The organism is Microvirga arabica, assembly GCF_016811235.1.
Classification (GTDB): domain Bacteria; phylum Pseudomonadota; class Alphaproteobacteria; order Rhizobiales; family Beijerinckiaceae; genus Microvirga; species Microvirga arabica.
Genome location: NZ_JAFBID010000046.1, coordinates 1 through 48,118, shown reverse-complemented (window position 1 = coordinate 48,118; position 48,118 = coordinate 1). Strand labels below are relative to the sequence as shown.

General features: G+C 60.0%; 37 protein-coding genes and 2 pseudogenes. 21 read left to right on the top strand and 18 right to left on the bottom strand.

The window, feature by feature from the left end:
- Together JQC81_RS20270 and JQC81_RS20265 are read left to right on the top strand one after the other, a co-directional pair.
- On the top strand, positions 1-687 hold a 687-nt coding region (locus JQC81_RS20270; protein WP_203273593.1), incomplete at its 5' end, for a TRAP transporter large permease subunit.
- A 26-nt stretch (positions 688-713) separates the two neighbouring features.
- Complete coding sequence (locus JQC81_RS20265; protein ID WP_203273592.1) at positions 714-1,703, top strand: TRAP transporter substrate-binding protein; 990 nt, start codon at positions 714-716, stop codon at positions 1,701-1,703.
- 134 nt (positions 1,704-1,837) lie between these two features.
- Here the strand turns inward: JQC81_RS20265 and JQC81_RS20260 are convergent, their stop codons facing one another.
- Positions 1,838-2,524 (bottom strand): GntR family transcriptional regulator, encoded by a 687-nt coding sequence (locus tag JQC81_RS20260; protein ID WP_203273591.1) that lies wholly within the window; start codon positions 2,522-2,524, stop codon positions 1,838-1,840.
- A gap of 365 nt (positions 2,525-2,889) precedes the next feature.
- Here JQC81_RS20260 and JQC81_RS20255 point away from each other — a divergent pair, with 365 nt between their 5' ends.
- Together JQC81_RS20255 and JQC81_RS20250 are read left to right on the top strand one after the other, a co-directional pair.
- The gene (locus tag JQC81_RS20255) at positions 2,890-3,906 is read left to right on the top strand and encodes a 4-hydroxyproline epimerase (RefSeq protein WP_203273590.1); all 1,017 of its coding nucleotides are present in this window, start codon (positions 2,890-2,892) and stop codon (positions 3,904-3,906) included.
- A gap of 27 nt (positions 3,907-3,933) precedes the next feature.
- Positions 3,934-5,169: an NAD(P)/FAD-dependent oxidoreductase gene (locus JQC81_RS20250; RefSeq protein ID WP_203273589.1), complete on the top strand. Its 1,236-nt coding sequence runs from the start codon at positions 3,934-3,936 to the stop codon at positions 5,167-5,169.
- Between the two features lie 686 nt (positions 5,170-5,855).
- Here the strand turns inward: JQC81_RS20250 and JQC81_RS20245 are convergent.
- The 8 genes from JQC81_RS20245 to JQC81_RS20210 all read right to left on the bottom strand — a co-directional run bounded on the left by JQC81_RS20245 (position 5,856) and on the right by JQC81_RS20210 (position 16,372).
- Positions 5,856-6,485, bottom strand: a complete 630-nt coding sequence (locus JQC81_RS20245) for a histidine phosphatase family protein (RefSeq protein ID WP_203273588.1) — start codon at positions 6,483-6,485, stop codon at positions 5,856-5,858.
- 44 nt (positions 6,486-6,529) lie between these two features.
- Positions 6,530-7,198, bottom strand: coding sequence for a phosphoglycolate phosphatase (gene gph, locus JQC81_RS20240; protein WP_203273587.1), 669 nt, complete (start codon positions 7,196-7,198; stop codon positions 6,530-6,532).
- Positions 7,199-7,291: 93 nt separating this feature from the next.
- On the bottom strand, positions 7,292-8,389 hold the full coding sequence (locus JQC81_RS20235; RefSeq protein WP_203273586.1) for an ABC transporter ATP-binding protein: 1,098 nt from the start codon (positions 8,387-8,389) through the stop codon (positions 7,292-7,294).
- Between the two features lie 29 nt (positions 8,390-8,418).
- A complete protein-coding gene (locus JQC81_RS20230; protein ID WP_203273585.1) occupies positions 8,419-10,161 on the bottom strand; it encodes an ABC transporter permease in 1,743 nt (580 codons plus the stop codon).
- A 71-nt stretch (positions 10,162-10,232) separates the two neighbouring features.
- Entirely contained in the window at positions 10,233-11,555 is a 1,323-nt protein-coding gene (locus JQC81_RS20225) for an ABC transporter substrate-binding protein (RefSeq protein ID WP_203273584.1), read from the bottom strand.
- 202 nt (positions 11,556-11,757) lie between these two features.
- Complete coding sequence (locus JQC81_RS20220) at positions 11,758-13,107, bottom strand: sigma-54-dependent transcriptional regulator (RefSeq protein ID WP_203273583.1); 1,350 nt, start codon at positions 13,105-13,107, stop codon at positions 11,758-11,760.
- Positions 13,104-15,008 (bottom strand): ATP-binding protein, encoded by a 1,905-nt coding sequence (locus JQC81_RS20215; RefSeq protein WP_203273582.1) that lies wholly within the window; start codon positions 15,006-15,008, stop codon positions 13,104-13,106. Before JQC81_RS20215 ends, JQC81_RS20220 begins: the two co-directional genes overlap by 4 nt.
- Entirely contained in the window at positions 15,005-16,372 is a 1,368-nt protein-coding gene (locus JQC81_RS20210) for an ABC transporter substrate-binding protein (protein ID WP_203273581.1), read from the bottom strand. Before JQC81_RS20210 ends, JQC81_RS20215 begins: the two co-directional genes overlap by 4 nt.
- Before the next feature lie 348 nt (positions 16,373-16,720).
- On the opposite strand from JQC81_RS20210, the pseudogene JQC81_RS33310 reads away from it, so the two are divergent.
- From JQC81_RS33310 to JQC81_RS20150, 12 genes and pseudogenes are all read left to right on the top strand, one after another.
- Positions 16,721-16,915, top strand: a pseudogene (locus JQC81_RS33310) (IS6 family transposase); the annotation flags it as partial.
- A gap of 576 nt (positions 16,916-17,491) precedes the next feature.
- Positions 17,492-19,069 carry an ABC transporter substrate-binding protein gene (locus tag JQC81_RS20200; RefSeq protein WP_203273579.1) on the top strand — a complete coding sequence of 526 codons (1,578 nt, stop codon included), beginning with the start codon at positions 17,492-17,494 and terminating at the stop codon, positions 19,067-19,069.
- A gap of 72 nt (positions 19,070-19,141) precedes the next feature.
- Positions 19,142-20,119 carry an ABC transporter permease gene (locus JQC81_RS20195; RefSeq protein ID WP_246520550.1) on the top strand — a complete coding sequence of 326 codons (978 nt, stop codon included), beginning with the start codon at positions 19,142-19,144 and terminating at the stop codon, positions 20,117-20,119.
- Between the two features lie 11 nt (positions 20,120-20,130).
- Positions 20,131-20,967 (top strand): ABC transporter permease, encoded by an 837-nt coding sequence (locus JQC81_RS20190; protein WP_203273577.1) that lies wholly within the window; start codon positions 20,131-20,133, stop codon positions 20,965-20,967.
- A 1-nt stretch (position 20,968) separates the two neighbouring features.
- Complete coding sequence (locus JQC81_RS20185) at positions 20,969-22,600, top strand: ABC transporter ATP-binding protein (RefSeq protein WP_203273576.1); 1,632 nt, start codon at positions 20,969-20,971, stop codon at positions 22,598-22,600.
- Positions 22,601-22,622: 22 nt separating this feature from the next.
- On the top strand, positions 22,623-24,320 hold the full coding sequence (locus tag JQC81_RS20180; protein ID WP_203273575.1) for a thiamine pyrophosphate-binding protein: 1,698 nt from the start codon (positions 22,623-22,625) through the stop codon (positions 24,318-24,320).
- A gap of 24 nt (positions 24,321-24,344) precedes the next feature.
- Positions 24,345-25,391: a histone deacetylase family protein gene (locus tag JQC81_RS20175; protein ID WP_203273574.1), complete on the top strand. Its 1,047-nt coding sequence runs from the start codon at positions 24,345-24,347 to the stop codon at positions 25,389-25,391.
- Between the two features lie 25 nt (positions 25,392-25,416).
- Positions 25,417-26,853 (top strand): aldehyde dehydrogenase family protein, encoded by a 1,437-nt coding sequence (locus tag JQC81_RS20170; RefSeq protein WP_203273573.1) that lies wholly within the window; start codon positions 25,417-25,419, stop codon positions 26,851-26,853.
- Between the two features lie 154 nt (positions 26,854-27,007).
- Positions 27,008-27,676, top strand: a complete 669-nt coding sequence (locus JQC81_RS20165) for a GntR family transcriptional regulator (protein ID WP_203273572.1) — start codon at positions 27,008-27,010, stop codon at positions 27,674-27,676.
- Between the two features lie 50 nt (positions 27,677-27,726).
- Positions 27,727-28,971, top strand: coding sequence for a Zn-dependent hydrolase (locus JQC81_RS20160; RefSeq protein WP_203273571.1), 1,245 nt, complete (start codon positions 27,727-27,729; stop codon positions 28,969-28,971).
- Positions 28,972-29,107: 136 nt separating this feature from the next.
- Positions 29,108-30,190, top strand: a complete 1,083-nt coding sequence (locus tag JQC81_RS20155; protein WP_210347227.1) for a phosphotransferase — start codon at positions 29,108-29,110, stop codon at positions 30,188-30,190.
- A gap of 1 nt (position 30,191) precedes the next feature.
- Entirely contained in the window at positions 30,192-31,517 is a 1,326-nt protein-coding gene (locus JQC81_RS20150) for an aspartate aminotransferase family protein (RefSeq protein ID WP_203273569.1), read from the top strand.
- Positions 31,518-31,721: 204 nt separating this feature from the next.
- Here JQC81_RS20150 and JQC81_RS20145 read toward each other — a convergent pair whose 3' ends face one another.
- Positions 31,722-32,042, bottom strand: coding sequence for a cupin domain-containing protein (locus tag JQC81_RS20145; protein ID WP_203273568.1), 321 nt, complete (start codon positions 32,040-32,042; stop codon positions 31,722-31,724).
- A 48-nt stretch (positions 32,043-32,090) separates the two neighbouring features.
- On the bottom strand, positions 32,091-32,978 hold the full coding sequence (locus JQC81_RS20140) for a DMT family transporter (RefSeq protein ID WP_203273567.1): 888 nt from the start codon (positions 32,976-32,978) through the stop codon (positions 32,091-32,093).
- Between the two features lie 924 nt (positions 32,979-33,902).
- Between JQC81_RS20140 and JQC81_RS20135 the strand changes: the two genes are divergently transcribed.
- The gene (locus JQC81_RS20135; protein WP_203273566.1) at positions 33,903-35,186 is read left to right on the top strand and encodes an ArgE/DapE family deacylase; all 1,284 of its coding nucleotides are present in this window, start codon (positions 33,903-33,905) and stop codon (positions 35,184-35,186) included.
- A 1,048-nt stretch (positions 35,187-36,234) separates the two neighbouring features.
- Here the strand turns inward: JQC81_RS20135 and JQC81_RS20130 are convergent.
- The 6 genes from JQC81_RS20130 to JQC81_RS20105 all read right to left on the bottom strand — a co-directional run bounded on the left by JQC81_RS20130 (position 36,235) and on the right by JQC81_RS20105 (position 43,607).
- A complete protein-coding gene (locus JQC81_RS20130) occupies positions 36,235-37,623 on the bottom strand; it encodes an aspartate aminotransferase family protein (RefSeq protein ID WP_203273565.1) in 1,389 nt (462 codons plus the stop codon).
- Positions 37,624-37,910: 287 nt separating this feature from the next.
- A complete protein-coding gene (locus JQC81_RS20125) occupies positions 37,911-39,410 on the bottom strand; it encodes a tripartite tricarboxylate transporter permease (RefSeq protein WP_203273564.1) in 1,500 nt (499 codons plus the stop codon).
- Positions 39,407-39,880 carry a tripartite tricarboxylate transporter TctB family protein gene (locus JQC81_RS20120; protein WP_203273563.1) on the bottom strand — a complete coding sequence of 158 codons (474 nt, stop codon included), beginning with the start codon at positions 39,878-39,880 and terminating at the stop codon, positions 39,407-39,409. Before JQC81_RS20120 ends, JQC81_RS20125 begins: the two co-directional genes overlap by 4 nt.
- Positions 39,871-40,836 carry a tripartite tricarboxylate transporter substrate binding protein gene (locus tag JQC81_RS20115; RefSeq protein ID WP_203273562.1) on the bottom strand — a complete coding sequence of 322 codons (966 nt, stop codon included), beginning with the start codon at positions 40,834-40,836 and terminating at the stop codon, positions 39,871-39,873. The genes JQC81_RS20120 and JQC81_RS20115 overlap by 10 nt, the downstream gene beginning before the upstream one ends.
- Positions 40,837-41,100: 264 nt before the next feature.
- Positions 41,101-42,570, bottom strand: a complete 1,470-nt coding sequence (locus JQC81_RS20110; RefSeq protein ID WP_203273594.1) for an NAD(P)-binding domain-containing protein — start codon at positions 42,568-42,570, stop codon at positions 41,101-41,103.
- A gap of 2 nt (positions 42,571-42,572) precedes the next feature.
- The gene (locus JQC81_RS20105; protein WP_203273561.1) at positions 42,573-43,607 is read right to left on the bottom strand and encodes a LysR family transcriptional regulator; all 1,035 of its coding nucleotides are present in this window, start codon (positions 43,605-43,607) and stop codon (positions 42,573-42,575) included.
- 190 nt (positions 43,608-43,797) lie between these two features.
- On the opposite strand from JQC81_RS20105, the gene JQC81_RS20100 reads away from it, so the two are divergent.
- From JQC81_RS20100 to JQC81_RS20085, 4 genes are all read left to right on the top strand, one after another.
- A complete protein-coding gene (locus JQC81_RS20100) occupies positions 43,798-44,964 on the top strand; it encodes a PLP-dependent cysteine synthase family protein (protein ID WP_203273560.1) in 1,167 nt (388 codons plus the stop codon).
- Positions 44,965-44,989: 25 nt separating this feature from the next.
- On the top strand, positions 44,990-45,490 hold the full coding sequence (locus tag JQC81_RS20095) for a CMD domain protein (RefSeq protein WP_203273559.1): 501 nt from the start codon (positions 44,990-44,992) through the stop codon (positions 45,488-45,490).
- Positions 45,487-46,065, top strand: coding sequence for a peroxidase-related enzyme (locus tag JQC81_RS20090; RefSeq protein WP_203273558.1), 579 nt, complete (start codon positions 45,487-45,489; stop codon positions 46,063-46,065). The genes JQC81_RS20095 and JQC81_RS20090 overlap by 4 nt, the downstream gene beginning before the upstream one ends.
- A 96-nt stretch (positions 46,066-46,161) precedes the next feature.
- On the top strand, positions 46,162-47,238 hold the full coding sequence (locus tag JQC81_RS20085) for an NAD/NADP octopine/nopaline dehydrogenase family protein (RefSeq protein WP_203273557.1): 1,077 nt from the start codon (positions 46,162-46,164) through the stop codon (positions 47,236-47,238).
- Between the two features lie 762 nt (positions 47,239-48,000).
- Here JQC81_RS20085 and JQC81_RS34630 read toward each other — a convergent pair.
- Positions 48,001-48,118: pseudogene (locus tag JQC81_RS34630) on the bottom strand (IS6 family transposase); the annotation flags it as partial.

The window sequence follows — 48,118 nt, the reverse complement described above, 5'->3', positions numbered from 1 at the left end:
CACAATTTTCCGGCCGGAGCTCGCATGACACCGCGCGAGCGCGTGATGACTGTGCTTCGCGCGCTGCCGACGCTGTCGATCCCGGTGGTGATTGTTGGCTCCATCCTCACGGGCCTCGCCAATGCCACAGAGGCGGCGGCTGTGGGTGCAATTGCGGCGGCACTGGTTGGCCGCTACTGGACCCGCGAGTTCCGCTTCTCCCAAATCCCGGAAATGCTGCTCCGCTCAGGGATCTACTCGGCGATCGTCCTATTCCTGGTCGCTGCCGCAGCGGTGTTCTCTTGGATTTTGATTTTCGGCAAGGTTCCGCAGGAAGTGGCGGGCTGGATCCAGTCGGTCGCCAAGGATCCGGTCACCTTCATGCTGCTGGTGAACGTGATCCTGATTGTTATTGGCACGGTCATCGATGGAGTGCCCGGCCTGATTATGACAGTACCAATCCTCCTGCCGATCGCGACCGAGGTCTATCATATCGATCCAAGGCACTTCGGGGTCGTCGTTGTGATCAATCTGGTGCTCGGACTTCTCTCACCTCCCGTTGGACTCTGCTTCTTCGTTGCGGCAGCCGTCACGGGCGCCAAGCCCGGCAAGATGTTCATAGTGACACTGCCCTTCTTCATCGTTGCCTGCCTGATGCTGATCATTCTGTCAGTATGGCCTACCCTCTCGCTTGCCCTTGTCGACTAACCTGATGAAAGAACGGAGGACTGATCATGACCATTTCCCGCAGACATCTCTTCGCCTTAGCAGCAGGCGCCGCCCTGCCGCTTGCGGCCCCGACGGTGCTTCGCGCTCAAAGCCGTGAGTTCCGTCTTGGCGTTATTACGCCACCGAACCATCCCTGGAACAACGCTGCCCTGAAAGTCGGCGAGACACTGAAGGCTGAGACCAGCGGCCGCTTGTCACTCACCGTTTTCCATGCCGGCCAGCTCGGCAACGAGGGCGCCATGATGCAGCAGCTCCAGTCCGGAGCCCTCGACATGGCCTTTATCCAGGCAGCCGAGCTTGGCTCCCGTGTCCCAGCGATTGCGGCGATCAATGCCCCCTACGTGGTGCGCTCCACCGAAGCTGTCGCGAAGCTCGTTCGCCACCCGGTTGCACTCAGCCTATTCGATTATCTTCCCAAGGAAACAGGCACGATCGGCCTCGGCTGGGGCATCACATCGATCCGTGCTGTGTTCTCGGCCAAAGACATCTCGTCCGTTGCCGACCTAAAAGGCATGAAGCTGCGTATCAACCCGACTCCGGCCTTCCGTGACTTCTACCAGATACTAGGGGCTGCCCCCACACCAATCCCGACTCCACAGGTGTTCGATGCAATGGCCAATGGTCAGGTCGACGGCCTTGAGGCAGATCTCGACTTCTCTTGGAACCAGCGCTTCGATCGGGTTTCCAAGACCATCCTGCGGATGAATGCCGTTCACATGCCGATGGTGGCGCTGGTGTCCGGCCGGGTCTGGACTACCCTGCCAGCCGCCGATCGTGAGCTGATCTCCAAGGTTACGCGTGCAGCGCTTGATGCCGAGATTGACGAGATTGTCGCCAACCAGCCTGGCCTCTTGGAGAATTTCTCGAAACAGCCTGTCAAAATCGTCGTCTCCGATGTGAAGGACGCGGATCCAGTGATTGCTGAGTATGACAAGATCTGGCTTCCGAAGGCGCCGGTCTTGGCGGAGCTGCGCAAGGTCGGCGCTACGCTCTGAAGCTCCATCTCTTCCACGGACCACAGTCGGTACTTCATCAATCGCTTCATTTTGCAGCCGGACGCTCGACGTCCGGCTGCAGCTTTGAGCGTGTCCACCGAGGGACAAGGCCGAGGGTGACCATCAGTCTGTGGTTAATCGACTTTGGTGTGCTCCTGGAAATACGTTCTGAGCGACCTGCTCACACCTTCGATATGCGCCTTCAAAAGTGTGCAAGCCGCAGAGATCTTGCCATTTGCGCAAAGGCGTACGAGTTCGGCATGCTCGACTTCCGCGCGTTCCATACCACCTGTGAGCGAAAGCTGAAGCCGCGTGTGCCGGTCGCATTCCTGAAGAAGGCCGCTGACAATCGCTTGCGAACGCGGTTGCCCAGCATGTTGATACAGAAGGTTATGAAATTCAGTGTTCAGCTCGCCCCAGCGCCGAACGTGCTTAGCGCGAAGTTCGGAGCTGTATTCTTGAAGGATTTGGCTTAGCCGCTCATAATCCGTTGCCGTGAGATGTTTGGCAGAGGCTTTGAGGAGCCGTGGCTCAAGGAGTGCCCGGAGCTCGAACAGTTCTTGGACTTCCTCCATCGATAGCTCTGAAACGAGTGCGCCGCGATGTGGAAGGATCTTGACCAGCCCTTCAGCTTCGAGCTGCATCAGGGCTTCGCGCACCGGGATGCGGCTGACACCGAACTCCGTAGCCAGTGCATCCTGACGAAGCTGGAAGCCAGATTTGAACTCACCATCCACGATCCTGCGCCGCAGTTCCTCTGCGACGGCAGAGGCGATGGTCCTGTGCTGTAGGGACTTTTGAGCGGGTCTGGCAGGGGGCATAGCTTTCACTGTCGTTGGTTACAGATCCTGTGGAAGAATGGATCATATGGCACTATAGCAGACTGACAAAAGTGCGGCTTGACATCGGCGATTTTATACAATCTACGTTGAGGAAGTTCAATGCCATATAGCAGGAGCAGGAGCCTGATAGCGAGCGAAATTGCCTGGGAGCACATTTTCTCCAGTCACGATGCCGTTCAAGTCGGATTACGAGCTTCAGCTCGAGGCCGTCATAGGTCAGGCCTGATGAGCCTCCCGAAGCTGCCGGATGTGAGCCTGAAGCCGGCAGCCTTATAAACCCTGGCGGAGCGCGAAAGTCTCGCCTTCGCCTTCGATCGATAACTCTATAAACAGCGAGTGAGGCCATGGCGCGCCACACCTTCTTCTGCATCGACGGCCACACCTGCGGCAACCCGGTTCGTGTGGTGGGCGGCGGCAGTATTCCCCAATTGAAGGGCGAGACCATGTTCGAGCGCCGCCAGCATTTCCTGGCGGAGTACGACTGGATCCGGACCGGCCTGATGTTCGAGCCGCGCGGCCACGACATGATGTCGGGCTCGATTCTCTACCCGCCGACGCGGCCAGATTGCGACGTGGGCATCCTGTTCATCGAGACATCGGGCTGCCTGCCCATGTGCGGCCACGGCACCATCGGCACGGTGACCATCGCGCTCGAAAACGGCCTGATCCATCCGAAGACGCCGGGCCTGCTGCGGCTCGATACGCCCGCCGGCGTCGTCGAGGCGCGTTACGAGCAGAACGGCCCCTTCGTGGAGCGGGTGCGCATTACCAACATCCCGTCCTTCCTCTATGGCACCGGCTACGAGGTCGAAGTCGAGGGACTCGGGCATCTCACGGTCGATGTGGCTTATGGCGGCAACTTCTACGCCATCGTGGAGCCGCAGACGCTTTACTCGGATGTCGCCGACGTCAATCCGTCCGACATCCTGCACTGGAGCCCGAAGCTGCGCGAGGCCTTCAATGCGCGCTACCGGATCGCGCATCCCGAGAACCCGGCCATCGACCGCCTGACGCACGTGCTCTGGACCGGAAAGGCCCAGACGCCCGGCGGCACTGCGCGCAATGCGGTGTTCTATGGCGACAAGGCCATCGACCGCTCGCCCTGCGGTACCGGCACCTCCGCCCGCATGGCGCATCTGGCCGCCCGCGGCGCGTTGAGCGAAGGCGATGCCTTCGTGCACGAGAGCATCATCGGCTCGACCTTCACGGGGCGCATCGAAGGACGCACCAAGGTCGGCGACCGCGATGCGATCATCCCGTCCATCGAAGGCTGGGCGCGGGTGACCGGGTTCAACACCATCTTCATCGACGACCGGGATCCTTTCGCCAACGGCTTCCAGGTCGTCGACCAGAACCGCTAGGACTTACGCCTGTTTTAGGGACGAACCATGCGCGTTGCGATCATCGGGGCAGGGATCGTGGGGCTTGCCACCGCGCATGCCTTGCTCGACAGGGGCCATGAGGTTGTTCTGATCGAGCCGGGCGGCAAGCAGGGGCGCCCGACCGACGGCAATGCAGGCTGGATCGCCCATACCGACGTGATGCCGCTCGCATCCCCGAAGGCCTGGCGGAATCTCCCCCGCTGGCTGATGGACCCGCTCGGACCGCTCACCATCCGACCGGGATACCTGCCGCATCTGGCGCCCTGGCTCGTGCGCTTCCTGCTGGCCTCGTCGCCTTCGCGCATCAAGGCCAGCATCGGGGCGATCCGCGCAATCAACGCGGAGGCGCTGCCGGCCTGGAAGAGCCTACTGTCGTCGCTCGATCTGAGCGGGCATCTCCGGGAGAACGGCATCCTCTCCGTCTGGAGGCATCAGAGCGACTTCAATCGGTCCCGTGACATCTTCGAGCGTCAGCGCAGCTTCGGGATCGAGGTAGAAGCGCTGAGCCCCGCGGCGCTCGCGGAGTTGGAACCGGCACTCCACAATGTAGAAGCTGCCGTGCTTTACCCGGATGCGTGCCATGTGTCCGATCCGGCCGTTCTGGCCGCTGACCTTCTGCGCCTGGCTCTGGAGCGTCGAGCCATTCCTGTGACCGCGCATGCCACAAGAATCGAACCGACGGACGGTGCCGTTCGCGTTCACACGGATGGATCGGGCCCACCAGTGGTGGCCGACCAAATCGTGATCGCGGCCGGGATCTGGTCGCGCGTCCTAGCCGCTCAGCTCGGCGACCGGATCCCGCTCGACACCGAGAGAGGCTACAATGCAACGTACCCGAAAGGTACGCTCGAGATCGGCCGACCGATCATGTTCGAGGGAGAGGGATTCGTGACGACACCCCTCGATACGGGCGACCGGGTCGGCGGCGCGGTCGAGTTCGCGGGCCTTGAGGCGCCACCCAATCACAGCCGGACCGATGCCATGGTGCAGCGTCTAACGCGCTTCCTTCCTCATCTCCAATCCGAACCGGCTGCAAAGCGATGGATGGGCTTCCGGCCTTCGATCCCGGATTCTCTTCCGGTGATCGGACCCGCCGGACGGGACTGGCGCGTAATCTATGCCTTCGGGCATGGGCACTATGGCCTGACCCAAGCTGCGATCACATCACGGCTCGTTGCTGATTTGGTTGAACGGAAGTCCGTCGGCATAGACTTGAAGCCGTTCGCGACGCAGCGCTTCTGAGATCACTGGATGAGCGGTAAGGAACCTGTTGATAGGACGTGGAAATGCGCACCCTGAAACCTGTTGAGGTCGGGGCAAGAACTGCTCTCAAACGATAGAGATGATGCCTCCCGCTTCCGACGGTGCGATGTTGAGCACTGTGTGGATGGCTCCCGCAACTAATTGTCTCCTAGTCTTAAAGTTTGACACAATCCGGGGAATCGTGAGTCGGATCGGCAAAAAGCTTAACTCTCTGTTCGGCACACCTTCGGGTTGCATGAGCGGTCCAGACTTCGCCTCTCCCTTAGACGGAGGATGTCATCAAAGCCCCACGCTACGCCGGAGCGCAGGGATTTTCGCCATAGTATCGGCTGGGTCGGCGTCGAGACCGCGGGCTGGGCTTGGCACCATCTCGTGCGCAGCAAACCGCATGGCCCATTGGCACCGGCCCTTCGAATGGATGATCTCGGGCTGGATAGCGATGGCGTTTGTAGCCAGCGGGCCAAGGCATGCCATAGTTCTAGCCAGAGGTCCCTGACAAAGAGTTCCCCTGCCACCCATGGAATAGAACAGCCGATGGGGCGAGACGATCGAGCGCTAATATGCATATGAAGAGGCGGGCGCATCGAGTGCCCGCCTTGCACCACTTCCCGATTCCGCTGGATCTTTACGAATTTCGCCTGCGCGACGGACTGGTTCAGTTTTAATCAGACAGGGGCGTGATCCAGACCAGGCACTCTCAGGTCGTCCGGAGACGGCGCGAAATTAAACGTCACCAGGCGTGCATTGTACGCTTGTGCGGATTGGGTGATATCGAAGATGGTGATGGCCGCCGGCACAATCGGCGACAGATCGGACGGCACCAACCCAACCAGCAGATCGCAAGCGGCACGAACAACGCCCTCATGAGTGACGATCACGACATCACCCTCAGCCCTGCTGATAACTTCGCTGATCGCCTCTCCGACTCTTTCCCGGAACGCCTCCCACGTTTCCCCCTGAGGCGGCGTATAGGTCCCGAGCCGCCAGTCGCGATAGGCGCCCTTGGCCGAAGTCTCGATCTCCTCGATCCAGCGCCCGGTCCATTCGCCCAGGTCCACCTCGCGCAATCGTGGATCGGTCTCGAAATCAGAGAAGCCCAGAAGTTCAGCCGTGTGGCATGCCCGGCTGAGGTCCGACGAGACGACCAGACCCGGAGCCTTACCATCCATAAAGAACTTGGCTGCGTCCCGGGCCTGCTTGACGCCACGATCCGATAAAGGCGCATCCGCATGCCCCTGCAAGCGGCGCTCGGCATTCCAGACGGTCTCGCCATGACGCACCAGGATCAATCTCATCGGTCAGGTGTCCAGAAATAGAATTGCGGGCTAGTTCAGGATTGTTACGTAGCAAAGCCGCTCTCGATGATAGGCAGTAGATCTGCCATCTTCTCCAGGAGATGGTCGGCGCCGAGTTCCGCGTGAGGCTTGTGGCTATACCCATAGGTGACAGCAAAAGCGCGAACGCCCGCCGCGCGGGCCGCCTGCACATCGTGGTAATTGTCGCCGACCATGAGCGCTGCCTTGGGTGTCACGCCCAAGCGTTCCAGCGCCATCAGGATCGGGGCTGGATGCGGTTTGCGCTCGGGAAGCGTATCTCCTCCCACAACGGCGTTGAAGTAGGCACTCAGGTCGAGGGCCTCCAGGATGTCCATTGTCGCTGCATAGGGTTTGTTGGTGACGACAGCTAAGGGAAGCTCCAAACGTCGAAGGCCTGCCAGAGTATCCACGACACCCGGATAGGCTTCGGTGTGGCAAGACGCATTGGCTTCATAGATCTTGAGGAAACGGGCGACGAATTCCGGCAAGCGCATCAGATCTCCTCCCGCCGCAGAGGTGGCACGCTCCACGAGCTTGGCGGCCCCATCGCCGATCATTGACTTGACTTCGTCAAGGCCGATCTGCCGAAGGCCTTCTTCTGCCAAAAGAGTGTTCGTCGCGTCCTGGAGATCCCGCGCGCTGTCAACGAGGGTTCCATCCAAATCGAAGATAATGGCTTTCAGCTGGGACATGGGATTGTTACGATCGTTTACGGAGCTAGATGCTATGGCGGAGGAAGCCCCCTCCCTTCCGCCGGTCCTTTATGTCACGTGGCTTACGCTGCCTCAGGAAGCGAGCCAGAGGGCCGAGCGCAACGAGAGGCCGATCTCCACTGGGGAACCCGGCTCGTACAGAGTCTCTCCTGAATGGAACGGCGTGTCGATGGAGATCTCCGCAGTCCCGATCCTGACCCCATAGCGCAAAGTGGAGCCGAGAAACTCGCTATGCACGACGGTTCCAGGCAGCGATACATCTCTCGTCCCATTCTTGCCCAACGACGCGTGCTGCGGACGGAAGACGAGCTTTGCCCCCTCCGGCACAACGACATGGGCTGGAATCGGCAGGCGAACCCCTCCCTCAATGTCGAAGAAGCGCTCGCCTCCCTCGCGGATCACGCGACCGGGAAGAATATTGGCCGTGCCGAGGAAGTTTGCCACGAACAGATTGGCGGGCTTCTCATAAAGCTCCATTGGCGTGCCGACCTGCTGCACAATACCGTCGTTCATGACTGCGATCCGATCGCAGATTGTGTTGGCCTCCTCCTGGTCGTGGGTAACGAAGATCGTCGTCAACCCGAGCCGCTGCTGAAGATCGCGCAGCTCGCGCCGCACCTGAACGCGCATCTTCGCGTCCAAGTTGGACAGAGGTTCATCAAGGAGGAGAACTTTTGGTTCAATGGCAATCGTCCGGGCAACCGCGACCCGCTGCTGCTGACCGCCGGAAAGCTGAGAGGGACGCCGGTCGGCGAGGTGCGCGAGCCCGACGAGCTCAAGAGCAGCCGCGACGCGCTTGTCGATCTCAGCCTTTGGAACCTTCCGCTCCTCAAGCCCGAATGCGACATTGCGCCTGACGGTCATGTGAGGCCAAAGGGCATAGGATTGAAAAACCATGCCGACGTCGCGCTTCCAGGGCGGAAGTTGTGACACATCCCGGCCGCCAACCAGGACCTCGCCGCCGTCGGCCTGGTTGAATCCAGCGATGAGACGCAGCAGCGTCGTCTTTCCGCAGCCGGATGGGCCAAGAAAGGCGAAGAACTCGCCCGGCCGGATATGCAGGTTGATCCCTTTAAGGACATGATTGGCACCGTATGACAGATCGACATTGCGAATATCAACATCGACGGCATTAATGCCAAGCGCGGAGATGGGGAAAGGCTGGTTCATGGGTGTCGTTTCCTCAGGTCCGGACGCGGTTAGTGTCCGGCCGCTTTGGCCTTCTGGCTTTTCTCGATGATCAAATGGGACGCGAAGGTGCACAGGGCGACTAGCAACACGGCGATAACCCCCAACGCAGCTCCGGGACCGCGCCCGGCCGGTGATTGCATGAAGACGTAGAGGCCGTAGGCGAGCGGCGCATCCGCGTTCGATTGAACGAGCATCAGCGTCGCCGAGAGCTCCACGGCAGCGGTGGCAAAGCTCGTAACGAAGCCTGCCAGGATGCCGCCTGCCATCAGCGGCAGCATAATGCGGCGAACCGTACGCACCTTTGTGGCGCCGAGGTTCTCAGCCGCCTCCTCAAGCGAGACCGAGATCTGCTGCAGAGCCGCGTAGCAGGCGCGCAGCGCGTAAGGAAGGCGCCTGATCGCCAGCGCCAGCACGATCATGATCCACAGGGCCGCAAGCGGAGTGCCGTCAGGGAGTTGCACGCCATAGAATGTGCGAAGATAGCCGATACCGAGCACGACACCTGGAATGGCCAAGGCTGCCGTCGCGGCCCAGTCAAGCCATTCGCGTCCGATCAGCTTTGTCCTCAGCACGAGATAGGCAATGGCCGTGCCGAGGACGACGTCGATCACTCCCGCGATGGAGGCATACACCATGGTGTTCTTGACGTACACGAAGCTTTCGCCGAACACGCGGCTGTAATGGGCCAGCGTGTAAGCATCCGGCAGCGGACTGAAGGACCAGATTGTGGCGAAGGAGAGCAGCAGCAACCCGATATGGGGAGCCAAGACAAGGAGCAGGATGAGCAGAACAGCCCCATACGCGATGGCGCTTTCCCATGGGCGCATCTGGCGCTTCGCCAGTCCGCCACCACCTCGTTGCACGGTAGCATAATCCTTGCCGCGCATGGCCTGCGCCGAGATCCACATGGCGAGGATCGACATGCAGATCAGCACAACCGAGATCACATAGCCCATAGGGTCGGCGATGCCGATGGATGTGACGCGCAGATAGGCCTGAGGCGCCAGCATGTCCTTGACGTTCAGGAGCAGCGGCGTCGCGAGATCGTCGAAGACCTTGACGAAGACAAGCGATGCGCCAGCGATGTAGCCCGGCATGGCGAGCGGAAAGACGATGCGACGAAACAGACGGAACCCCGAGCTGCCGAGATTCTGCGCGGCCTCTTCCATGGCCCGGTCAATATTGCGCAGGGCCGCCGAAAGATTGATCAGGATGAAAGGGAAATAGTGTACGGCCTGGACGAAGATGACGCCGTTCAGTCCCTCCATGAAGGGAATTTTGAATCCGAACCAGTCGTCAAGAAACAGGTTTACCGTGCCGTTTCGGCCAAACAGCAGCAGCATCGCGACGGCGCCCACGAAAGGCGGCATGATCAGCGGCAGGAATCCCAGGGTCTGAATCAGCATGGCACCACGGAACTCGAACCGCGTGGTGATGTAAGCAAGTGGAAGCGCGAAAACGGACGCGACGACAACCGACATCGCAGACACGTAGAACGAGTTCCAGAATGAACGGATGAACAGGTCCGTCTGAGCGAAATCGAGGAAGTTGACGAGAGTGAACTCGCCCGTCCCCTTCTCCGTGAAGGCGACGTAAATCACTGTTCCGACGGGAACAACGAGAAAAAGGATGAGGAAGACGGCAATCCCGAGCGCCAGGGCGATTTGCCCCGGTTTTGCCGATAATTTTTTGAAATACTTCGAGGATGCGGACGGCGCGTGCGTTCGTCCAGCGGTCGTGGCGCCAGCCATGGACGCTCTCCTAAGATCCGAAAATGGGCCTGTACGGGCGGCTCACCGATGCGAGCCGCCCGACCTGACGATCAGCGTGCGAGCTTCAGGGCCTGCTCGGCTTTGGCCTGTGCCTGCTGGTAGCGCTCCTTGGCGAAGGCCGCCCATTGCTGCTCGAGCTCGGCCTGACGCGCACCCTTCTCCTTGCCGCCCGTGAAGGCGCCGGCGATTTCAGGAGATGATGCCTGCTGCTCGTTGACCGGCATTGCAGCAACGAGGTCGCGCGCCTCCTTCACCAGGGCCTTGGCATCAGCGTTGTCCTTCTTGGCAATCGCAGCCTCGGCGTCATGGATGGCCTTGGTGGCCGCCTTGAGGGTTTCAAGCTGGAACGTCACGGTCTGGTCGTAGAGGACATCGACGGCATTCGTGCGCTTCTCCGACACGTTCACGTCGAACTTCACTCGCGCTCCGAGAGACGAATCCTTGAAGGGGTTCGGATACTCGGCCGGTGCCTTGGCATAGACTGCCGGGTTGACGGGTAGGCGGCGGATGCTCGGCTCGAGCAGAACCTCCTGACCGGCGGGAGAAACGAGATAATCGAGGAAGGCCTCGGCTCCGGCTTTGTTGGGAGCATTGGCGATTACGGCCACATTCGCCGGCACGATGGTCGTGACGGTTGGGTACACGAACTTCACGGGGAAGCCGGAGGCCTGCGACGAGAAGGCGAAGAAGTCGATCACGATACCAAAACCGACCTGCCCGGAATTGACAGCTTCAGGCACACCGAAGGACCGCTCCGTGATCTGGCGGAAGTTTCCGGACATTTCCTTGAGCGTGCGCCAGCCCTGATCCCAGCCCTCACCCTGGAGAACCGTCTCGATGGTGAGGTGGGTCGTGCCCGAGCGCGACGGTGCCGCCATGGCAACGTGATCGAAATAGACAGGCTTGGCGAGATCCTGCCAATCCTTGGGTTCAGGCAGCTTGTTCGCCTTGGCGTAGCGGTCGTTCCACATGATGCCGTAGCCCGATGCTGCGAAGCCGGAATAGAAGTTCTCGGGATCGTTGATCGGATAGGAGCCGATCTTCTCCGGAATGCCTTCGGCCTTCGGCTTGTACTTCTGGAGCAATCCCTTGCCTTTGAGCACCTCGAACGCGTCCGGAGCAGAGGCCCAGAAAACGTCGACCTGGTTGTTGGCCTTTGTTTCCTCGACGAACTTGACGCCCGCATTGGTATTCCGGTTCTGCACATCGAGGGTCAAACCGGGATTGGCTTTCTCGAAGGCCTGCTTGAACGGATCGGTCACATCCTTGGAAAACGAGGTCACGACAGTGACCTTGCCGGACTGGGCGAAGGCAGCGCCCGTGAACAGGGCGGTGCCGATCAATGCCGCCGCGGCGACGGAATGGCGAAGCATCAGTTTCCTCCAACATAATGTTTTATAAGCTTGGGTTCGCCTCAAGGGCGTCCGACGATCTCAATGCAATATTCGTGCCAAACTGAGCCGTACCGCTTCGCGATTGTTTCAAAGCGGCATTTCCAGGCGAAATCCTCGATGGGATCGCGATGAGGGGAAAGGATGGTAACCTTCCCCCTTCGCTTGGGTCAGATGCGTAACATCATGCCCCGATCTCTCCAGCCCGGCCGAGATCGTACTTCTTCATTTTGAGGTAGAGGGTCTTGCGGGTGATCCCGAGCGCCTCCGCAGTGGCGCCGATGCGCCAGCCGAAACGGACGAGGGTCTCCTCAATAACGCGGCGCTCAGCAATCTCCATCTGCTGCTCGAGGGTCAGCGCACCACGAATGCTTGGCTCCGCCTGAGGTGGCTCGTCCTCGTCGAGGCCGAGGAGATGTCGCTCGGCCGCGTTGCGCAGCTCGCGCACGTTTCCGGGCCATTCCTGCTGCTGCAGCCTTTCGAGGAAAGATGGTTCGAGCGACGGCGCCGCCCTCGCCTGCCGGGCGGCCGCGAGATGGAGGAAATGACTGAAGAGCACGGGCACATCCTCCCGCCGCTCGCGGAGCGGCGGGAGGCGAACTGTGACGACGTTCAAGCGATAGACCAGGTCCTCGCGGAATGCGCCTTTGCCCGCCAGTTCGGTGAGATCCGCTTTGGTAGCGGCGATGACGCGGATGTCGACAGGGATCTCCTTGTTTGACCCGAGGCGCTCGATGGTTCGCTCCTGAAGCACCCGCAGCAGACGGATCTGCGCTGTCATGGGCATGGACTCGATCTCGTCGAGAAAGAGCGTGCCACCGCTCGCATGCTCGATCTTGCCGATCCGCCGCTCACGGGCTCCGGTGAAGGCACCGGGTTCGTGACCGAAGAGCTCGCTCTCGAGCATGGTCTCCGGCACCGCGCCGCAATTGACCGCCACGAACCGTCCCTTCCGCCGGCGTCCAAAATCGTGGAGGGCGCGGGCGGCGACCTCCTTGCCCGTGCCTGTCTCTCCGAGGAGGAGCACGTCGGCCTCGGCGTCTGCGAGGGTCCGAAGGATGCGCTTCAGTCGCTCGATGGCGGCGGAGCGGCCAACGAGCCGACTGGCGATGGAATCCTGATCGGCAGCCCCTGCCCGGAGCGCCCGGTTCTCAAGGATGAGGCTGCGGTGCGCGAAGGCGCGCCTGACCGTCTCGACGAACCTCACGGGATCGGCCGGTTTCTCGATGAAATCCCAGGCGCCCGCCCGCACAGCCTTGATAGCCATCGGCACGTCGCCATGGCCGGTCACGAGGACGACCGGGATTTCGGGATCGATCGCGCGAACGGCGTCGAGGAGGCCGAAGCCGTCGAGTCCGGGCATCCGGACGTCGCTTACGACGATGGCTGGACGATCGTGCGACAGGATGTCGAGCCCGGCCTTGGCGGAGCCAACCGCAGCGACATCGAAGTCAGCGAGCTCCAGCGTCTGCCGGTAGGCTGCGAGCACCTCCTGATCGTCGTCCACCAGGACAATCTTCGGTTCCGCGCTCATGGCTTGCTCGCCACCAGATCGATTACGAAGGTCGTTCCCGTTGGTCCTGTCGTTGCCAAGATCAAGTCTCCTCCGAAATCCTTCACGATGTTGTACGACATCGATAGGCCGAGTCCGAGCCCCAGGCCGGCCGGCTTAGTGGTGAAGAACGGGTCGAAGATAGCTTTGCAGTGCTGCTCCGCGATACCCGAGCCGTTGTCGGTCACGGCTAAGCGGACGCGGTCTCCACTGGCTTCGGCGCTGATGTCGATGCGCCGTTCCGTCTGCTCCTCGATCACGTCGAGCGCATTCGAGAGCAGATTGACAATCACCTGCTCAAGCCTGACCTCCTCGGCCAGAACTGTCAGGGCGGGGTCCGGAAAGCTCATCCGCACCGCGACTCTCTCCTCGTCGATGCGCTGCTCGAACAGGCTCAGGGCGCCCTCGACGACGGCGCGGAGATCGACTGCTTCGAGCGCCGCGGCCGGGCGGCGGGCGAAGCGCTTGAGATGCTTGATCAGCTCCGCCATCCGGGCCGTCAGCCCCTGGATCCGATCAAAGCTGGCCGTTGCTTCCTCTGGACGCCCACGCTGGATCAGCACGGCGCCGTTGTAGGCGTGCGAGCGGATGGCCGCGAGAGGCTGGTTGAGCTCATGGCTGAGGCCCGCAGCCATCTGGCCGAGCGCCGCGAGCTTGGCGGCCTGGACCAGGTCGTCCCGCGTCTGCCTGAAGACGGCAAGCGCCTTGGCGAGATCGCCGAGTTCATCGTCGGTGGGAGGCGGCAGGACCGGCATCGTCGGGCCGCTCGCAATGGTCGTCGCCGCCAGAGTCAGCGCTTGGAGACGCACGACGAGGCTCCTTCGGACATAGAACCAGCCGATCGCGATCGTGATGGCGAGTGAGGCGACGGCGATCGCCAGGAGGAGATTGCGCCCGATCACGATGGCGTCGGCGGAGCGTTCCGCTGCCCTGCGCGCGATCGCTTCCGTGCGGCTGACCTCCTGCGACACGAGCATGCCGAGCCGGGTGACGAGGCGCCGGTTCTCGGCGAGAAGCGTCTGCGCGTCGGCGATGGCCTCAAGTTCGGCCCGCTTCACGGCCACCAGCCCGGATTCCGGATCGGAGACTGCCAGGAGGCGAGCTGTCATCTGGCTGATGGTGATCGTGTCCGTCCAGCTGGCGAGAGCCTTGGTTTCCAGATCGAGCTGATCCGTCATCTCGCCGAGGAAGTTACTTGTCTCCTGAAGGTCCTCGACCGTCGGCACGGTTCCAAGCCGGCCCAGCAGCCCCACGATCAGGTTGGCATGAGCATTGATGGTCAGGAGGGATTCACTCTTGTGGCTCTCCTCCAGCAGAGTCTTGCGTCCAGCCTCGGCCGCATCGCCAGGCGCGACCCTTCCGATGGCCGACGCCATATTGAAGCGAGCGTCGTCGATAAGCGGCTCGATCTCCTCGATCAGATCGGCCTGCAGCCATCGCAGCTCCTCGCCGATCTCGCGCGCGCTCTCGTTCAAGGGAAAGCGCCGGTCGGCGACCCGGTCGATAGCCTTGAGATTGGCTTCAATGCCGTCTGTCACCACGAGAAGCTCAGGCGCGAGCGAATGCTTGGTGTTGCGCTCATTGAGGACGGACCGAAGCACGGATAGACGCTCGACAAGCATTTGGCGAATGCGGTCATAGGCTTCGCGACGCTCCGCGACTGCAAGATCGGGCGTGCTGGCGATCACGTTCGCGCCTGCCTCCGCGAGGCGGGCAGAAAACGCGAGGGCCGGGAGATGGGCTGTCGCGACGGAATTCAGCTCCTCACTGAGGCGGGCATAGGACAGCCAGCCCACGATGCATGCGCCGACGGCGAGCCCGCCCACTCCGAGAAAGGCGATGATGAGGCGCCCACCAATGCCGAGCCGCATCCGCTGGATCATGGCCGCACGGCCTCCAGGCCATGCGTGTCCAGAGCGGCCCTGCCCAACCTCGCGGCGGCATCGGCCAGTGCCCGCGCCGCCTGTTGCATGTTCTCTTCGATCCGCGCTTTAATGTGGGCTTCGAGCCGGGCCTGGGGCTCGGGTGTGGGAAGCCCACGCCGTACCCGCACGAGGCCCCTCCAGCGCTCCAGCTCCATGGCCTCCGCGCCGCTCAGGGGCGGCCGGGTCAGGGCGCCGCGCGCATCGCTCACCAGCTTTGCCAGACCCATGTCGGAGCGCTCCGACAGGGCCACCTCCAGCGCGCGTACAGATCGCCACATGCGCCCCAGCTCGGATCTCCGGAAGGTGACCATCTCGTCGAAGATGATGTTGACCAGTTCGTAGCGGGCGGCCGAGAGACCCGCGTCGAATAGGCCTCTGGCGAACAGACTGTCATGTTGGAAGGGGTTGCCGTCCGTCGCTCCGTCAACCGGATAGACGGCGGGAGAGATCGGCAGCCGCGCCACCGCGGGATCCAGCAGCAGTGCCTGCCCCTCCCGCGACAGCACGAAATCGACGAAACGTTCGGCACCGTCCCGATTGGCCGCATCGGTCAGGATCGCGATGCTGGCGGGCACGAACAGCGTCTCCTCGGGGAGGGCAAAGCGGGTCGCCCCCTCGGGCATGCCTTCGGGCTTTGCCAGGAAATCGATTGAGGGCCCGATCCCGAACCGTCCGCGGGCGACACCGGCCGAGACGCCGAAGCTACGCGCCGTCACGGTCGCAAGATTGCCGCTGATCTCGGACCAGATGCCCCACCCACGGTCCCACCCGTAGACCTGGAGAATGGCCTCGACCATGAGGTGCATCGTGCCCGACCGTGATGGGGAACTGATGCCGATGTGCCCGGCATAGATGGGCGCCGCCAGATCGCTCCAGCCCCTGGGCACGGGTAGTCCCCGCTCCTTGAGATAGTTAGGGTTGTACACAAACCCGTAGCCCGACAGGGCGAAGCCGAGATAGGTCAGGTCCGGATCGTTCACCGGATAACCGGCAATGAGGTCCGGCGCTCCCGTGGAGCGCGGCTTCAACGCCGCTAGTCGGCCCGCCCTCTTCAGAATCTCGAAGGCATCCGGCGCCGACGCCCAGAAGATGTCCGCTTTGTGCCTGTCGCCGACAATGTCTGCCAGCGCCGTCGTCGTCTTGCGCTGCACGAACTCAATGGCAACCGCGGGATGGCGCTTCCTGAATTCTTTCTGGAATGGCTCGAGGAACTGCGGCGGGAACGATGTTAGGACGCGCACCTTTTCAGCCGCGACGGCAGTCCCGATTAGGGTTGCATGAGCGAGCAATGTCGCCAAGCAAATGAAAAAGGTGCGAAGCATGAATAGGTGCGGCGTCCTGAGTAGCGCTGCATCATAGGCCCCAGCCAGACTAAACGATCAAGTCATTCTTCAGGCCAGGAAGCTATTCATTGCGATGACATTGCTGACCTCCGCAGGCATGCGGCATCGCGTGACGCTAATCCTTATCTTGGGCCGGAACCGAAGCGAGAGCGATTGCTGTCGCTCAACCCACTGGGGTAGGTGCCGACGCTGATCCTGCCAGACGGCACTTTGATGATCGATAACGTCGCCATGGTGCTGCACATCCACAATGTAGCACCCCATGCCGGGCACCGCTGCATTGACCTTGGCAGCTTGGAGGATGCTGCTATTTGAGGAGCCGCCCTGCTGTCTCTGATCAAGCGCCGCAGCGTTCCGCTCGGGATCATCCTTCTGCGCGTACGGTGGTACTGGAAATAACGGATCCGCTACCATGATTTCGCCCTGATGGTGCAGGAGCGCGGTGTCAACGTGAACCCATCCACAATCTTTCGCTGGGTTCAACGCTACGCGCCTGAGATCGACAAGCGTGTCCGCTTATATCAAGGTTATGGCTTTGCGATCTGAACCAGGGGCGAGTGGTGCAGCAGGCGGTCGAGAGCTTTCTCGCCGGCCAGAAGCTCGCGCTGCCCGACACCCTCCTCGAGTCGATTTCATCCCTCCGTATGCCTCGGTCCGGCAATCTTGGGTTGATTTGACGATGCCGCCTGATCAGCGTCACAGCTAGAGCACCCGCGGCGACCTGTTGTCCACTATCGCTGCCCTCGGTAAAACCCTCCGCTTGACGCAGCAAATTTGATGCATCATGATCGATATCACGCCGGATGTAAGGATACATCCATTGAGACAGAGGGTCATCCTGTGGTGTTGAACAACCTCTTTGTGTCCTCGGCCAACGCTTGATGGTTAGGAGGTAATGGGCCTAACCAGCAGTGTAGTTGATGGCTCTCTTTACCAATTATCAGAACACCAGCTACTTTCCTACCTGGTTTCTGCGGCCCAGTACTCGACTGCGCCCAATAAAAAGAAGCTCTTTTGCTGCTATTTACGGTCCCTCAAGAACGATGGGTAGTAAATAAAAATAATAAACGAGTAACAAACCAACCAGAGGACATGATTATGAAACGAAGAGTAAGGCTGTTGGCTGCCGCAGCGGGTCTGTTGTGTGCGAGTATGATGGGAACAGCCTATGCGCAGGAGGTTCCTGCCAAGGGCGGCACGCTCAACATGATCGCGCAACCCGAACCCCCGGTGCTGATGGTAGGGCTGAACACGCAAGGGCCGACCCTCTACGTCGCCGGGCAGATCTATCAGAGCCTTTTGACTTACGGCACCGATCTCAAGCCCCTCCCCTCTTTGGCGAAGTCTTGGACCGTGTCGTCCGACGGCCTGATCTACACCTTCACGTTGCAGGACAATGTGAAGTGGCATGACGGAAAGCCGTTCTCCGCTGACGACGTCGTCTTCACCGCAGACAAATTTCTGCGCGAATCTCATCCCCGCTGGCGTTTGATTGCCACGACATACGTTGACAGCATTACGGCGCCTGCGCCCAATCAAGTCGTCTTCAAGTTGAAGAAACCGTTTTCCGCGTTTCTGAATGCGTTCGAGTTGAGCTCGTTTCCGATCATCCCGAAGCATCTGTATGAGGGCACAGATTACCGGACAAACCCCGCCAACCAGACGCCGATCGGCACCGGGCCATTCAAGCTGAAAGAGTGGAAGCGCGGCTCCTACATCCATCTCGTGCGCAACGAAGATTACTGGAAGCCCGGCAAGCCTTACCTGGACGAGCTCTACTTCCGCATCATTCCCGATTCCGCATCTCGCGCAGTCGCCTTCGAAAAAGGCACCGTCGACGTGCTGCGTGGCGGCGATGTCGAGGGATTCGAGGTCCGCCGGCTAATCAAGCTCCCAGACGTGGAGAACACCACGAGCGGCTGGGAGTACTACGCTCCTCTAGTCTTCATGCAGATGAACCAGCGCAGCATGCCGTTCTCGGACAAGCGTGTCCGCCAAGCGATCATGCATGCAATAGACCGCGACTTCATCGTCAGGAATGTGTTCTTCGGACAGGGCAAGGTTGCGACCGGTCCGATCGCATCCACCACCTTGTATTATACGCCCGACGTTCCAGCCTATCCGTTCGACCTGCCAAAGGCCAAGAAGATCCTCGCCGATGCGGGCATCAAGCCTAGCGAATATAACATTCGCCTGATGCCGTTGCCTTACGGCGCCGCGTGGGATCGAATGTCGGAGTATGTGAAGCAACAAATCGAGCAGCTTGGCTTCAAGGTGGTGATCCAGGGTGTCGACGCCGGTGGATGGTCGCAGAAGCTAGCCGACTTCGATTTCGACCTCACATTCAACTTCACTTATCAGTATGGCGATCCAGCGCTCGGTGTTGCGCGACACTACCTGTCGACCAATGTCATCAAGGGTACGCCCTACGGCAACAACCAGAACTACGTAAACCCCAAGGTTGACGAACTCTTCGCCCTTGCCGCCGGCGCCGTCAGCAACGATGTTGCTGCCAAGGCTTATAGCGAAGCGCAGAAGATCATCGTCGACGAGGTCGCACTCGGCTGGCTCTACGAGATGCAGAATGTCACCATTAACCGCAAGAAGGTGAAGAATCTCGTCAGAACCGGCATCGGTCTCAACGAGACCATGGATGAAGTCTGGATCTCCAAGTAACCGCCGCATGGGTTCGGGCCGGTCTCACCGCACCGGCCCGACTCACGCCATGCCGCTGTCAGGAGAATGTTTTTGAAAACTTTGGATTTTCTACTTCAGCGCTTGGCCAAGGCGATTCTGGTCGTGCTCGGAGTCGTCATTCTCAACTTCATGCTGATCCACATGGCGCCGGGCGATCCGGCGTCGGTGCTCGCAGGCGAAGCAGGCGCCGGTGATGAGAAATTCATCGCCCAGTTGCGCGCCCAATTCGGCCTTGATCAACCCCTCTATTGGCAGCTCTGGACCTATCTCAAGGGCGTACTGACAGGCGATCTCGGCTTTTCCTATCGCAATCAGGTTCCAGTGATGACCCTGATACTCGATCGGCTGCCCGCCACGCTTCTTCTGACTGGTTGCGCGTTTGTCTTCTCGCTCGTTCTGGGCATCCTCCTCGGGGTCATCGCTGCCTATCGGCGCGGAAGCGTTGCCGACAGCGTGGTGATGACGAGCGCACTAGTGTTCTACGCAACACCGCTGTTCTGGATCGCGCTGATGTCGGTCCTCGTCTTTTCACTCCATCTGGATTGGCTGCCACCCTTTGACATGGAGAGCATCGGCGCCAATTATACCGGCTGGGCCCGGGTTGCCGACATTGCACACCATCTCGTGCTGCCAACTGTCACGCTCGGCCTCTTCTTCACTGCGGTGTATACCCGCCTGACCCGCGCTTCGATGCTCGAAGTTATGGCGCTCGACTTCGTCAAGACGGCGCGCGCCAAGGGCGTACCGAAGGCGCAGGTTATCCGACGGCACGTTCTCCGTAACGCCATCTTGCCTGTTTTCACCTTCGCGAGCATGCAGGCAGGCCAACTTGTCGGTGGTGCCGTGCTCACCGAAACGGTCTTCGCCTGGCCTGGAATCGGGCGCCTGATGTTTGATGCGCTGCTGCAGCGCGACTACCCAGTGCTCCTCGGCGTCTTCTTGGTGACCGCAGCCGTCGTGGTCCTCGTCAACCTTATCGCGGATCTTCTCTACCGGTTCGTCGACCCGCGCATCGAAGCAGCAAGCTGAGGAGCGGAATCATGACATTCTTCAAACGCTATGCCCGCAACTACGGCGCGCTCATCGGTCTTGCGATCCTGCTGGTGGTGGTCGTGCTCGCCTTCGCAGCCCCTCTCATCTTTCCGGTCAGCCCGTGGCAGAGCGTCGGCGACCCTTTGCTGGCGCCGTCCGAAGACCCCGCTTTCCCGTTCGGAACAGATATGCTCGGGCGCGATATTGCGGCGGGTCTCGCTTATGGCGCGCGGGTCTCACTACTCATCGGGGTGATCTCGACCTCAGTCGCCGTGGTGATCGGCGTCTCCATCGGCGCGCTCGCTGGGTTCTATGGTGGAAAAGTCGACGATCTTCTCATGCGCTTCACAGAGTTCTTTCAGACCATCCCAGCATTTGCTATGGCGGTCGTGCTGGTGGCGATCTTCAGTCCTACCATCGTATCAATCACGCTCGCCATCGCGGTGGTGTCGTGGCCACCTGTCGCACGACTCGTTCGCGGCGAGTTTCTGAGTTTGCGCTCCCGGGAATTTGTGCAGGCTGCGATCGTGATCGGGCAGAGCGGCCCACGGATCATGTTCACGCAGATCCTACCGAATGCGATCTCACCGATCATCGTGACCGCCTCACTTATGGTTGCAACCGCCATCCTGACGGAAAGTTCGCTTTCATTCCTGGGCCTTGGCGACCGTAATATGATGAGTTGGGGTTTCATGATCGGCGCGGCACGCACCATGCTGCGCGAGGCGTGGTGGATGAGCGTGTTTCCCGGCGTCGCAATCCTCTTGACGGTGCTCGCCATCAACCTCATCGGCGAGGGTCTCAACGATGCCATGAACCCGCATCTTCGCGGACGGAAGGGCTGAGATGAACGCGCATTCAACGCCTCTGCTTCGGGTAGAGAACCTGTCGATTAACCTTCCACCAGGTTTCGACCGGGAGTTCGCGGTCGAAAACATTTCGTACGATCTCAGTGCAGGTGAGATCCTTTGCGTCGTAGGCGAATCCGGTTCCGGCAAATCGATGACCGCCAACGCCATCATGGGATTGCTACCGGACTACCTGAAGCCCTCGGGAGGACGGATTCTATTCCGCGGCAAGGACCTTCTCGCCATGCGGGAGCCCGAGCTTGAGCAGGAACGTGGCCGTTCGATGGCGATGGTGTTCCAAGAACCGCTTTCAGCGCTGAACCCGCTGATGAAGGTGCGCGACCAGATCGCCGAGGTAATGGAAGTTCACGGCGAGAAAAATGCCGAAACACGCGATCGGCGCGTACTCGACCTTCTCGAATATGTCGGGCTACCCGACCCAACGCACCTGCGCGATGCTTATCCGTTCCGACTGTCCGGCGGTCAGCGCCAGCGGGTTATGATCGCGATGGCGCTGGCGCTTGAACCGGCGCTGCTGATCGCAGACGAACCGACTACAGCGCTTGATGTGACGACCCAAGCCCAGATCCTCGACTTGATCCGTCGCATCCAAAGGGCGAAGGGCATGGGCGTAATGTTCGTGACGCACGATTTTGGCGTCGTCGCAGACATTGCCGATCGGGTGATCGTGATGGAGCGGGGCATTGTGGTCGAGCAAGGTCCGGCGGCTGATGTTCTGAACCGTCCGAAGCATCCCTATACGCGCCGGCTGATCGCCGCTGTTCCCCACCGCGAAGACCATGGCGCAAAGGCTGCGGCAGAAGGCGAGATGCTGCTAGAGGTAAAGAACTTGCGCAAGACTTACCGCAGCGGAGGTGGATTTTTCTCGAGACCGCGCGTTGTTAACGCCGTCAACAATGTGAGCTTCACTTTGCGGCGCGGAGAGACGCTCGGCGTAGTGGGCGAATCGGGCTCCGGCAAGTCGACTTTGGGGCGCTGCTTGCTGAAACTAGCAGATGTCGACGGTGGGCAAGTTCTGTTCCGCGGCAACGATGTGGTTCCGCTCTCAGCAAGGGCCTTTCGGCCGCTGCGTCGCCACATGCAAATGGTGTTTCAGGACCCCTTCGCGTCGCTCAACCCTCGCCAGACGGTCGGTCGCATTCTCACGGATGGGCCGGTCGCAAACGGAGTTCCGTACGCACAGGCGGAGTCCAAGGCGCGTGAACTGCTAGACTTGGTGGGACTTGAAATCTCCGCTTACGACCGTTACCCGCAGGAGTTCTCTGGTGGCCAGCGCCAGCGCGTTGGCATCGCCCGTGCCCTGGCCCTTGATCCGGAGCTTCTTGTCGCGGACGAAAGCGTCTCCGCGCTCGATGTGTCGGTACAGGCCCAAGTGCTCGAACTGCTGCAGAACCTGCAGAAAAAGCTCAACATCGCCATCATCTTCATCACGCACGATCTTCGCATTGCCGCACAAATCTGCGACCGGATCGCGGTGATGTATCGCGGCGAGATCGTCGAAACGGGTCCGCCTGAGCAAGTCTTTGACGCCCCGCAGCATCCCTACACCCAAGGTCTGATCGCGGCGATCCCTGGTCTTGAGTGGAACCCGCGTCTCGCCGTTGTCTAATTGATCTACTGTGGAGAATTCGATGTCTGAATCGTCTATGCGGCCGGGGGGCGAGATTCTCGTCCGGCATCTCATGCTCAACGGGGTGCGCCGTGTCTTCATGGTAGCTGGCGAGAGTTTCCTACCCTGTATCGACTCGCTTTATGAGCATCGCGATGAGATTGCCACCGTGTCGTTCCGGCAGGAGGGTGGGGCCGCCTATGCGGCTGAAGCCCACGGCAAGTTGACAGGCGAAACAGGTGTCTGCTTCGTCACGCGCGGCCCGGGCGCGACGAACGCCAGCATCGGTGTGCACACAGCCTACCAGGACGGCACGCCGATGATCCTGTTCGTTGGGCAAATTGGATCTGACACCGTCGAGCGTGATTGCTTTCAGGAGATCGATTACCGGCAGATGTTCGGCCCGATGACGAAGTGGGTCGCGAGCATCGACCGCACCGACCGAATTCCCGAGTACATTGCCCGCGCGTTTCAGATCGCGCGCAGCGGGCGGCCCGGTCCTGTCGTGCTCGCGCTTCCAGAGGACACCCTGTGGGGCAAGGCGAGTGTCGCAGACGTCCCACCGGGCCCTCGTGCACATCCTCATCCAGCACCCGAGGCGATCGACCAACTCGCGCACCTGCTTGAGGAGGCTGAACGACCCTTCATGATTGTAGGCGGTTCTGGTTGGAACGATACCGCCTTGGCGCAGGTGCGCGGCTTTGCCGAGCGGTACGACCTGCCGGTCGCGGTCTCTTGGCGGCGATTGGAATGCTTCGACAACCGCCATCCGAATTTTGCCGGCCATGTGGGTTACGGGATGGACCGTGAGCTTGCACGACGCATGGAGGAGGCAGACCTTTTGCTTGCCGTGTGCACCCGCCTTGACGAGCCCACGACCGAAGGCTATGCCCACGTGACTAGTCCGCTGCCGCGTCAGCGGCTGGTGCACATCCATCCAGATGCTAACGAACTGGGCCGGGTCTACCGCTCCGAGCTCGCGATGGTTGCCGATCCGACCGGATTTGCCGCATCTGTCGCGACGCTTTCCCCGAGAGCGACGCCCCGCTGGAGCGGCGCTGCAAAGGCGGCGAACACCGATTATCAGGCGACGCTAATGCCTGGGCCAATGCCCGGTGAGACGAACCTTGCAGAGATTTCGGCCTCTCTGCGCGATCTACTTCCACACGATGCATGCATTACCGTTGGTGCCGGCAATTTCGCGCTCTTTCCGCATCGATTCCTGCAGTTCTCAGGCCCAGGCACGCAGGCCTCGCCGATCAACGGGTCAATGGGCTACGGGCTTCCCGCGGCAATTGCCGCGAAGCTCGCTTTTCCGGAACGGTCCGTCGTCTGCTACGCTGGTGACGGCTGCTTCCAGATGACCATGCAGGAACTGGGCACCGCAGCGCAGAACCGCCTCGGCATCGTGGTGCTGGTCTTCAACAACGGCATGTGGGGGACGATCCGTCAGCATCAGGAGCGGGAATATCCAGCCCGCGTCTTTGGCCTGTCGCTGACCAATCCGGACTTCGCGGCCCTGGTGCGAGCCTATGGTGGTCACGGGGAGACCGTTTCCCGCACGGCGGATTTCTCCGCCGCGTTCGAGCGTGCCACGGCTTTTGCTGAACGGGAGGCCATGCCGGCGCTGATTGAGGTTCAGTACGATCCGAACGGCATCACCCCCGACACGACCTTGGCCGCTGTTCGCGACGCCGCCCTGGCGCGACTGACCGCCTGAGTTTACGAAGAGGAGCCCGGCTCGATGCGAGCATTCTTTCACCCAGACCAGAGCCTCCACGATCCCCAGCAATTCATGAGGGTCGGGGTTATCAGCGACCCCAAGGACCTGCCGAGCCGGACGGAAGCTCTGTTGGGCGCTTTGGCGCAGCGTGGCGTCTTGCCAGAGCAGCCATCCGATTATGGCATTGAGCCGGCGCTGACTATCCATGCCAAGCCGTACCTAGAATTCCTTCAGACCGGCTATGAGCGTTGGCGGAGGATCCCAGAGGCAGGTCCGGAGGTTCTGCCGAACGTCTCCCCCTACTGGAACGGCAGCCCGGCGCAGGATCAGCGTCCGGCGTGCCGCTCGAGTTCGGTTGTGGCGCAGGCGGGCTACTACCTCGGCGATCTTGCTGTGCCGATCAGCGCGCATACCTGGACATCCGCCCTGCGCTCAAGCCATACCGCAACCGCGGCAGTGGACGCGGTGCTCGACGACGCCGGGATTGCCTACGCCCTCTGCCGTCCCTCAGGCCATCATGCCCGGGTCGATCGCGCGAGCGGCTTCTGCTACCTCAACAACGCGGCGATTGCCGCCCAGCGCCTGCGATCACGGTTCAGCCGGGTAGCGGTACTCGATGTCGACGCCCATCATGGCGACGGCACGCAGGAGATCTTCTATCGCCGCCCCGACGTGCTGACGGTCTCGACCCATGTCGATCCGGATGCCTATTATCCTTACTATATAGGCTACGCCGACGAACTCGGCCATGGCGAGGGGGAAGGCTACAATCTCAACCTTCCGGTTCCGCCTAAATCCGGCAACGAGGTCTACCATCGCGCCATCGACCAGGGGGTCGACAAGATCCTCACCTTTGGAGCGCAGGCTCTGGTCGTTGCGCTCGGCTACGATAGCCATCACGACGACCCAATTGGACTGCTCAATGTGTCGACGGAGGGATTCCGCGGCATCGGAGAGCGAATTCGGGCCGTCGGCCTCCCGACAGTCGTCGTGCAGGAAGGCGGGTATCAGATTTCCGTGATCGGCGACTGCCTGGAGCAGTTCCTCGCTGGCCTCACGGGCAACTAGATTTTACCTCCAGAGGGATAAAGCAATGAAGCAGGCTCTTCAGTTTTATGTGAATGGCGCGTGGGTGGATCCCATCGGCAGGGAAACGCTCGATGTTATCAACCCTGCCACCGAGGAGGCTTATGCCCGCATCGCGCTGGGCACTCAGGCCGATGTGGATCGGGCAGTGGCCGCGGCGAAACAAGCTTTCCCAGCCTTCTCCCGCACGAGCCGGAAGGAACGTGTCCAGCTTTTGGAGAGCGTGATTGCCGTCTACAAGAAACGTTATCAGGAGATGGCGGAGGCGATCTCGGATGAGATGGGCGCGCCGCTCGCTTTCTCACGTGACGCACAAGTGGCGGCTGGTCTCGGTCACCTGTCGCAAGTTCTCGAGGTGCTGAAGACCTACGAGTTTGATGAGGTGATCAACAATACGCTGGTCACCCGCGAGCCAGTCGGAGTATGCGGCTTCATCACACCGTGGAACTGGCCGATGAACCAGATCACCTGCAAGGTCGGCCCGGCGCTCGCCGCCGGCTGCACGATGGTACTGAAGCCGAGTGAGGTGGCACCGATGTCCGGTATCCTGTTTACGGAGATCATCCACGAGGCCGGCGTTCCAGCGGGCATCTACAACATGGTCAACGGCGATGGTCCGACCGTTGGCCAGGCGCTGTCCACCCATCCCGATATTGACATGGTCTCCTTCACCGGCTCGACCCGCGCCGGTATCGCTGTGGCGAAGGCGGCCGCCGACACGGTCAAGCGCGTCTCGCAGGAACTCGGCGGCAAATCGCCGAACATTATCCTTGCTGATGCCGACATACACAAGGCAGTCACCCACGGTGCGAGATCGTGCTTCAGCAACAGCGGCCAGTCGTGCAATGCGCCAACCCGCATGCTAGTCCCGGCGGACCGCCAAGAGGAAGTCATCGCGATCGCGAAGAAGATTGCCGAGCAGACCGTCGTCGGCGATCCGCGTTCCGCCACGACCACCATTGGCCCAGTGGTGAGCAAACTCCAGTACGACAAAATCCAGGGGCTGATCGAAGCAGGAATCGCGGAAGGCGCACGCCTTGTCGCCGGTGGGCCGGGTCGGCCCGAGCATCTCAATCGTGGCTATTATATCCGCCCGACCATCTTTGCCGACGTGCGCAACGACATGACCATCGCTCGCGAGGAGATCTTCGGCCCGGTCCTGTCAATCCTTCCCTATAAGAGCGAAGAGGAAGCGATCGCGGTCGCCAACGACACTGTCTACGGTCTGTCGAGTTATGTCACCGCCGGAACCATCGAGCACGCCCGCGACGTAGCGCGGCGCATCCGCGCGGGCATGGTGCATATCAACGGCGCCCCAGGTGACTTGGCAGCAGCGTTTGGCGGCTACAAGCAGTCAGGCAACGGCCGAGAGTGGGGCAAGTTCGGTCTCGAGGACTTCCTCGAGGTCAAGTCGATGTTCGGCTACCAGGCAGCCTCGCAGTAAATATGGCGCCGGAGGCGCCTCTCGGCGCCTCCGGTTTGCGTCGATGTGATTTGTCTAAACGAGGGCCTAGCATTGAACATTCCGCTTCCCCCGTTCAAGTCATTGAAGATCCGGATGGCGGTGATGCGTCAGTCCCTCGTCAAGAGGTACCCGAGTGGATTATGAATTCAAGACTATCGACCGCAACAACCTCGGCGAAGTCGTCTATCAGAACATCGCCGAGGCCCTTATCAAGGGGGCATTGCGGCCAGGTGCGCGCTTGAAGATCCGTGATCTTGCGCAAGAGATGGGTACCAGCGTTACGCCGGTGCGCGATGCCATACTGCGTCTCGTGCACGAGGGAGCGCTACTCCTGAAAAGCCCGCGCGATATCCGCGTTCCGGTTCTCCATCCGGACCGCTACCTTGAGATCCGCGCCATTCGACTGAAGCTCGAAGGTCTCGCCGCCGAGCGCGCGGCTGCAACGGCAGATGCCGCCGACATAAAGCGGCTTGAAATGCTAATCAGCAATAACGAAGAGGCTCTTTCCGTGCGCGACTTTGCCCGTGCTACGGAAATCAACCAAGTCTTCCACTTTGAACTCGCAAATATCGCGGCGATGCCGATCCTGCGTGGCATCCTACGCAACCTCTGGCTTCAGATGGGACCGGTGATCTCCGCTGCCTACATGGAAGGCGGCAGAACCATGATTGAGCATCACTATGATGTGCTCGATGCTATCCGCATACATGATGCTCAAGCAGCCAAACAGGCGATCCGCGACGACATCTTAAGCGGTGGCGACGTCATCCTGAGCAGCAATGTCTTATCCAACGAAGCCTGATGCTCACCAAGCATATTCATCTGCGATATGCTGCAGCCCCTGGGGTTATCATGAGTTTCTCTCTCTCCAACCATATCAATTTCGAGCGCTTCTGGCACACTATCGAGCGTTCGGCAGAGCTTGGCAGAGGACGGGAAGGCGGGTTGTCACGCCTTGCGTTGAGCGATGAGGACAAGGAGATGCGTGACGTCTTTGTCGCTTGGTGCCGCGAAGCCGGACTGACAGTCACTATCGATCAGGTTGGCAATATCTTCGGCCGACGCCAGGGGCAGGACAATTCCTTGCCGCCCGTGCTGATGGGAAGCCATCTTGACACCCAGGCGAACGGCGGACGCTTCGATGGAATCGTCGGCGTACTCGGTGCCTTGGAAGTGATCCGGTCCTTGAACGACGTCCGCCACGTGACCCGTAGGCCGATCGAGGTCGTCAATTGGACGAATGAGGAAGGCGCGCGCTTCTCACCGCCGATGACTGCTTCGGGATGCTTTGCCGGTACGTATCCGCTCGACTGGGTTCATGAGCGGTTGGGCGATGATGGAGCCACATTCGGAGCGGAGTTGAGCCGGATCGGCTACCTCGGAGAAGCCGCTGTCGGCGGCCGAGAACTTGATGGCTACTTTGAACTTCACATTGAGCAGGGTCCCGTTCTTGACGCAGCGAACGTGCAGGTCGGTATCGTCACGCATGCCTATAGCTCGCACGGCTTCCTGGTAGAGTTCAAAGGCGAGACCGCCCATACAGGCCCTTGCGCGATGGAGCGCCGCCGCAACGCGCTGATCGCCGCCGCCCGGCTGCTTGTCGCGGTAGACGATCTCGGTTGGGAGTATGCCGCCACCGGCGGAAAGGGTACCGGTGCGCGGCTTGCAGCCTGGCCCAACAAGGCGGGTATTCTGTCGGATTGGGCGCAAGCCGTATGCGATGTTCGCCACAACGATCCCGGTGCCGCAGCCGTGATGGCGGAGCGGGTCCAGCGCGCTGTGGGCGAGGCTGCTGCGCGTGCAGGCTGCACTGCGGAGATTCTTGATCGCTGGGACTGGGGCGGCATGATCTTCGACCCCGGGATGGTGGCCGAAGTTCGCCTCCAAGCCTCGACTCTCGATTATACCCAACGCGATCTACCGAGCCAAGCGGGTCATGACGCCTACTTCTTAGCGCGTGTCTGCCCGACAGCAATGATCTTTACTCCTTGCCGTAATGGCATCACCCATAACAACAACGAACTCGCGACGCGAGAAGATCTCGAGCCAGGCTTGAACGTGCTGCTCCACAGCATCGTCGCGCGGGCAGACCGCTGAGACGTTCCGGCTAGGAGGAGAAGCTTTCGTCCCGCCCTGCTCCAAACCCGAAAGTGTTGAGCAGACAATATGAAACAGGTGGGAAGCCTTGTGGCCGCATGATGTATGATGCATCATACGGCCACAACTTGCAGAATTGAAGGCTGAGGAGAAGAGTTTGCCCACGATCGCGCAACCTAATATTGGATCGCTCCTGGCAACGGCGGTGCCGACCTTTTCTGTCGAAGACGCACAAGCCGTCGCCCGCAGTGTCTTCGAGCTCGACGCTGTCGTGAGCGAACTCACTGGCGAACGCGACCGAAATTTTCATCTGCGCGTCAGCGAGGCCGAACATTACGTCCTCAAGGTCAGCAATCCTGCTGAGGATCCGCAGGTCATCGACTTTCAGACGAAGGCCCTACTCCACATCGCCTCAGTCGACGCATCTTTACCCGTGCCCCGTGTCCTCCGAGCACGGGACGGCGAAACCGAATGGGTGCTCAACCGTCTGGGAGAAGAGCCGCGCATCGTGCGTGTGCTTACGTTCCTTCAGGGAGATCCGCTTCACCGAATGACACCAAGCGTCACACTACGCCGCAGTATCGGCGGCTATCTGGCGCGCCTCGATCTCGCTCTAAGTAGCTTCTCGCATCCCGCCGCCAACCATGAGCTAATGTGGGATCTCAAGCATGCAAGCAGCATTCGCGATCTGCTCATTCATATTCCAGACGCTGCACAGCGGGGACTAGCCGAGCGCTTCCTCGACAACTTTGAGATGCATGTTCTTCCGAGTATGCCACGGCTGCGGGCTCAGGTGATTCACAACGACATGAATCCCAACAACGTCCTTGTCTCCGGCGACGATCCTGATCGAATCGCCGGCATCATCGATTTCGGCGACATGGTCCACGCCCCGCTGGTGAATGATGTTGCAGTGGCTGCAGCCTACCAGCCGACCTCGCTCGACCACCCGCTCGCTGGTGCTGCCGATCTCATCGCGGCCTACAATGCGGTTCTTCCTCTGGAACCGGGCGAAACCGACATCCTGTTCGATCTGATCGCCACGCGCATGGTGCTGACCGTCGGCATCTCGGGATGGCGCGCCACTCTCTATCCTGACAATAGAGATTACATCCTCCGCAACAGCTCACGGGCTTGGGACGGTCTTCAGCGCTTCGCTCTTCTCTCTCGCACCGAAGCACAGGTCTATTTTCATCGCGCGTGCCGAGGGGAGAACTAAAATGACGATGATTAATGCCTACGACCCCGCCGACGCGACGAGTGTAGCAAGACCTGAACGTGACATGATCATGCGCCGTCAGAGCCTGCTCGGTCCAGCTTATCGGCTTTTCTATGCCAATCCGGTCCACGTGGTGCGCGGCGAAGGCGTGTGGCTCTACGACCCGGACGGGAAGGCTTATCTTGATGTCTATAACAATGTCGCCTGTGTTGGACATTGCCACCCGCACGTAGTGGCTGCGCTCGCAAAGCAAGCATCACTTCTGAACACGCATACGCGCTACCTGCACGAGACCGTCCTCGACTATGCAGAACGACTGCTTGACTACTTCCCGGCGGAGATCGGACACGTGATGTTCACCTGCACCGGCAGCGAGGCGAACGACCTCGCCCTACGCGTCGCCAAGGCGCATACGGGGGGTACTGGCTTCATCATCACGGATTTCGCCTATCATGGGGTTACTGAGGCGATCGCCGGAATGTCACCCTCGCTCGGCCCCGCGATGATGCTCGGCGAGCATGTGCGCAAGGTGCCCGCACCCGACGCCTACCGGGGCGGCGGACGGGATGTTGGTAGGGATCTTGCTGACAACGTCCGCAAGGCGATCGACGACATGCGCGAAAAAGGGATCAAGCCAGCCGGCCTCCTGGTTGATACGATCTTCTCGAGTGATGGCGTCTTCACCGATCCCCAGGGCTTCCTTTCCGGTGCCGTCGACGCAATCCATGAAGCAGGCGGCCTGTTCATTGCGGACGAGGTGCAACCTGGCTTCGGCCGCACCGGCGAAAGGATGTGGGGCTTCCAGCGTCATGGCATTCTGCCGGATCTCGTGACGCTGGGGAAACCGATGGGCAACGGCCACCCGATAGCGGGCATGGCGGCTCGCCCAGAGATCCTCGCGGAGTTTGGGCGGCGCCTGCGCTACTTCAACACCTTCGGCGGTAATCCCGTCTCGGCGGCAGCCGGCATGGCGGTGCTCGACATCATCGAGGGAGAGAAATTGCGGGACAACGCCCGAATTGTCGGCGCGCACCTTCGTACCGGTCTAGAGAACCTCGCACAGCGCTATGAGATTATTGGGGACATCCGCTCCGCAGGATTGTTCGTCGGCGTGGAGCTTGTCCGCTGCCGCGCGTCGAAGGACCCCGCCCGCGATGAGACCGCCCGTGTTGTCAATGGACTTCGAGAGCGACGCGTCCTCATCAGTGCGGCGGGCCCTTCCGCGAATATCCTCAAGATCAGGCCGCCGCTGGTCTTCTCGAAAGACAACGCCGACCTATTTCTCACGGCTCTCGACGAGACACTGGCGGAGGTCGGCGTCTCTTAGAACACTGTCCGCCGATGTGAATCCAGTTGGCCGTTTACGAGGCGGCGCAGGCGCGTCTCAAAGGAGGACCACCACGCATGGGAGACGCGACGATCTAGCTCTCCCTCAGGAGGATGGGAAGGGCGTGCCTAGCTTGCCCTTCGCTCATGACATTCATGTCCTGCCGCATCGTGATTTTGCACGCGATGCATTGGATCTCACGTGTCAGGCAGCTGTGACCAGCGCACCCGGCTGCTTGATCTCGATTTCCACAAACGCAATCGGGTGATCCGAGCCGTTCATGACGTCGTGCTCAATACCCGGCTGGCGCATGTAGGACTGCCCGGCAGCGAGCGGAATGTCCTTTGCAGCTGTCCCGTCGTGGATCCGCAGAATGCCGTCCGTCAGCATGATGACAAAGTACGCCCATTCATGCCGATGCCAGCCCGTCACCGCACCAGGGGTGAAGTCCCAGCGCGTGATGCGGATGGTCGGGTCGTCCTGCTGTATGGTGGGAACCGCCGGAACGTTACATTTAAAAGCCATCTCTTCCTCTCATGTTACGGGCCCGATGCAGGTGGCCCTGGTCGAAACTCAGACGCGCCGCAGGGGCGCGAGAACCGCAGATGCGGCACCAATCACCAGCATGAGGCCGGCAAGATCAGTTAGGGTTGGCGCTTCCCCCAGCAGGAACACGGCCCCGGCTACGCCGACAGCCGGAACCATTAACGTGCCAAGGCTCGCAGTGCTGGCAGGCAAGTGCGACAGGGCCGCGAACCAGAGCACGTAGGCGAGCGCCTGCGCAAACAGTACATGGTAGAGAAACGCCGTGATAGTAACAGGCTTCAATGCCTGCGGTAGCGCAGCCGTCTCGAAAGCGAGCATTCCGACTGCCGCGCAGGCGGCGCCAATGAGTAATTGCCATGCGGCAATCGCGAGTGCCGGCGCTTCGACGGGGAAGCGCTTACTGACTATAGTTCCAAGCGCCCAGCAGATCCCCGCCATAAGCGCATAGAACAGCCCAATCGAAACCTCACCTGTCCGGGTGAGCGGCCAACCCAGCGCGCCCAACCCGGCAACACCAAGCGCGACCCCGAACCGCCGTCGGCCATCAAGTGGTTCCCTGAGCAGGATCCTCGCGAATAGTACAGTCCAAATCGGCATGGTGAAGGTGATGATCGCCGCCCGTGATGTTGGCGCAGAAAGTTGCGCGAACGCGAGAAGGATATTGAAGGCCGCGATCGACAAGAATCCTGCTGCGGCTAGACGCACCCATTGTGACTTCTTCACCGCAAGGGATTGTCCGCGCAGGGCGGTGATCACGATCAGACAGGCCGAGCCAAGCGCCATCCCGCTCGCGCGCAGCATCCATGGCTCGATCTCAGCGAGCGCAATCCTCACTGCCGGCCAGTTAAGTCCCCAGAGCAGAGCGAGCAATGGCACAGCCGCCGGGTAGTAACGATCATCCTTTGCCCGTCCCATCGTGTCGCTCCGATCGAAGGGCGCGGAGGCAGGCACCAATGCGGTCCACAGCGCTTCAGAACATCAAGATAGCGAGGCGTTTCATCCGTGACAACGTCTGCCGTCAGGCTTGTGATGCTCAATGCTGCGACGAAGCTGACCCTGCAATCAAGAACCGCACGCCAAGTTTCGGCAGACCCACGCAGCAGTCATTCTCAGCCAACTGCCGTCGCCGCCCCGAGATCATGCCTCGGCCTTGTGCAACTTGGCTGCGGACACTTGCCTGAATGGCATGCGCCGCGGCAACTCGCCGGAAAGGTCCGGCTGCCGCTCTCTGTCCGAAACAAAGACCAGCGCGGTGCGAGAACTGACGCCGCAATTCAGGAGCGCGCGCGCCCCGGCCGGGACTAAGCAGCATCGATCGGCAGCATCGGGGCTTAAACGTGATTGACGCTCAGCCCTCGTGTGACGCGCACAGGAAGTCCGCGGTAGCTCTCTGTGAGGCTACTTGCGTAAGAACGAGTGACGCTACCCCGTGCAGAAGCCGGCCGAGCTGAATGGGCGATGCCACTTCAAACACGCTCGCATCGAGCATGTAGTGCAGCATGGCCTCATTAAATTAGACGAGTCCTGACGCTGCGAGTGTGTGAGGCAGGCGCCAGGCCGTTCTACTATCGAGCTCTGCACTCTGCGCAGGCTCGGTCATCGTCAGCCTTGGCCATGCGGATGTAAGAGCCCTCAAGAGAGCCACAGCGCGCGACCGCACGGACCAGCAGTACGCCCGCTTTAGCCCGGACACGGTTCTGCTCTGGGCTGGGCAACCAGTTGGTCAAGCTAATGCCATACGATAATACAATGGATTAAACGTTGACATAAAATAGACCGCTTGCAGATACTCGGCTTGGCGTCAATTCGAAGTTCACACTGTCCTCAGAGACCCGACCCATGCCTCTCAACCCACAGCTGCGCGACGACATCATTGCCTCTGTCGAGCAAGGTTTCGACGAGCAGATCGCCTTTACCCAGAGCCTAATACGCTTCCCGTCAACCCGCGGCGCGGAGCATACGTTGCAGGATTTTGTTTTCAGGGCGCTCGGTGATCGTGGCTACGCCCTGGATCGCTTTGAAATGGACCGCCAGACGATCGAGAGGCATCCGGGCGGCTCTCCTTGGTCAAACGAGCATTCAACCGCGCCAATCGTCGTTGGTATTCATCGGCCACGCGAGGAGAAAGGCCGATCGCTGATCCTGCAGGCCCATGTCGACGTGGTCCCGGCCGGTCCCACCGAAATGTGGTCACATGCCCCCTTTGATCCGGTGATCGAGGGTGACTGGCTCTACGGCCGGGGTGGCGCCGACATGAAGGTGGGACACGCGGCCAACATCTTCGCAGTGGACGCTCTGCGCCGGATCGGATTGCAACCAGCGGCTACTGTTTACATCCAATCGGTCGTGGAGGAGGAGTCCACGGGCAACGGCGCGCTGATGACCCATCTTCGCGGCTACAAAGCCGATGCCGTACTTATTCCGGAGCCGGAGGACGAGAAACTCGTGCGCGCCAATGTCGGCGTTCTCTGGTTTCAGGTCGAGGTCCTTGGCCATCCGGTGCACGTGCGCGAAATGGGGGCAGGCGCCAATGCGATTGATGCAGCTTATCGGGTGATCGGTGAGTTGCGCCGCCTCGAAGCCGACTGGAACGAACGCAAGAAGGGGCGTCCAAACTTCGAGAACGATGCACACCCTATCAACCTGAATGTCGGTAAGATCGAAGGGGGAGACTGGGCGTCATCGGTACCATGCTGGTGCCGCCTGGACTGCCGGATCGCGATTTATCCCGGTATCCCGGCGGAGGAAGCCGCCCGTGAAATCAGGGAGCGGATCGCAGCTTTCGCACGGTCCGATGCTTACTTCGCCAATAGCCCGCCGCGGGTCACCTTCAACGGCTTTCACGCCGAGGGCTACGAACTGGCCCCCGGATCGGATGCGGAAGCCGTTCTCGCCGCAGCACACCAGAGCGCGACAGGCTCCCCCCTAGAGAGCTTCATGACGGCCGGCTATCTCGACGCCCGTGTCTATGCGCTCTACGACGGGATCCCAGCTTTGTGCTATGGTCCGATATCCGAGAACATTCACGGGTTTGACGAGCGTGCCAATATTTCGTCCATCAAGCGTATCACCACGGCGATAGCCCTGTTCATTGCGGAATGGTGTGGCGTTGAGACGGCATAGCCTTACCCTCTTCACCGCCCCGCGGGCCGGTTTGTGCGAGACGTGAGGCACCGCGGCGGTCATTACTCGTCGCCCTCTGTGCCTTCGACGCCGTCGGGTGCTCTCGCAGCGGCGTAGCTGGCGACGAGTTGGCCGTGAGCCATACGGCATCTCATGGAATGCAAACAGTCTCGAGTGGGCCTCCTTCGGTTTAGATACTGCTGGCGAATGCATTCTGGGCCAATTGGGAGCGTCTTGTGTTTGGTGAAAGCGGATTAGCGCGTTCGTGCGAGCGGCGTACCGGAAAACTGGGCCCCGAGCAAATGAGGGTCATGGCTGCCGCCGTCAGCACATGCTGAAGATGCGTCTTGGCGAGGCAAATGAGCGGGAGCGCTGCAGATGTAGGCTCCGGACACGCCGGCTGAGACTTTTCCCTCGATGCCGGCGCGCCGCTAGTATTCCGGTGCGAAGGCAGGCTGTGCCTCGCGCTCTCGAGCTGCCTCAGGGGTTTCGTTTTCCTCCTGAGGGCGTACTGTGAGAAGGCGCGGGCGTGGTCTTCACATGCGTGATCATGTGGAATCCACCCCCATAGCAGACCTCGGCCAGATGCACCTTATAGCCAATCCACGCCGTCGCTCGATTCTTGGTATAGTGCACTTCCGGATCATAGGGCGAAGCAGCCGTCAGCAATGACCGCGGAAGCTCCTTGTTGTCGGGTCCGCCATCGCACCGGACGAGCGGCCTAAGCGGGTGGCCAACCTCAGGACCCGCCTATACGCCTGAGCTCAATCCCGGCGTCAGGCGGGCCATGGCGAACAAGCTGCCTAATTCAACCGCTGACTTGTATCGTCTAGCCCCCGCGAGTTCAACCACCTGCAGTGTCGACCCGAGATAATCGTCAGCCTCCTGCTCCATGTACCTCTTTCGGCTCCTGGACTGTCGTGAGGATCATTTGTTCGGAAAATCTCCAATCTCTATGATCAAACAGGGCTCGATAAATAGAGAGGAAGTATATTCCCCCTCTATTGGACCCAAACTGGCAGCACGTGGCGAATGACTCACCTCGTCATTATAGGGCTGCCACATCGGTCTCCCGCAACAGTGTCGCTGTCTCATCGAGAGTGACCTTAAAGCGCTCCACCATATCGCGAACCTGATCTTCCGAGATGATCAGAGGCGGACAGAACGCAATGGTGTCACCAATAGCGCGGATAATCAATCCGTGCTCATGAGCACGGGAGAATACCTGTGCCCCGACTTTGCCCACAGGGTTAAACTTCGCTTTGGTGGCCTTGTCCGCGACCAGTTCCACGCCCGCGATCAATCCAGCACCGCGAACTTCGCCGACAAGAGGATGGTCTGTTAAGGCGCGAAGTTCGGTCTGCATCACCTCGCCTACGCGCCGCGCGTTCTCAACGAGATTCCTCTCTTCGATGATGTCGAGGTTCTCGAGTGCGACTGCCGCAGGAACTGGATGACCGGAAGCCGTGAAGCCATGGCCGAACGTGCCGATCCTCCCCGAATTGTCGGCAATGCCCTCATATAGCTCATGACTAATCATCACCGCCGCAAGAGGCTGGTAGGATGAGGTAATCTGCTTCGAGAGCACCATGACATCAGGGTCGATCCCGTAATAGTCACACCCGAACATCGTCCCAAGACGGCCGAAGCCGTTGATCACTTCGTCCGCAACGATCAGTACATCATACCGCCTGCAAACTGCCTGGATCTTCTCCCAGTAGGTGGCTGGCGGTGGCAGAACACCGCCCGCCCCCATCAGCGGTTCACCGATGAAGGCCGCAACTGTGTCGGGTCCCTCCTCCATGATTGTCGCTTCAAGCTCTGCCGCGAGACGGTCGGCAAACGCCTCCTCAGTCTCACCCGGTTCCGCATACCTATAATAGTGCGGGCAGGTGAGGTGTCGGACCGGCACAAACGGAAGGTCAAAATCACGCTGGTTAGCCGGTAGCCCCGTCAGGCTGCCCGACGCGATCGTGATCCCATGGTAAGCATTGACACGAGAGATGAATTTCTTCTTCGTCCTCAACCCTCGTGCATTGTTGTAGTACCACACCATCTTAATGACACTGTCATTCGCCTCAGAACCGGAGTTCGTAAAGAAGGCACGTCTGAGACGGGCAGGCGTCATTTTGACCAGTCGCTCCGCCAAGTCGACTGACGGCTCGTTCGTTTTGTGTGAGAAAGTGTGGTAGTAGGGCAATTTGGCCATCTGGCGGCTAGCCGCCTCGACAAGGCGCTTCTCCCCAAAACCGACTGCCACGCTCCATAGGCCGGCCAGCGCCTCGATGTAGCGATTCCCCAGATCGTCGTAGACGTAAATTCCCTCGCCCCGGTCAATCACGATCGGCCCGACCTCCTCGTGCTTTCGGGCGTTGGTGACAGGATGGAGCACGTACTCCACGTCGCGTGCATATGTCGAGTTCGGGTGTCTGCGCATAGCTCTTGCTGTCCTTCCGTGTGTTGGCTTACCGATTTCCAAAGAACCGTAAATTGATCCTGCTATCAGTCCTGTGCGAACAGGCAGGAGATGACTGCGTGTCACCACGCACGAGAGGTTCGTGATAGCGACTGAGCCAAGACAGTTCCATATTGCTCACGGCGCCGCCTGAAGTGCAATCCGCTCCTGACACCACCGGAGCGCGGCGGCGTTTCCGCCAAGGTAGAGCGTGCCGATGATGAGGAGTAGGGCGGCTGCAACACGCTCCTCTGCGGGCCTTCTTTCCATCAAGCAGTTGCGGCCTTGCGGCTGTCCTGCCAAGCGCGCCAGAGAGGTGCAACTAAGACAAACAGCGTCAATGCAATCAGGATCATCGATATTGGTGACGATGCAATCGCAACAGCGTTCCCTCCTGAGATCGTTAGCGCGAGGCGGAGCTGGCTCTCTGCAAGCGGCCCAAGGATGACGCCGAGCACGATCGGGGCGCTCGGATAGTCGAGCTTCTCCAGGACATAGGCAACAAGGCCGATGCCGAGCAGCATATAGAGGTCGAACATGGAGTTGTTGACGGCGTACACACCCACCGCAACGAACAGCATGATGATCGGCGCCAGCATGATCCTTGGCAGGCGCAAGGCTTGCCCGAAGATCCGTGTGGCCGCCAGTCCCCCAACAAGGGCCAGCAGGAACGCCGAGAGAAGCATCTGCAGCATGAAACCGTAGATCACATCAGGATGATCGCGGAACAGTTGAGGTCCCGGCCGCAGGCCGTGAACCAGCAGTCCGCCCAGGATGACCGCCGCAACGCCGGACCCCGGAATGCCCAACGTCAGCGCCGGGATCAATGAGGCGGCATTGTCGGCACCATTTCCGGCCTCCGATGCGGCGACGCCTTCAGGGTTGCCCTTGCCGAAGCTCTCAGGGTTTTTCGAGATCCGCTTCGCATCATTATAGGCCAGGAAGCAGGACATGCTTCCGCCGGCTCCGGGCAGAATGCCGATCACGATCCCGATTACTGAACTGCGAAGCCAGATGGGCATGAATTCGCGCCACTTCGACAGCACCGAACCCTGCCGCCGCAGCTTGAGCAGATCTCCGGACATACCAACCTTCAAGGCCTCCTCAATCATCTGCATCACAGGGGGAATGGCGAATAAGCCAGTCAGCAGGACCACGATGTCGAGACCATCCGCGAGAGGAAGAAGGTCGAAGGTAAAGCGCTCCACACCCGTGGAAATATCTTGCCCGATCGTACCAATGGCCAATCCGATTAAGGCAGCAATCAAGCCTTTGATCAGATCCTCTCCCAGCAGCGAGGAGACCGTGGCCAATCCCAGAACGGCGACCCAGAAAAACTCTGCCGGGCCGAAGAGAAGGCTGAGTTTAACCAGGGGCGGGGCGAACAGGATGAGCGATATGGCGGACAGCACACTGCCGATAACGCCCGAGACAACGGCAACCTGCAGGGCATAGGCCGCCTGCCCCCGCTTCGTCATCTCGTAGCCATCGAGGATGGTCGCGACGGATGCGGGCGTTCCGGGCACTCTCATCAGAATTGCTGGAATCGCCCCACCATAGCTTCCTCCATTGTACATGCCTGCCATCATGCCGAGGGCAAACAAAGGGTCGAGGCCAAACGTCAATGGAATAAGGATCGCGATCCCTGTTGTCACAGTCAGGCCAGGCAATGCACCAACAACCAAACCGGCGACGGTTCCGAGCAGCACCGCAAACAGGTTTGCTGGAGCGAGGACATGCGGGAGAGCACTGACAAGAGCGTCGATCATGGCAGAGCCTCGAGAAGGAAGTTTAGAATATCAGGGGGAAGTGGACGCTCCAAAATGACCCGGAAGATGAGAAGGATCACTGCCAGGGTGCCGAGCACGACCGGGACGAGGAGACGCCACTCTCGATATCCCAGCACGAATGGGAGACTGATTGCGAAGGCCACGCTCGGCAGAAGATAGCCGAAGAGGTCGATCATCACGAAATAGACCAGGAGGAAGCCAAACCCGACGATGAACCGGATCGGATGTTCGAAGAATGGTTGCACTCCGCTCTCTCTCGGCCTTATCACCTCGCGAACGATGACCAGCAGAGCCCCGATCCCGAGCAGCACTGCAAGGGTGCGCGGGTATCCAGCACTGTCTGGCGGAAACTTCCCTGCTTCGATGAAGATGGCCGATGCGGCGGCGATTAGCGCCGCCGCAAAGGTGATCTCGGCCTGACGCCGAGTCAGAGCGGATTTTACCGCCATGGCGTCACTTTCCATGTAGCCTCGAGGTCGGTGGTCATCTTGTCCAGGAGCGCCTTGTACTCATTGGCCTTCAGAAAATTGAGCGGGATCTCGGCCTTTCTGGCGGCTTCCAGGTACTCCGGATCGTTGAGAGCCTTGTCGACAGCGTCCTCCAGTTTGGCCACGATATCAGCGGGGACGCCCTTGGGCGCGGCGATGCCGCGTGTCGCACCGGCAACCAGGTCGACGCCCTGTTCACGGAAGGTCGGCGCGTCTTTCATGTAGGACGAGCGCTCGGCATCCATGATGCCGAGGATGCGGATTTCACCCTCACGCACCAGCTGAAGCGCCTCGCTCAGGTTCATCGTTGCACTCGGAATATGATTGCCGAGGATCGCCTGCCGCACAGGCGCTGTGCCCCCAAAAAAAGCTGGATTGAACTTGACGTCGGCAAGTCGGTTCAGATTCAGAATGGCAATGTGTTCCGACGAACCGGCAGCTCCCGATGTGCCGATCACGACCGAATTCGGGGCCTTCTTTGCAGCGTCGATCAACTCCTTCAGGGTTTTGTAGGGGCTGTTCTTGTTGACGACCAGAATCCCAGGATCGTAGACGAGGTTCGCAATGGGTTGAAAGTCGTCCATCTTGAACTTCGCCTTGTTCTCGACGACGAGCGCATTAATGGCTGGCGCGTTGATAAAGCCGATCGTATAGCCGTCAGGCTGTGCGGTCGCGAGAGCGGTCCAGCCGATCTCACCGCCGGCTCCCGGCTTGTTGATGACCGCGATACGGGCGTTTGAACCAAGATGCTTTTCCATGAACCGCGCAATCGAGCGCGCGGCGACATCCGTTCCGCCGCCTGGAGCGAACGCAACAATCATCTCGATCGGCTTTGCCGGGTATTCAGCGCTCGATGCCGATGAGATGGCACCCAGGGCGATCGCCAGGCAGGCTCCTAGTTGAACAAGCTTTCTCATGTATCCCTCTCCATTTTGTATGACTTCCCCATCATTCACGACGGGGTGATGCGCTAGCACCGCGAGCGGCAGCTAGGTTACTAGTCGACGATTGTTGTTGTTCTTGGCCCGTAGGCAGCGTGCGAAAGTCCTGGTCTCAACCTTGTCTTAGATGGGACTGAGAGCTCCATATTCTGCCCCCTGTAAGGCTTGTGTCCCATCGTGACCCTCTTCGCGTCCACTTCTGAGCGATGGGCTCATTCCGGGATGAACCGTGGGGCACGTCTATGCGGCTTTGCCCGAACCGCCAGCCGCATGATCGGCATCAACCCACTCGTCACCAAGAATTTCAGCGGTCGAGAAGGCTTGGAGATTGGCGAAATGAACCTCCTTGTCCTCCACGAACAGCGTGCGGACGATCCCCCGCGCGAGTCGATCAGCCCCTTCGCTGACCGCTGGGATATCGCCGCTCAACTTACCGTGGCTCAGGGTAGCCGGGAAATTGAAACAGTGAATGTGTTTCAGCACGGGACATTCGCCAGGTTGCTTCTCAAGAAATTCGAACGCTTCACCGAGATCCGGGGAGGTCTCCAACTCCGCATTGCGCAATCCATCAGGCGGGCTGAATCGATCCCCCCAGAAGCGGATATGCGGGATAAATTCCTTAAGCTCCGGCCGCAGCGAGAGATCGACCCGGAAACCGGTCGCGAAGATCATGAAGTCGAGATGATATTCGGTTTTGGGCGTTGTCGCGACGAGGCAATCGCCCTCTTCTCTGAGGTTCGTGACCGGACTGCCAAGGTGGAAGAAGGCATTCTCGTGCCGCGACACACGCAGTGTGCTGTCACGTGGCGGCGGCGTCTGCGCCGACAAAGTGTAGTCGAGAAACTTCCATTTCCACTCGTCGGGAAGGCCCGCGAACCCGTGCACCACTCCCTGGCTGCCGATGCCCGTGAATTTGTTGATACGTGGAATGTCGGTGCGGCGGATGAAGAGATCCAGGCGTGCCACCCCCTGCTCCAACGCTGTCGCCGCATTATCCATCGCCGACGCGCCCGCGCCGACCACACCGACGCGTTTGCCACGAAGGGCCTTGAAGTCAATATCATCCGCTGAGTGGGCCCAGAAACGTCGATCGATCGGGCGCACGAATTCCGGCACATAGGAGCCACCAAGCCCATCGCGTCCAGTCGCTAGAACCAAATGGCGGGTCAGCACCGTCTCCCGCGAACCTTTGTGATCGATCTCGACATCCAGCAAACCATCGGCCCGTGCGTGAACACCGGTGACCGTCGTGTCATTCTGAACCGGCAGGTCCAGCACCTTTCGATACCAGACAAGATAGTCCATCCATTGATGCTTGGGGATCTTATCAAGCTCGTCCCAAGCCTGGGCTCCGAAGCGAGCCTCAAAATATGCCCTGAAGGTGAGCGCAGGAAGGCCCATCGCCGGCCCCGTCAGCTGCTTGGGCGAGCGGAGCGTCTGCATGCGGGCAAAGGTGACCCAAGGCCCCTCCTGGCCTTCGGGGGCACGATCATACACGACGATGTTATCAACCCCGAAGCGCTTCAACATGGCGGAGGCCACGAGCCCGCACATGCCCGCACCGACGATGACCACGTCCCGAACGTCCCTGCCGTCGACGCATCGGCGCGGCACCCAGGACTTGGCGGGGAATTCCAGCCATGACAGATCCTGCCTGAGCCGGGCCTCCAGTGCCTTGAGGCCCGGGCCTCCAGAACGATGCTGGTTCATCATCAAAGATTGTCCTCTCGTGCACGGATGGGTGTGGCATCGGTTGCCTGGTCCAGTTCTCCCGAGAGGGTGGCGGAACCGTAGATTGCCTGAGCGAGACCGTCGCGGCCCGAAGGGTCGTGGTGGCGGCAGCCAGGCAGGGTTTCCATCGCGACCTGCTCGAGTGCGCTGATGAGCGCCTGCACGGTGGGCGACACCGGCTTTGCAAAGGGCGTAAACGCTCCGAACAAAAACGGAATGTGGACGTCGAGTGGACGAACGGCCAAGCCCTGGATCGGAATGCCGTAGGCAATCGCGGGCTCGACCAATGCGATGCCAAGCCCCGCACGAGCCGCACCAAGAGCGGTAAAGGATGCATTCGTATCGATGATCCGCTCCGGCCTCACCCCAGCCTGAGCTAAAGCCTCGTCGATCCGGCGCCGGAGGCGATACGGATTGGCCATTGTCACGAGCGGCCGTGAGGCAAGAGCCTTCATGTCGATTACGCTGGAGCGGGCCAAGGGATCGTCTTCGGGAAGGACCGCCACGCAGGGCGCTTCGGCGATCCAGTGTACCTCGATACCAGGATGCTCGATAGGTAAGCTGGCAACGCCGAGATCCGCTGTCCGGGCCAACACCGCTTGCACGACATGCTCAGCTGCGGAGGATCGCAGATGAAGCTGATGGGGGACGAGCCCCTGGTCGACGCGGGTGAGAGCCTGGGGAACAATCCCGGCTGCGAGAGCCGGAATGGCGGCAATCTCGATCGTCTGAACCTGACGCTTCGCAATTGCTTGGGCGCGATCAGCGATATGCTTGATGCCGACGAGAAGCCGCTCGACCTCATCATGGAACAGGAGACCCTGTTCGGTGGGTGTGATCCGTGGCCCGTTGCGATACAAAAGCTCAAACCCAAGATTGGCTTCAAGATCCTGGATCAATCGCGTGACGGCCGGCTGCGACCGTCCGAGCAGACGGGCTGCGCCGGTGATGCTGCCTGCCGACATAACAGCTGCAAAAGCATCTAACTGCTTCAGATCAAGGCTTTCGATATCCATATTTTGTATCGTACCCTGGGAACCATGCTAAGCAAGCATAAAAATATGCAGAACTATGATTATTTTACCATCATAATATCTGGTATGCATTATGAATGTTATGAATGATGTTCACCTGTTGATACGTTCTGATTATAGTGCATAGTCCCTTCTCCACCTCGCGAACTGCCCCAATCGGACTTCTCAGCTCATGGAATCCCTGCTTCAGAACACCCACTCAACGCTTAAGCTTGATGGCCACGAGGCAGCCTGCAATAGCAGCGCTAATGGCTCATGGGTGGAGATGGCTATTGCCCGCATCGAGGCCGATCAAAAACGATCGGCCGACACACATCTTCACAAGGTCGAGGTTCCTGCTCTCAATGGGATCAATCTATACCTCAAGGACGAGTCCACCCACCCGACCGGGAGCTTGAAACACCGTCTGGCACGCTCTCTGTTCCTGTACGCCCTCTGCAATGGACAGATCCGGTCGGACACACCGATCGTTGAGGCTTCGTCGGGATCGACGGCCGTTTCCGAAGCCTATTTCGCCCGCATGATCGGGCTGCCGTTCTACGCCGTCATGCCGCGAAGCACGTCCAGTGAGAAGATTGCCGCTATCAAGCATTATGGCGGGCAGTGTCACTTTGTTGAGGATGGCCGTTTCCTTTACGAGGAAGCAAACGCCTTGGCCGGGCGTCTGGGCGGCCACTACCTCGACCAGTTCACTTATGCCGAACGAGCAACGGATTGGCGAGGCAACAACAACATTGCGGAATCGATCTTCGAGCAGATGCAACTCGAAGAGCATCAGGTTCCGTCGTGGATTGTTATGAGTGCGGGGACCGGAGGAACAACGGCCACGATTGGCCGGTATATCCGCTACAAGCGCTTCCAGACCAAGCTTCTTGTCGCTGATGTTGAGCATTCGGCTTTCTTCGACGGCTACAAGGAACGCCGCGGTTGCACCACTTCTGATCATCCAAGCCGCATCGAAGGCGTTGGTCGCCCCCGCGTTGAACCTTCATTCGTGCCCGGTGTCGTGGATCGGATGCTCAAGGTGCCCGATGCAGCCTCGATTGCCGCTATGCGGGTGCTCTCGCGCCTTCTCGGCCGGCGCGTCGGTGGATCGACAGGAACCAACTTCTTTGGTTTCTGCTGGGTGGCCGCACGAATGAGAGCCGCAGGTGAGACCGGCTCGCTTGTGACTTTGATCTGTGACTCGGGAGAACGTTACCGCGCCACGTATTACTCGGAAGACTGGCTTCGAGAGGCCGGAATTGATCCGGTTCCTTATGAAGCGGTAATCGACCGTTTCCTGGCTGGCGGCACTTTCGACTGCCACGTCGAAGTCGCGTCACTCGTTAGCCCTTAAAGGTGCGTCCGTAGAAAGGACCAAGATGAGCAACGTCAATATCATCGAAGAGCTGGCAGGTGTGCGGCTTGGTTCGCCCCTCGCCCAAACCCTTCTCGCTCGTGTGGATATCATGAAGCTGAGCCAGGCTAGCTATGACGCCATCATTCGTCCCCGAGAGCCTGGCGGCTTGAGCCACGCGGAACGGTCTGCCCTCGCAGCTCGCATGGCACGCCAGAACGCCGACGAGACCTTGGCCGAGCACTACATGGGCAAGCTGCAGGAGGCCTGTGCCGACCCAAAGCTGAACGAGCCTATATTGCCGGGAGAAGTCGCCAACTACGGCAAGCGGCTTAACGCCATCGTCCGACATATGGATCTGCTCACCCGCGAGCCGAAGGAAGCGACGCGTGCGGACATCACCGCCTTGAAAGACGCAGGCATCAGCGAACCGGACATCGTGCGCCTGTCGGAACTGGCTGCTTTTGTGAATTACCAGGTCCGCGTGATCGCTGGTCTTAAAATGCTAAAGGGTATGCTCGGATGAAAACGGTTCATGAGTTCACGACTGAGCTTCCGCGCTGGTCGCCCTACATTACTCCCGTAAAACTCTCGGAGGCGACGCCCGAGCAGCTTGACGCCATGAAGGTGACACCCTCGAACAAGAGCGTGTCGGATTACGTTCTTGTGTTAGCCCATGATCCGGAATCCCTCGCTCAACGGTCGCCTCTCTTCAACGCTATCATGTACGGCAATGACGGCCTCTCGCGTGCGGAGCGCGAGCTTGGTGCTGTCGGTGCCTCTGTCGTCAATCGTTGCGTTTACTGTGCTGCAGTCCATGCGAGCCGCTACAATCAGCTGACAAAACAGACTGATGTTGTCGAGCGTATCTTCCAGAATGGAGCGAATGCGAAATTAGAAAAGCACGAACAAGCAATCTTTGACTTTGCCGTCAAGCTTTCGCAAACACCGCCGGCTATCACTGCGGACGATATAGTAAATCTACGTGCCATTGGACTTTCGGAGCTGGAGATCGTTGATCTTGTGCTCTCCACCGCCATCTTCGGCTGGGCGAATCGCCTGATGCACACACTGGGGGAGCCCGTGAAGGCAGCGAGCTAAGTGCCAAAAAGCTGAGGCGCATCCCACCGCGACACCTGCCGGCAATTTAGCCTGACCGGTGTAAGGCTAGACGTCACAGAACGCAGGGTTTTCGTGATGAAAATTGGAATTGTTGGATGCGGCGGCATTGCGCTTGGCTACGCCGCCTTTCTCGTAAAGAATGGCCATCAGGCCGTCGTTTGGTCCCCATCCGGCGAAAGTGCCCGCTCTCTCATCGGGCAGGAAATTACGGCGTCTGGCGCCCTTGAAGGCAGCTTTCGTATTCAGGTGGTTGGTTCGGTTCGAGAATTGGTCTCCGAGGCCGAGGTTGTGATCATTGCCGTACCTGGATATGGACACCGGGCGGTCATTGAAGCTGTTGTACCGTTCGCTCGCGAGGGTCAGTCCTTTATCGTCAGTGCACAATTGTCTCTGAGCGGCGTCTATCTGAAACATAGCCTTACGGCTCGAGGCATCGAGTCTAACGTCATGGCTTGGGCTACAACGGTACTGATGAGCCGCCGAACTGGACCGACAAGTATTGCTATCGGTGGTATTCGCCAGATGCTTGAGGTTGCAGCACTCCCCGGAGCAGCTGGGGCAAAATGCCTTGATCTATGCCGCACATTGTTCGGGGATCGCTTCCGGATCGTCCCAGACATCCTTGCGATCGCTCTCGGCAACCTCAATCCGCCAATCCATATGGCGAGCGCCCTTTGCAACTTCACACGGATTGAGAAAGGCGAATATTGGGCAAACTACGATGGCATCACACCATCCGTCGCGCGACTTGTTGAGGCGCTTGATAAAGAACGACTGAGCTTAGCCAAAGCATACGGGGTGACGGTTCGCACGGTTCAGGAGCATTACCGACTGACCTTTGGCTTTGAGGAGGGCCACTCGATTGCGGAAATGGCGGCAATGGTCCATAAGCAGCGCCAAGGTCCACCAGGTCCGACAACCTTGGATACGAGATTTGTTACCGAAGACGTTCCTTTCGGCATTGTACCACTCGTTGAGCTGGCGGCTAGGCGAGACGTTCCATTGCCGCTCCACCAAGCAGGAACTCAACTCTTTTGTGCATTGTATGGGCGCGATTTCTCGAAGGAGAACGATCTTCTTAAGGTCTTGCCATGGAAATCGATTGTAGCGAGCTCGGAATCAGACTCAGCTGAGCTGACGCTGCCTGAATAATCGGTCCATACAAGGCATTGATTCACCCAGATGAAACTGGGTCCACGACGTTGACGCGGCGCTGTTGCAGTAACTTGGACGGGCCACAATGAACCCGCCCGAGGGGTCGCGTCAGGCGGAAAGCCCGAATTGCTTCTTGATCAGACGGATTTCTCCTGTCGCTCCAGGTTTTCGCTGGACTGAGTGGCCGCGGCGGATCATGCGCATAACCTACAGGAACTCCGTGCGTCGATGTAGGCAGACACGGTGCCGCTGGGTGTGCGCCTGATCTCTAAGGCGTCCCGTAGCCGATTGTTGCATCTGATCTTGCATCTTGCTCACCCATTTCCCATTTCAGCATAGCCTTAGGGTCCGGGCCCCTCTGGCGAGCGGGTCGCCGCTCGTGATGTCGGACTTCTTCTTTTGCTCCTGCGCCCACGAGCGCGACCGCAATTGGAGGATCCCACCATGTATTTCGCTGCTTTCCGGACCACCACGACTTCACCCCCTTCAGGCCGGCTCCTCCCCACTGTGATCAGACTGATGGTCCTGGCTGCGGCAGGGGTCGCCGTGCTGGCTATGATGCTCATAGGGTTCTTCGTCGTGCTCCCTCTGGTGCTGGCTGGCGGCGTCGCATCGTACCTCTATCTTCGACGCCGCTTGCGTCAGGCACAGCATCGCTCCCGGGACAGCATGATCGGCGCTGAGTACACGGTGCCTGATCGGCGTTGTCAAATTAACTGAGAGCGGGCGCACTGAGGGAAACTCGATCACCGAGTGGACTTAAGCGGCAGTGCTGACTGCGGACTTCCACTCCGCCATGGCATTGAGGCGGTGAAGATGGGTAGCAAGGGCAGAGCGGCGGGAGTGGGGTGGGACGAAGAGGTTGCGAACTGCTGAG

What these genes read in the sequence shown, in the direction of transcription:
- JQC81_RS20250 (WP_203273589.1), top strand. Translation starts at nt 3,934, where the DNA reads ATGCGCGTTGCGATCATCGGGGCAGGGATCGTGGGGCTTGCCACCGCG.
- JQC81_RS20105 (WP_203273561.1), bottom strand. Translation starts at nt 43,607, where the DNA reads ATGGATATCGAAAGCCTTGATCTGAAGCAGTTAGATGCTTTTGCAGCT.
- JQC81_RS20135 (WP_203273566.1), top strand. Translation starts at nt 33,903, where the DNA reads ATGCCTCTCAACCCACAGCTGCGCGACGACATCATTGCCTCTGTCGAG.
- JQC81_RS20115 (WP_203273562.1), bottom strand. Translation starts at nt 40,836, where the DNA reads ATGAGAAAGCTTGTTCAACTAGGAGCCTGCCTGGCGATCGCCCTGGGT.
- JQC81_RS20265 (WP_203273592.1), top strand. Translation starts at nt 714, where the DNA reads ATGACCATTTCCCGCAGACATCTCTTCGCCTTAGCAGCAGGCGCCGCC.
- JQC81_RS20170 (WP_203273573.1), top strand. Translation starts at nt 25,417, where the DNA reads ATGAAGCAGGCTCTTCAGTTTTATGTGAATGGCGCGTGGGTGGATCCC.
- JQC81_RS20225 (WP_203273584.1), bottom strand. Translation starts at nt 11,555, where the DNA reads ATGCTTCGCCATTCCGTCGCCGCGGCGGCATTGATCGGCACCGCCCTG.
- JQC81_RS20260 (WP_203273591.1), bottom strand. Translation starts at nt 2,524, where the DNA reads ATGCCCCCTGCCAGACCCGCTCAAAAGTCCCTACAGCACAGGACCATC.
- JQC81_RS20215 (WP_203273582.1), bottom strand. Translation starts at nt 15,008, where the DNA reads ATGATCCAGCGGATGCGGCTCGGCATTGGTGGGCGCCTCATCATCGCC.
- JQC81_RS20125 (WP_203273564.1), bottom strand. Translation starts at nt 39,410, where the DNA reads ATGATCGACGCTCTTGTCAGTGCTCTCCCGCATGTCCTCGCTCCAGCA.
- JQC81_RS20120 (WP_203273563.1), bottom strand. Translation starts at nt 39,880, where the DNA reads ATGGCGGTAAAATCCGCTCTGACTCGGCGTCAGGCCGAGATCACCTTT.
- JQC81_RS20140 (WP_203273567.1), bottom strand. Translation starts at nt 32,978, where the DNA reads ATGGGACGGGCAAAGGATGATCGTTACTACCCGGCGGCTGTGCCATTG.
- JQC81_RS20210 (WP_203273581.1), bottom strand. Translation starts at nt 16,372, where the DNA reads ATGCTTCGCACCTTTTTCATTTGCTTGGCGACATTGCTCGCTCATGCA.
- JQC81_RS20255 (WP_203273590.1), top strand. Translation starts at nt 2,890, where the DNA reads ATGGCGCGCCACACCTTCTTCTGCATCGACGGCCACACCTGCGGCAAC.
- JQC81_RS20200 (WP_203273579.1), top strand. Translation starts at nt 17,492, where the DNA reads ATGAAACGAAGAGTAAGGCTGTTGGCTGCCGCAGCGGGTCTGTTGTGT.
- JQC81_RS20095 (WP_203273559.1), top strand. Translation starts at nt 44,990, where the DNA reads ATGAGCAACGTCAATATCATCGAAGAGCTGGCAGGTGTGCGGCTTGGT.
- JQC81_RS20090 (WP_203273558.1), top strand. Translation starts at nt 45,487, where the DNA reads ATGAAAACGGTTCATGAGTTCACGACTGAGCTTCCGCGCTGGTCGCCC.
- JQC81_RS20190 (WP_203273577.1), top strand. Translation starts at nt 20,131, where the DNA reads ATGACATTCTTCAAACGCTATGCCCGCAACTACGGCGCGCTCATCGGT.
- JQC81_RS20100 (WP_203273560.1), top strand. Translation starts at nt 43,798, where the DNA reads ATGGAATCCCTGCTTCAGAACACCCACTCAACGCTTAAGCTTGATGGC.
- JQC81_RS20145 (WP_203273568.1), bottom strand. Translation starts at nt 32,042, where the DNA reads ATGGCTTTTAAATGTAACGTTCCGGCGGTTCCCACCATACAGCAGGAC.
- JQC81_RS20150 (WP_203273569.1), top strand. Translation starts at nt 30,192, where the DNA reads ATGACGATGATTAATGCCTACGACCCCGCCGACGCGACGAGTGTAGCA.
- JQC81_RS20175 (WP_203273574.1), top strand. Translation starts at nt 24,345, where the DNA reads ATGCGAGCATTCTTTCACCCAGACCAGAGCCTCCACGATCCCCAGCAA.
- JQC81_RS20160 (WP_203273571.1), top strand. Translation starts at nt 27,727, where the DNA reads ATGAGTTTCTCTCTCTCCAACCATATCAATTTCGAGCGCTTCTGGCAC.
- JQC81_RS20245 (WP_203273588.1), bottom strand. Translation starts at nt 6,485, where the DNA reads ATGAGATTGATCCTGGTGCGTCATGGCGAGACCGTCTGGAATGCCGAG.
- JQC81_RS20235 (WP_203273586.1), bottom strand. Translation starts at nt 8,389, where the DNA reads ATGAACCAGCCTTTCCCCATCTCCGCGCTTGGCATTAATGCCGTCGAT.
- JQC81_RS20085 (WP_203273557.1), top strand. Translation starts at nt 46,162, where the DNA reads ATGAAAATTGGAATTGTTGGATGCGGCGGCATTGCGCTTGGCTACGCC.
- gph (WP_203273587.1), bottom strand. Translation starts at nt 7,198, where the DNA reads ATGTCCCAGCTGAAAGCCATTATCTTCGATTTGGATGGAACCCTCGTT.
- JQC81_RS20220 (WP_203273583.1), bottom strand. Translation starts at nt 13,107, where the DNA reads ATGAGCGCGGAACCGAAGATTGTCCTGGTGGACGACGATCAGGAGGTG.
- JQC81_RS20180 (WP_203273575.1), top strand. Translation starts at nt 22,623, where the DNA reads ATGTCTGAATCGTCTATGCGGCCGGGGGGCGAGATTCTCGTCCGGCAT.
- JQC81_RS20185 (WP_203273576.1), top strand. Translation starts at nt 20,969, where the DNA reads ATGAACGCGCATTCAACGCCTCTGCTTCGGGTAGAGAACCTGTCGATT.
- JQC81_RS20110 (WP_203273594.1), bottom strand. Translation starts at nt 42,570, where the DNA reads ATGAACCAGCATCGTTCTGGAGGCCCGGGCCTCAAGGCACTGGAGGCC.
- JQC81_RS20230 (WP_203273585.1), bottom strand. Translation starts at nt 10,161, where the DNA reads ATGGCTGGCGCCACGACCGCTGGACGAACGCACGCGCCGTCCGCATCC.
- JQC81_RS20130 (WP_203273565.1), bottom strand. Translation starts at nt 37,623, where the DNA reads ATGCGCAGACACCCGAACTCGACATATGCACGCGACGTGGAGTACGTG.